This is a genomic window from Streptomyces sp. NBC_00503 (genome assembly GCF_036346895.1).
Taxonomy (GTDB): Bacteria; Actinomycetota; Actinomycetes; order Streptomycetales; family Streptomycetaceae; genus Streptomyces.
This window is the reverse complement of sequence record NZ_CP107855.1, coordinates 7714663-7770966: the sequence shown is the minus strand read 5'-3', so window position 1 is coordinate 7770966 and position 56304 is coordinate 7714663. Positions and strand designations below refer to the sequence as shown.

54 protein-coding genes and 8 pseudogenes (2 of these 62 cut by a window edge) are annotated in these 56304 nt (G+C 69.1%); 27 read left to right on the top strand and 35 right to left on the bottom strand.

Annotated elements, in window-relative coordinates; translation table 11 throughout:
• On the bottom strand, nucleotides 1-263 hold the 5' portion of the coding sequence (locus tag OG490_RS35505) for a hypothetical protein (RefSeq protein WP_330300388.1). Its footprint begins 157 nt before the window's first position; only the first 263 of its 420 coding nucleotides appear in the window; its start codon is at nucleotides 261-263; its stop codon lies off the left edge, out of view.
• A 372-nt stretch (nucleotides 264-635) separates the two neighbouring features.
• On the opposite strand from OG490_RS35505, the gene OG490_RS35500 reads away from it, so the two are divergent.
• The gene (locus tag OG490_RS35500; RefSeq protein WP_330300387.1) at nucleotides 636-1538 is read left to right on the top strand and encodes an aminoglycoside phosphotransferase family protein; all 903 of its coding nucleotides are present in this window, start codon (nucleotides 636-638) and stop codon (nucleotides 1536-1538) included.
• A gap of 173 nt (nucleotides 1539-1711) precedes the next feature.
• Here OG490_RS35500 and OG490_RS35495 read toward each other — a convergent pair whose 3' ends face one another.
• Nucleotides 1712-2284, bottom strand: coding sequence for a hypothetical protein (locus OG490_RS35495; protein ID WP_330300386.1), 573 nt, complete (start codon nucleotides 2282-2284; stop codon nucleotides 1712-1714).
• 813 nt (nucleotides 2285-3097) lie between these two features.
• On the opposite strand from OG490_RS35495, the gene OG490_RS35490 reads away from it, so the two are divergent.
• Complete coding sequence (locus OG490_RS35490; RefSeq protein ID WP_330300385.1) at nucleotides 3098-3529, top strand: hypothetical protein; 432 nt, start codon at nucleotides 3098-3100, stop codon at nucleotides 3527-3529.
• A 237-nt stretch (nucleotides 3530-3766) separates the two neighbouring features.
• On the opposite strand, the gene OG490_RS35485 is transcribed toward OG490_RS35490, so the two are convergent.
• From OG490_RS35485 to OG490_RS35475, 3 genes and pseudogenes are all read right to left on the bottom strand, one after another.
• Nucleotides 3767-4282, bottom strand: coding sequence for an ISAs1 family transposase (locus OG490_RS35485; protein ID WP_330300384.1), 516 nt, complete (start codon nucleotides 4280-4282; stop codon nucleotides 3767-3769).
• A 97-nt stretch (nucleotides 4283-4379) separates the two neighbouring features.
• A pseudogene (locus OG490_RS35480) lies at nucleotides 4380-4871 on the bottom strand (transposase family protein); the annotation flags it as partial.
• Nucleotides 4872-5811: 940 nt separating this feature from the next.
• Nucleotides 5812-6489 (bottom strand): hypothetical protein, encoded by a 678-nt coding sequence (locus OG490_RS35475; protein ID WP_330300383.1) that lies wholly within the window; start codon nucleotides 6487-6489, stop codon nucleotides 5812-5814.
• A 269-nt stretch (nucleotides 6490-6758) separates the two neighbouring features.
• Between OG490_RS35475 and OG490_RS35470 the strand changes: the two genes are divergently transcribed.
• A complete protein-coding gene (locus tag OG490_RS35470) occupies nucleotides 6759-7907 on the top strand; it encodes a tyrosine-type recombinase/integrase (RefSeq protein WP_330300382.1) in 1149 nt (382 codons plus the stop codon).
• A gap of 13 nt (nucleotides 7908-7920) precedes the next feature.
• On the opposite strand, the pseudogene OG490_RS35465 reads toward OG490_RS35470, so the two are convergent.
• From OG490_RS35465 to OG490_RS35450, 4 genes and pseudogenes are all read right to left on the bottom strand, one after another.
• Nucleotides 7921-8692: pseudogene (locus OG490_RS35465) on the bottom strand (transposase family protein).
• 791 nt (nucleotides 8693-9483) lie between these two features.
• Nucleotides 9484-9792: a hypothetical protein gene (locus tag OG490_RS35460; protein WP_330300381.1), complete on the bottom strand. Its 309-nt coding sequence runs from the start codon at nucleotides 9790-9792 to the stop codon at nucleotides 9484-9486.
• Between the two features lie 48 nt (nucleotides 9793-9840).
• Nucleotides 9841-12426 carry a hypothetical protein gene (locus OG490_RS35455; protein WP_330300380.1) on the bottom strand — a complete coding sequence of 862 codons (2586 nt, stop codon included), beginning with the start codon at nucleotides 12424-12426 and terminating at the stop codon, nucleotides 9841-9843.
• Between the two features lie 174 nt (nucleotides 12427-12600).
• Nucleotides 12601-12828, bottom strand: coding sequence for a hypothetical protein (locus OG490_RS35450; protein WP_330300379.1), 228 nt, complete (start codon nucleotides 12826-12828; stop codon nucleotides 12601-12603).
• Between the two features lie 228 nt (nucleotides 12829-13056).
• Between OG490_RS35450 and OG490_RS35445 the strand changes: the two genes are divergently transcribed.
• Nucleotides 13057-13392: a hypothetical protein gene (locus tag OG490_RS35445; protein WP_330300378.1), complete on the top strand. Its 336-nt coding sequence runs from the start codon at nucleotides 13057-13059 to the stop codon at nucleotides 13390-13392.
• A gap of 64 nt (nucleotides 13393-13456) precedes the next feature.
• On the opposite strand, the pseudogene OG490_RS39285 reads toward OG490_RS35445, so the two are convergent.
• From OG490_RS39285 to OG490_RS35425, 5 genes and pseudogenes are all read right to left on the bottom strand, one after another.
• A pseudogene (locus tag OG490_RS39285) lies at nucleotides 13457-13735 on the bottom strand (transposase); the annotation flags it as partial.
• A gap of 454 nt (nucleotides 13736-14189) precedes the next feature.
• Nucleotides 14190-14555 carry a hypothetical protein gene (locus tag OG490_RS35440; RefSeq protein ID WP_330300377.1) on the bottom strand — a complete coding sequence of 122 codons (366 nt, stop codon included), beginning with the start codon at nucleotides 14553-14555 and terminating at the stop codon, nucleotides 14190-14192.
• Nucleotides 14556-14570: 15 nt separating this feature from the next.
• A complete protein-coding gene (locus OG490_RS35435) occupies nucleotides 14571-14999 on the bottom strand; it encodes a restriction endonuclease fold toxin-2 domain-containing protein (protein WP_330300376.1) in 429 nt (142 codons plus the stop codon).
• Nucleotides 15000-15206: 207 nt separating this feature from the next.
• The gene (locus tag OG490_RS35430) at nucleotides 15207-15494 is read right to left on the bottom strand and encodes a DUF7848 domain-containing protein (protein ID WP_330300375.1); all 288 of its coding nucleotides are present in this window, start codon (nucleotides 15492-15494) and stop codon (nucleotides 15207-15209) included.
• Nucleotides 15487-15795, bottom strand: coding sequence for a hypothetical protein (locus OG490_RS35425; protein WP_330300374.1), 309 nt, complete (start codon nucleotides 15793-15795; stop codon nucleotides 15487-15489). The genes OG490_RS35430 and OG490_RS35425 overlap by 8 nt, the downstream gene beginning before the upstream one ends.
• Between OG490_RS35425 and OG490_RS39280 the strand changes: the two are divergent.
• Together OG490_RS39280 and OG490_RS35420 are read left to right on the top strand one after the other, a co-directional pair.
• Nucleotides 15764-16096: pseudogene (locus tag OG490_RS39280) on the top strand (hypothetical protein); the annotation flags it as partial. The gene OG490_RS35425 and the pseudogene OG490_RS39280 overlap by 32 nt on opposite strands.
• Nucleotides 16097-16574: 478 nt before the next feature.
• Entirely contained in the window at nucleotides 16575-17147 is a 573-nt protein-coding gene (locus OG490_RS35420; RefSeq protein WP_330300373.1) for a hypothetical protein, read from the top strand.
• A gap of 436 nt (nucleotides 17148-17583) precedes the next feature.
• Here the strand turns inward: OG490_RS35420 and OG490_RS35415 are convergent, their stop codons facing one another.
• Nucleotides 17584-17970 (bottom strand): winged helix-turn-helix domain-containing protein, encoded by a 387-nt coding sequence (locus OG490_RS35415; protein ID WP_330300372.1) that lies wholly within the window; start codon nucleotides 17968-17970, stop codon nucleotides 17584-17586.
• A gap of 353 nt (nucleotides 17971-18323) precedes the next feature.
• On the opposite strand from OG490_RS35415, the gene OG490_RS35410 reads away from it, so the two are divergent.
• The 3 genes from OG490_RS35410 to OG490_RS35400 are packed head-to-tail and all read left to right on the top strand — an operon-like array spanning nucleotide 18324 to nucleotide 21507.
• Nucleotides 18324-20000 (top strand): replication initiator, encoded by a 1677-nt coding sequence (locus OG490_RS35410; protein ID WP_330300371.1) that lies wholly within the window; start codon nucleotides 18324-18326, stop codon nucleotides 19998-20000.
• Nucleotides 20000-20182, top strand: a complete 183-nt coding sequence (locus OG490_RS35405) for a helix-turn-helix domain-containing protein (protein ID WP_443066005.1) — start codon at nucleotides 20000-20002, stop codon at nucleotides 20180-20182. The genes OG490_RS35410 and OG490_RS35405 overlap by 1 nt, the downstream gene beginning before the upstream one ends.
• Entirely contained in the window at nucleotides 20182-21507 is a 1326-nt protein-coding gene (locus OG490_RS35400; RefSeq protein ID WP_330300369.1) for a tyrosine-type recombinase/integrase, read from the top strand. Before OG490_RS35405 ends, OG490_RS35400 begins: the two co-directional genes overlap by 1 nt.
• Nucleotides 21508-21627: 120 nt before the next feature.
• On the opposite strand, the gene OG490_RS35395 is transcribed toward OG490_RS35400, so the two are convergent.
• Entirely contained in the window at nucleotides 21628-21909 is a 282-nt protein-coding gene (locus OG490_RS35395) for a DUF6881 domain-containing protein (protein ID WP_330300368.1), read from the bottom strand.
• 2 nt (nucleotides 21910-21911) lie between these two features.
• The gene (locus OG490_RS35390) at nucleotides 21912-22199 is read right to left on the bottom strand and encodes an HYD1 signature containing ADP-ribosyltransferase family protein (RefSeq protein ID WP_330301181.1); all 288 of its coding nucleotides are present in this window, start codon (nucleotides 22197-22199) and stop codon (nucleotides 21912-21914) included.
• A 26-nt stretch (nucleotides 22200-22225) separates the two neighbouring features.
• Here OG490_RS35390 and OG490_RS35385 point away from each other — a divergent pair, with 26 nt between their 5' ends.
• Nucleotides 22226-22360: a hypothetical protein gene (locus OG490_RS35385; protein ID WP_330300367.1), complete on the top strand. Its 135-nt coding sequence runs from the start codon at nucleotides 22226-22228 to the stop codon at nucleotides 22358-22360.
• Nucleotides 22361-22753: 393 nt separating this feature from the next.
• Here the strand turns inward: OG490_RS35385 and OG490_RS35380 are convergent, their stop codons facing one another.
• From OG490_RS35380 to OG490_RS35370, 3 genes are read right to left on the bottom strand one after another with little or no spacing between them, the layout of a single operon-like run.
• Nucleotides 22754-23302, bottom strand: coding sequence for a hypothetical protein (locus OG490_RS35380; protein ID WP_330300366.1), 549 nt, complete (start codon nucleotides 23300-23302; stop codon nucleotides 22754-22756).
• Entirely contained in the window at nucleotides 23299-24732 is a 1434-nt protein-coding gene (locus OG490_RS35375; protein WP_330300365.1) for a hypothetical protein, read from the bottom strand. Before OG490_RS35375 ends, OG490_RS35380 begins: the two co-directional genes overlap by 4 nt.
• 28 nt (nucleotides 24733-24760) lie before the next feature.
• Complete coding sequence (locus tag OG490_RS35370) at nucleotides 24761-25171, bottom strand: hypothetical protein (protein WP_330300364.1); 411 nt, start codon at nucleotides 25169-25171, stop codon at nucleotides 24761-24763.
• 185 nt (nucleotides 25172-25356) lie between these two features.
• Here OG490_RS35370 and OG490_RS35365 point away from each other — a divergent pair, with 185 nt between their 5' ends.
• Together OG490_RS35365 and OG490_RS35360 are read left to right on the top strand one after the other, a co-directional pair.
• Complete coding sequence (locus OG490_RS35365; RefSeq protein WP_330300363.1) at nucleotides 25357-25962, top strand: hypothetical protein; 606 nt, start codon at nucleotides 25357-25359, stop codon at nucleotides 25960-25962.
• 529 nt (nucleotides 25963-26491) lie between these two features.
• On the top strand, nucleotides 26492-26959 hold the full coding sequence (locus OG490_RS35360) for a hypothetical protein (RefSeq protein ID WP_330300362.1): 468 nt from the start codon (nucleotides 26492-26494) through the stop codon (nucleotides 26957-26959).
• Nucleotides 26960-27190: 231 nt separating this feature from the next.
• Here the strand turns inward: OG490_RS35360 and OG490_RS35355 are convergent.
• The 4 genes and pseudogenes from OG490_RS35355 to OG490_RS35345 form a co-directional block, all read right to left on the bottom strand.
• Nucleotides 27191-27862: pseudogene (locus tag OG490_RS35355) on the bottom strand (transposase).
• A gap of 187 nt (nucleotides 27863-28049) precedes the next feature.
• Nucleotides 28050-28919 carry a transposase gene (locus tag OG490_RS35350; protein ID WP_330300361.1) on the bottom strand — a complete coding sequence of 290 codons (870 nt, stop codon included), beginning with the start codon at nucleotides 28917-28919 and terminating at the stop codon, nucleotides 28050-28052.
• A 207-nt stretch (nucleotides 28920-29126) separates the two neighbouring features.
• The gene (locus OG490_RS39275; protein WP_443066004.1) at nucleotides 29127-29297 is read right to left on the bottom strand and encodes a DUF6185 family protein; all 171 of its coding nucleotides are present in this window, start codon (nucleotides 29295-29297) and stop codon (nucleotides 29127-29129) included.
• Nucleotides 29298-29330: 33 nt separating this feature from the next.
• On the bottom strand, nucleotides 29331-29735 hold the full coding sequence (locus OG490_RS35345) for a MerR family transcriptional regulator (protein ID WP_330300360.1): 405 nt from the start codon (nucleotides 29733-29735) through the stop codon (nucleotides 29331-29333).
• 80 nt (nucleotides 29736-29815) lie between these two features.
• On the opposite strand from OG490_RS35345, the gene OG490_RS35340 reads away from it, so the two are divergent.
• Nucleotides 29816-30625, top strand: a complete 810-nt coding sequence (locus OG490_RS35340; RefSeq protein WP_330300359.1) for an alpha/beta fold hydrolase — start codon at nucleotides 29816-29818, stop codon at nucleotides 30623-30625.
• Between the two features lie 614 nt (nucleotides 30626-31239).
• Nucleotides 31240-31593 (top strand): ferrous iron transport protein A, encoded by a 354-nt coding sequence (locus OG490_RS35335; protein ID WP_330300358.1) that lies wholly within the window; start codon nucleotides 31240-31242, stop codon nucleotides 31591-31593.
• Nucleotides 31594-31897: 304 nt separating this feature from the next.
• On the opposite strand, the gene OG490_RS35330 is transcribed toward OG490_RS35335, so the two are convergent.
• Together OG490_RS35330 and OG490_RS35325 are read right to left on the bottom strand one after the other, a co-directional pair.
• Nucleotides 31898-32497 (bottom strand): cysteine hydrolase family protein, encoded by a 600-nt coding sequence (locus OG490_RS35330; RefSeq protein WP_330300357.1) that lies wholly within the window; start codon nucleotides 32495-32497, stop codon nucleotides 31898-31900.
• A gap of 92 nt (nucleotides 32498-32589) precedes the next feature.
• Complete coding sequence (locus OG490_RS35325) at nucleotides 32590-33834, bottom strand: MFS transporter (RefSeq protein WP_330300356.1); 1245 nt, start codon at nucleotides 33832-33834, stop codon at nucleotides 32590-32592.
• A gap of 140 nt (nucleotides 33835-33974) precedes the next feature.
• Between OG490_RS35325 and OG490_RS35320 the strand changes: the two genes are divergently transcribed.
• Complete coding sequence (locus OG490_RS35320) at nucleotides 33975-34910, top strand: LysR family transcriptional regulator (protein ID WP_330300355.1); 936 nt, start codon at nucleotides 33975-33977, stop codon at nucleotides 34908-34910.
• Between the two features lie 43 nt (nucleotides 34911-34953).
• Here the strand turns inward: OG490_RS35320 and OG490_RS35315 are convergent.
• Nucleotides 34954-35122: pseudogene (locus tag OG490_RS35315) on the bottom strand (site-specific integrase); the annotation flags it as partial.
• Nucleotides 35123-35857: 735 nt separating this feature from the next.
• Here OG490_RS35315 and OG490_RS35310 point away from each other — a divergent pair.
• The 3 genes from OG490_RS35310 to OG490_RS35300 all read left to right on the top strand — a co-directional run bounded on the left by OG490_RS35310 (nucleotide 35858) and on the right by OG490_RS35300 (nucleotide 39677).
• Entirely contained in the window at nucleotides 35858-37009 is a 1152-nt protein-coding gene (locus OG490_RS35310; protein ID WP_330300354.1) for a PLP-dependent cysteine synthase family protein, read from the top strand.
• Nucleotides 37006-38268 (top strand): MFS transporter, encoded by a 1263-nt coding sequence (locus OG490_RS35305; protein ID WP_330300353.1) that lies wholly within the window; start codon nucleotides 37006-37008, stop codon nucleotides 38266-38268. The genes OG490_RS35310 and OG490_RS35305 overlap by 4 nt, the downstream gene beginning before the upstream one ends.
• A 272-nt stretch (nucleotides 38269-38540) precedes the next feature.
• A complete protein-coding gene (locus tag OG490_RS35300) occupies nucleotides 38541-39677 on the top strand; it encodes a barstar family protein (protein ID WP_330300352.1) in 1137 nt (378 codons plus the stop codon).
• Nucleotides 39678-39804: 127 nt separating this feature from the next.
• Here OG490_RS35300 and OG490_RS35295 read toward each other — a convergent pair.
• The 3 genes and pseudogenes from OG490_RS35295 to OG490_RS35285 form a co-directional block, all read right to left on the bottom strand.
• A pseudogene (locus tag OG490_RS35295) lies at nucleotides 39805-40347 on the bottom strand (site-specific integrase); the annotation flags it as partial.
• Nucleotides 40348-40384: 37 nt separating this feature from the next.
• Nucleotides 40385-41911 (bottom strand): hypothetical protein, encoded by a 1527-nt coding sequence (locus tag OG490_RS35290; RefSeq protein WP_330300351.1) that lies wholly within the window; start codon nucleotides 41909-41911, stop codon nucleotides 40385-40387.
• 303 nt (nucleotides 41912-42214) lie between these two features.
• On the bottom strand, nucleotides 42215-42997 hold the full coding sequence (locus tag OG490_RS35285; protein WP_330300350.1) for a TetR/AcrR family transcriptional regulator: 783 nt from the start codon (nucleotides 42995-42997) through the stop codon (nucleotides 42215-42217).
• 88 nt (nucleotides 42998-43085) lie between these two features.
• Here OG490_RS35285 and OG490_RS35280 point away from each other — a divergent pair, with 88 nt between their 5' ends.
• The 8 genes and pseudogenes from OG490_RS35280 to OG490_RS35245 all read left to right on the top strand — a co-directional run bounded on the left by OG490_RS35280 (nucleotide 43086) and on the right by OG490_RS35245 (nucleotide 50479).
• Nucleotides 43086-44033: an alpha/beta fold hydrolase gene (locus OG490_RS35280; protein WP_330300349.1), complete on the top strand. Its 948-nt coding sequence runs from the start codon at nucleotides 43086-43088 to the stop codon at nucleotides 44031-44033.
• Nucleotides 44034-44150: 117 nt separating this feature from the next.
• A pseudogene (locus OG490_RS35275) lies at nucleotides 44151-44564 on the top strand (helix-turn-helix domain-containing protein); the annotation flags it as partial.
• Between the two features lie 139 nt (nucleotides 44565-44703).
• On the top strand, nucleotides 44704-44922 hold the full coding sequence (locus OG490_RS35270) for a hypothetical protein (RefSeq protein ID WP_330301206.1): 219 nt from the start codon (nucleotides 44704-44706) through the stop codon (nucleotides 44920-44922).
• Nucleotides 44923-45114: 192 nt separating this feature from the next.
• Nucleotides 45115-46503: a hypothetical protein gene (locus tag OG490_RS35265; RefSeq protein ID WP_330300348.1), complete on the top strand. Its 1389-nt coding sequence runs from the start codon at nucleotides 45115-45117 to the stop codon at nucleotides 46501-46503.
• Between the two features lie 3 nt (nucleotides 46504-46506).
• Complete coding sequence (locus OG490_RS35260) at nucleotides 46507-47331, top strand: response regulator (protein WP_330300347.1); 825 nt, start codon at nucleotides 46507-46509, stop codon at nucleotides 47329-47331.
• Nucleotides 47328-48011, top strand: a complete 684-nt coding sequence (locus OG490_RS35255) for a hypothetical protein (protein ID WP_330300346.1) — start codon at nucleotides 47328-47330, stop codon at nucleotides 48009-48011. Before OG490_RS35260 ends, OG490_RS35255 begins: the two co-directional genes overlap by 4 nt.
• A gap of 489 nt (nucleotides 48012-48500) precedes the next feature.
• On the top strand, nucleotides 48501-48917 hold the full coding sequence (locus tag OG490_RS35250) for a hypothetical protein (RefSeq protein WP_330300345.1): 417 nt from the start codon (nucleotides 48501-48503) through the stop codon (nucleotides 48915-48917).
• A 464-nt stretch (nucleotides 48918-49381) separates the two neighbouring features.
• Entirely contained in the window at nucleotides 49382-50479 is a 1098-nt protein-coding gene (locus OG490_RS35245; protein WP_330301180.1) for a MerR family transcriptional regulator, read from the top strand.
• Between the two features lie 149 nt (nucleotides 50480-50628).
• Here OG490_RS35245 and OG490_RS35240 read toward each other — a convergent pair whose 3' ends face one another.
• The 5 genes from OG490_RS35240 to OG490_RS35220 form a co-directional block, all read right to left on the bottom strand.
• Nucleotides 50629-51492: an IS3 family transposase gene (locus tag OG490_RS35240; protein ID WP_330300344.1), complete on the bottom strand. Its 864-nt coding sequence runs from the start codon at nucleotides 51490-51492 to the stop codon at nucleotides 50629-50631.
• On the bottom strand, nucleotides 51489-51797 hold the full coding sequence (locus OG490_RS35235) for a transposase (protein WP_443065913.1): 309 nt from the start codon (nucleotides 51795-51797) through the stop codon (nucleotides 51489-51491). The genes OG490_RS35240 and OG490_RS35235 overlap by 4 nt, the downstream gene beginning before the upstream one ends.
• 8 nt (nucleotides 51798-51805) lie before the next feature.
• On the bottom strand, nucleotides 51806-52420 hold the full coding sequence (locus tag OG490_RS35230; RefSeq protein WP_330300343.1) for an IS3 family transposase: 615 nt from the start codon (nucleotides 52418-52420) through the stop codon (nucleotides 51806-51808).
• On the bottom strand, nucleotides 52417-52716 hold the full coding sequence (locus tag OG490_RS35225) for a transposase (protein ID WP_443065912.1): 300 nt from the start codon (nucleotides 52714-52716) through the stop codon (nucleotides 52417-52419). Before OG490_RS35225 ends, OG490_RS35230 begins: the two co-directional genes overlap by 4 nt.
• A 188-nt stretch (nucleotides 52717-52904) precedes the next feature.
• Complete coding sequence (locus tag OG490_RS35220; protein WP_330300342.1) at nucleotides 52905-53186, bottom strand: hypothetical protein; 282 nt, start codon at nucleotides 53184-53186, stop codon at nucleotides 52905-52907.
• A gap of 146 nt (nucleotides 53187-53332) precedes the next feature.
• Here OG490_RS35220 and OG490_RS35215 point away from each other — a divergent pair, with 146 nt between their 5' ends.
• A protein-coding gene (locus OG490_RS35215; protein WP_330300341.1) for an NACHT domain-containing protein crosses the window boundary here: on the top strand, nucleotides 53333-56304 show its 5' portion. Its footprint extends 511 nt past the window's final position; 2972 of the gene's 3483 nt are visible here — the first part of the coding sequence; its start codon is at nucleotides 53333-53335; its stop codon lies off the right edge, out of view.

Here is a 56304-nt window from a genome sequence, read left to right as displayed (position 1 = left end):
TTCTTCAGCCCCGCGGCCGTCTCCCAGTCTTCAAAGCCCTTCGCGGCGGCCTCGGTCGCCACATCCGCATGCGTCGCGGCCTTCTTCGTATTCGGCTGCAGCTCCGTCTCGATCACGCCTGCCGCCGCTGTCTTCTGCGCCGGTGTCGAGGCGAAGTCCGCAGGCCCGCCCGGGACCAGCGGCCCCGCCGGCGCACCGTTCAACTGCATACCCGCCTCCGCGGCGCCTGCGCGCTCATGGTTCCCGTCCCGGTCGAACGACATCGATCCCCCTCCGCCCAACTGTCCGGAGGATCACTGTAATCGAATGAGTCGAACTCATTTCCGGGGTTGCGCTTAGCGATCGCCAATGCCCGATACCTCCACGCGCAGCACTGCGGCGGGCACCGGCTGGTGGGCGGAGCGGCTCTGCGCGAGCAGCTCGCGGTTCGGCCGCCGCCACGCACGAGGCCGGTTCAGCCCTGCAGAGCTGCAGAGCTGCCTGACCGGGACCTGTTCGGCCTATCCCAACTTCCTGTTCTTTGTCGTCGAGGTACCTCTGTCGGCTACGGGTTCGGGCAGTTGGCCAGTCGCAGATAACGAGCGAGAGCGGAACCAGAGCCGGATCAGCGGCCGGCCCCAGTACTGTGACTTCGTATGGCCGACGTCGAGATCGAGATCACCGCAGACCTGGTTCACAAGCTGCTGCAGGAGCAGCATCCGGACCTCGCGGGGCTGGACATCCGCGAAGTAGCGGGCGGATGGGACAACCAGCAATGGCGCCTCGGGGAGGAGTTGGCCGTGCGCATGCCGCGTACAGAACGTGCCCCGGACCTCCAGCGAAAGGAGTGCCGGTGGCTGCCCGTACTCGCTCCGCGCCTGCCGCTCCCGGTCCCCAACCCCGTACGGATCGGTGAACCGTCCGCGCGCTTCCCGAAGCCCTGGACCGTCATGACGTGGGTCCCCGGCGAGCCACTGGACTACAGCTCCATCAGCCGCGGCGACCACGCGGCCGACACTCTGGCGGCCTTCCTCACCGCGCTCCATGTGGAGGCGCCCGAAGACGCGCCGATCAGCTCGGACCGCAGCGACCACCCCAAGAAGTACACCGACGGGTTCGACCACTTCTTCCACGCGGTCGTCCCCGACGGCATCGCCGACGATGTCCGTGCCGTCTGGGACGATGCCGTCGCGGCGCCCGAATGGGAGGGCCCGCCGCTGTGGGTGCATGGCGACCTCCATCCCGCGAACGTCGTCGTCTCGAACGGAACGCTCGCGGGCGTGATCGATTTCGGTGACGTGTTCGCCGGCGATCCGGCGTGGGACCTCGCGGCCGCCTGGGTCATCCTTCCCGCGGGCGCCACCTCACGCTTCTTCGACGCCTACGCGCAAGCGGACGAGGCGACGATTCGGCGCGCCCGCGGGCTGGCTGCTCTGAAAAGCCTGTTCCTCATGCTGATGGGCCAGAACGGAGAGCGAGGCCTTCCTGGCGGCAAGCCGACGTGGGGACCCGCGGGCCGGGCGGCACTCGATCGTGTCGTGAGCGACGGTTCGATGTAGGCACGGAGCGACCGATCGGCAATGGAGACCGTCAGGGAGGCGCAAGCCCAGAGACATCCCGCATGGTTGAGAGATCGCTCTTCACCCATCGCCGGGTGATGCTCCACTTCCCAGGCCGGCCGCCGTGGCTGCAGTGGAGCCGTAGATGATGACCCCCTGTGCCGACACCGGCCTTACGCCTCGCAGTCGTACTGCTTGGCGAGATTGTCGACGGCCTCAAGTATCACGGTCCGGGAGGCAGCGGCGAGGGCCGCGTCGTCCCAGTTGCCCGCCACGACGACGCCTGGTGCGACCTCCAGCGTGACGGTGGCGTACTCGGTGTCCGCCTTCATCTTCTTCGGGCACCCGGCGGGAAGCTGGACCTCGCTCTGCCGGGGGCCCACCCACCCCGAACGGCTGCCGGGAAGCGTGGCGGCGCCCTTGGCCGGGCTGTTCAGGGTGTCGGCGGGTCGGACGGCGAGGGTGTACTGGAGTGGGCCCTCGGTGGCCTTTTCCGGGACCCGGATGACGAAGCAGGTGGTGGAGAAGACCGGGTCCGCCCCGGACTTGCCGGCCTTGTGCTCGTCGACGCTGACCCGGCCGCCTTTGCCGTCGGACAGCAGACCCGCCGTCTGCTCGGTGAGCATGCCCAGGCAGAGGTTCTGCGCACGCAGGTCTTTCAGGGTGCTGGGCCACAGCTGGACGGCGGCGACGACCGCCGCCGCGACCACGAGCACGGCCGACAGCACCAAGTGCTTCTTGTTCATCAGTACTGCTCGCCCCTCTTGATGTCGGCGTCCTCGTGTCGTTCTGCCACCGCTGCTGGGCGGTCGGCTGGAGGCCGTCCCCGTACTCCCCCGGCCTCGCGTTCAAGTAGGCGACTGTGCAGACGTCGACGCATCTTGTTCCAGGCGTCCGCGTCCTTGTGGCCCCGCTAGAGATCGAAGATGACGGTGTCGCGCAGCCCGTCGAGGTGGCCGTGGACGTCAGACGACTCCTGGCCACTCAGCGAACGACATCGTCATCACCCCCGTGTTGGTGGTCGTCAACCTGCCCCCTGGCCCCTGGCCCCTGGCCGCCACGCTACCCACCTGGGTGGCGAACGGCTACGGATGATCGATCATAAATACGGGTTCCGTGTGATCGAGCGCTGCTCGGGGCCAGCCGGGTCGCAAGGCTTGGGCCGGAGGTCTTGGCCCGCACGGGGAACGGGGGCAGGGGCGCGTCGTTCTGGCGGTTTGCTCGATTTGATCGGATGATGCCCAGGGCGCTGAGCGGTCGGTTGGCGTCGCGTGCGTGGTGGCGGACTCCGGCGGCGATGTCGTCGTGGCCTGTCGGCCGAGGAGCGGCAGTAGCCAGGTTCCGCAAGGAGCGACACGCGGGGAGCGTTGCCTGTGCGAGCACGGGAGGCGTCCTCGGAAAGGTGACGTCCCTGAGGCGGTGGATCTTGTTCTCGGTGTCCCAGTGCTCTCGGATGTGGCGGGCGCTCTCGGGCGCGGTGTCCTGGTGCATGGTCGGGCTGGTAGCCGACACAGGGCCCCCGAGTAGGTGGGCCGGGCCGTCTGCGAGTATTCCTGACCATGACCACCAACCTCGTCCGCCGATCAGCGGGAACCCAGACCATGTCCGACATGCTGCTTTCCTGGCTGCGCATCCGGCGACTGACCACGGAGAAGGACCTCGCCGACCTGGCCGCGGGCACCACGCTGAAGGTGACCTGCTTGAGCGCGACGTTGGGCGCAGTCAAGACGGCCCCGATCGGCAAGGGCCGCACCATCCCGATCACCGCCATGGGCTACCTCCACCTGACGGCGGACCAGGTCAGCTGGCAGAACCGTCGGACCAGGGAGACCGTCACCGTCCAAGGTCCGTGCACGCTGACCCCCTCGGAGAGGAAAGCCGGGCACTGGAAGATGGCCCGCCTGGACCTGCTGGCGGACGGTCAACAGCACGTGATTATGATCCCCAAGGCCGACGTCCCGCTGGTCACTCGGTCCCTGGAGCAGGCCTGAGCGATAGTGCCTCAGGCCGCTGAAGGGCCGTCGAGGTCCGCGCAGAGGGCGGCGACGAGTTCGTGCGGGGCGGCTGAGGGCGATCAGGTGCCCGCCTGGAGACCTCGATCGGCAGACACAGGCTTTCCTTGGCCACGCGGCGCCGGAACTCCACCGGCAGGAAGCGGGCGTCGCGCCCCTGCGGGCAGCGGGTGGAGAACACCAGGGCGGCGCCGTTCAGGGGTTCTGTTCGGTTGATCACGTGATGCCGAGGGTGGCGAGCGGTCGGGGGGAATCTCGGCCGTGTCTGCGCAAGCCGGCGGCGATGTTGTCGTAGCCGGTCAGGCGGAGGGCGCCAATGGCCAGGTTGCGCAGTGCCGCCATGGCCCGGGGCGCGTTGCCGGTCCGCACCCGCGAGGCATCTTCGGCGAAGTTGGCATCGCGTACGTGGTAGATCTTGTTCTCGATTCCCCAGTGTTCGCGTACGCGATGCGCGATCTCTGGAGCGTCGGCTTGCTCCGCCGTCAGGTCGGTGATGGCGTAGACGCGTTCCAAAGTGACCTTGCCGGTGGTGATGATCCGGCGGCGGCGCACGATCTGCACGGCCTGCAGCGCGCGCGGGAAGCCGAGTCCGTGCGTGGTGGTAGCGGTCTTGACACGGCGGATCTCGTCGCGGCCATGCGCAGTGGCGCGGGTCTTGTCCAGCAGTGGAACGTCCCGCCAGGGCAGCTGCTTCAGGTGCTGCTGCAGCAGCGGCTGGTTGCCCTTGATCACGGCAATGGAGTGGGCTTTCCTGTCCCTCCACCAGGAAGCGGGCGGCGTGGGCGGTTCGGGAGTGCAGGGCGTCGAAGGTGACCACGGTGTCGGCCAGGTCAAGGTCGGCGAGCATCGGCCGGAAGACGGTGATCTCCTTGGTCTTAGAGTCGACCTCGCGTTGGGCTGTGACCAGGCCGGTTCCGGTCATCGCGGCGAGCAGGTGGATCTGGGTGCCGTCGGCACGACGGGCGCCGCGGACGGTCTTACCGTCCACGGCCAGCGAGCGGCGGGGGCGCTTGGCCGAGTATTGGTCGCGGGTGGGTCGGTCCGGGTCGCGTGCCGCGAGCCAGGAGCCGATTGCCGCGTCGAGGGCGTCGCCGTCGACGGCCTGCAGGATCCAGCGCACGGTGGCCTCGGCCGGAGCAACCGGTCCGGACGGTTCGCGGGTCAGGCCGCCGAGGGCGCCGAACACGCCAGCCGGGGCGTCGGCGGCCCACTCCGCGATCGCGGCCAGGGACTTGGCGCCGGCCAGTACCGCGCACGCGGCGAGTGCGCGGACGTAGGCGAGGGGGTGGCGACGTCCCTTGGCCCGGCGGGGATCGGGCACCGTCGCGAGGTGGTCCAGCAGTTGCGGGTGTTCCCCGGACACGGCGGGCCGGGCGTCGGCGAGCTGACCCAGGCCAGCGGAGATGGGAGATAGTGGTCGGGCAGGCACGGTCTTCCGTCGTAGTGATCAGGGACTCGACACCTCATGATCACCCGGAGGCCTCTGCCTGCCTCCGTTCGGCCTGGCTCGCGACCTCCTCAACCACATCAGCTGCCTGAAGCCGCATCAAGGTGGACACTCCGTCTGAACGACGCAGCCCTAGGAAGAGGGGTGTCCGGGACGGGCTTCGGAATCCCAGCGGGCGTGAATTCCGAATCCATTCAGGACCATTTTGCCGATTACTGCTCCGGGCCGCTCAGGTGCCCTATAGCGTGGAACTCGATAAACCCTCTGTAACGGGGCTTTGTCGTGCTGCCCCTCGCGGTGGCGGCCGGGCCCTCGGGGTGCGGCTGCCACGCCGAGGGGTGTGCATCCGGCGTGCTCCGCGAGAGGGAGGACACGTACATGTGTCCTACGGAAGAGAGCGGCGCTGCACGACGAGGGGTGCGGAAGCGGGTATTGGCCGGGTTTCGCCGGTTCGCCCGTGACGCCACACCGCTCGTGACGCTGCTCGCGGCCTGCGCCGAGTTGGCTCGTGCGCTGGTGAGGTAGCCGTCCGGACCTGCTTCAATCAGGTCCGGACGGCGGCTGTGGGGCCCGTCTTCAGCCGGCCGGCTGGGCGGGCCTTCGCCATGAGGCGGTCTCCGGAGCTTACGTAAGTTCCGGATTTTCCGGAACTTACGCGAATCACGTTACATGAAACGCCGCACGAAATAACGCGCTCCGGGAAACCGCATCCGGTAATTCCAGATTCTTCATGGATGTCAAGCCGGAATGTTCGGCCGGATCCACCCCTGAACTGTCAAGGGGTGATGGGCGGCGCGAATACTGCGGGACGGCCCTACACGGTGGTGTCGTCGAGGAGCGCGGCGGCTTCGTGGTGGCCGGCGGCGCGCTGGAGTTCGGCCAGTTCGATGGCATGCCGGGTGAGGATCTCGGTGGCAAAGCGGACGGCCCGGTGCTCGGGGTGGCCCTGCTCCACGTAGACCGCGGCCAACTCTCCGAGGGCGGTGGTCTTGGCCGACGCGGGGCCGGCGGCCGCGCCGGTTCGGTGTCCGTCGATACGGGTGAAGGCGGCGCGGAAGGCTGCGGCGACCTCCCTGTCCATACGGTAGCCGCCGGTCTTCTGCCAGTTGGAGTGACCGTCGTAGGTGGAAGTCAGCGGGTTGGCGGTGCCTTCGGGCAGGATCCCCGCCTTGATGGCGCGCTTGATGGCCTTGGTGAGAGCAGCAGTTGGGCCGTGCAGAGCGGTCTCGCCGCGGGTGGCCCGGTAGTGGGCTCCGTCGACCCAACCATCGCCGTCGGCAACGGCGCGGAGCAGATCGGTGGCGCGGCCGTTGAGCTTGCGCAGGACTTCCTCGGCCTGCTCGGAGGTCCAGCCGCCGGGTGCGACGGGGGCGTTCCCGGTGTCCGACGCGGTGGCGACGGTGCCGAGTTCGGCGGCGAGGGCGAGCAGCTTGGCCTCGACCCGGGCCTCGAACTCCTCGCCGGCGCCCTGGATCTGAAAAGTGACGTGCACCGGAGAATCCATCCTGGCGAAATAGCAACGGATTGAGCACTGACTTGCATGATGGCTCCCCCGACAAGGTGAGTCAATCCTCAATCGCTGGTCGATACCTGACAATTGACCACCACGTGCAGACATACATGAAAATTACAGTTTTCCTACAATCTCGGATCGTAGGGTGGCGAGGGCGAATTCGACGACGACGCCGCCGTGCGGCAGTCGGACTCCTGGATGCCCGATGGCCCGATGCCGGGAACGGACCAGCATCAAGGAGAAGTGTGATGATCAGCCCCGACCTCCCTGGGAGTGGCGCGGTGATGACGGGCGCGGCCCTCTCCCCCGCCACCACGCCCCGGCCCGGCAGCGCCGGTGCCACTCTCGCGACGCTCGGCCGGGATCCCCGTACGGGCTGGCCACCGCACGCCCGCCGCCTGTTCGAATACCTCGCCGCCCGCTACGGCGAACAGGACGCCCTCTGCACCCTGGCCGCGGGCTGGATCGCACACCAGCGATCCGAAGGAGTCCGCAAGACGTACTCCACCAACTTCCGTATCTTCGAGCCCTACTTCCGCGAGCACGGCATCCACCCGCTCACGGCCGGCTTCCTCGCCGCGGACTCCTTCGCCCGCTACCTGGAGACCGCCCCCACCCTGACCTGGCGCGACGGCCGCAGAGTTCCCGAGGGCCCACCCCGCAAGGACGCCACCCGGCACAACGTCCTCGCCGCCTGCTCCAGCTTCTACGAATACCTCCTCAAAGCCAGAGCGCTCCCCAAGGAAGTCCTCGACGCCAACCCCTTCTCGGGCGTCCTCTACCCGGTCATCGACCCCCTGGAGACCACCACCGTCTCCCTGACCGAGACGGAATGGGCAACCCTCCTCGCCACCGCCCGCGACACCCCCATCTCCCCCACAACGGCGAAGCGCACGTACGTACTCCTCTGGTTCATGTACGTCTGCTTCCTACGCATCGACGCGGCGCTCACCGCCCGCATCGAGAACATCGGCTACACCGACGGCCACCGCACCATCCGGGTCCGGATCAAGGGCGGAAAGTGGGCGACGAAGGCCCTCCCACCACCCCTGTACCCGGTCATCACGGACCTGATCGGCGACCGCACCGAAGGCTTCGTCTTCACCACGAGCACCGGCCGCCCCTTGGACCAACCCTCCGTATGGCGCACCCTGCGCAAACTCGCCCACCGCGCCGGCCTCCCCCAGGCCGACCGAATCCGTCCCCACTCCATCAAGCACACAGTGATCGAGCACGCCTTCGACCGCCCCGGAGCCAAGGCCGACCGCATCCAGGAAGCCGCCGACCACCGCGACCCCCGCACCACGATGCGCTACCACCAACGCCGCAAACGCCTGGACCACAGCCCCATGTACGACATGACAACAGCCACCGCCGACGCCCTCGACCATCAGTGAGCTCTTTCCAACCTCACGCTGACGCGTGGTGAAGGACGACGACGGCCTTCACGATGTTGGTGATGCGGTTGGTGCTGCAGCGGAGCTTCCGCAGGAGGCGCCAGCCCTTCAGGGTGGCCATGGCCCGCTCTCCGAGACAGCGGATCTTGGCGTGGGTGGTGTTGTGGCGGCGCTTCCATTGCTTGAGGCGGCGGCCCCGAAACGGGACCCGGACGGGTCCGCCGGCGCCTTGGTATGCCTTGTCCGCCCAGCATTTGAGGTCCGCGTCGGCGAGGGCTTCGATAATGCCGTGGTGTCGCGCGGCAGTCAGGTCGTGAGTCGAGCCGGGCAGGGCCGGCGAGACCCAGAGCAGCCGTCCGAACGGATCGGTGAGGACCTGGACATTCATGCCGTGGCGCTTGTGTTTCCCGGAGTAGTACGGGGTGTCGGCGGCGATCCGGTCAATCGGCAGCAGGGTGCCGTCGAGGATGACGAACGCCTTCACCCGGATCGTCTCCATCGCCTTGGCCAGGGACGGGGGCGAGAGTGGCCAGGATGTCGACGGCCTCGCGTATGTAGCGGAAGACGGTCGCGATCCCGATGCCGAATCCGGCCGCGAGCTGGGCATAGGTGTCACCGCACCGCAGGTGGGCCAGGGCCAGCAGGGCCTGTCGTTCTGCGGGAAGCCGCCGCCACCGCGTGCCGATCTCCTTCCTCCTGACGGTCAGTTGCCCGGTCAGGAACCGCAGGTTGCGGGTGGACAGATCGATCGACGACGGTAGACAAGCACGCGAAGCTCCTGGCAGACACGGGTGATCTTGGTCGAGAACCCGTCTACCAGGAGCTTCGTCGTTGCGCAGGACTGTCCGACTCGCGGTCAGCGCCATCAGGTTGAAAAGGCTCAGTAGGCCTGACGGGGCTTCAATTTTCAGCCCCACCGGAACGGATCCGGCGGGGCCGATTCGCCCTCATGGGGAAATGGATCCGAGGAGCATGTTAGCCATCAATGGTGGGTGGCCAAGGATCTAGCCCCGGGTCAGAATACAGGCACGGAAGAGGGCGGTTCGCGCAAATTGCCAGTTCTAGCGCAGATTCGAACGTAGGACCCATTTCCCAGATCCACCCCATTCCAGACGCAATGACCCTACCTCCGGCTTCCACGAAGACGCTGGAATAGCTGAGCCATTCTCCGACAGGGAAGTAGCTACCCCCTAGCACACTCTCCACTTCCGCAGCCAAAGAGAGCTGACCGGACCCAGCCGAGATGGGATCGAAATTTAACGGATCGTCGTTCCTGCCGGCGCAATGCTGAGTCCTCCTAGCGTGGCAAGCACCTCCAGCGCCAGAGGGTGAGGGCGGTAGCCTTCCCTGGTCAAATCGTTCACCCATGCGAGACCAACCTCCTTCGCCGCGAGGCTTGCCTCCTTCGCTACTGGCGGCAGTGGCGAGCCTGCCCTGTACGCCACAGAAAAGACCGTGACGGCTCGCCAGAATGCCTGGCGGCCGTCACGAAAGATTAAGGCTTGATCTTTTGCCTTACGGCAAAATCCACTGAGCCGTTTCTAATTCCGCCTCCGGGCCGTCGCGCCTATAGCGCTCACGCTTCCCAAAGCGCATCCATTCGCACCTTCCAGTTGCGATTCCTTTCCAGATTCGACGCGTGGTCCCCGCGCCAGAAATGGAAGTCACTGAGGTTTCTGCCAGGGCGATAGAACGACTCCAAAGCCTCGCGGATCGCCATCAATACATGCTCTGGATCACCCTTGCCTGATTCGGCAGCTTCCAGAAGTGCTAGGAAATTAGAATGCCAGATGAGCGCCTGACTATCTTCCTCGTCTTTAAGCTCGCGAACGACCCATAGTAGATGTCGAACCGCCTGCTCGTATCTTGCTGCGATCTCCGTCATTTCAGTGGACCCTTCGAAATGAGTTCAACACCATCAATGTGCCAGGGTTCAGGGATGAAGCATTGGTCTCTGGTCCTGCTTGCCGATCTGGGTGCTCAGGAGGCGGCCGGTGGCCGGGTCCTGGATGTTGGTGACGGTGACCTGCTTCGGTACGTCGCCGTAGGTCGTGCGCTGGACCTGGCCGTATTCGTCGTAGTCGGTGAAGTTGACGTAGTCGGTGGTGCTGGAGCCGTAGGAGAGAGGAAGGCCGTTGCTGTTGCGTCCGGTGGAGAGGCTCTCGGCGGGCAGGCCGCCGGCCGCGGGTATTTCGGTGGTGTTCTCGGCACCGCTGATCGGGTCGTAGTCCGTGGACGTGGAGTAGGTGCCGGTGAGGGTGCCTTCGCCGGCGGGGACGGTCAGCTTGGTGCCGGTGGGCCGGTAGCCGATGTCGTAGCCGGTGTTCTCCTGACGCCAGGCCTTGCCGTCCACCCAGCTGGTGGAAGCGGTCGGCTGTCCGGGCAGGATGGTGTCGTAGTCGTACGTGGCCAGCTTGGGGCCGTCCACCGCGTTCAGGTTGCGGGAGATCGGGCGGCCGATGATGTCGTAGCTGGTGAAGACCGCGGTGCCACGGGCATCAACGGTGGACACGGGGCGGTCGGCGTCGTCGTAGGCGACCGTGGAGGTGCCCTTGTCCGGGTCCACGGCCTTGAGCTGGCGGCCCTGGACGTCGTACTCGTACGTCCAGGCGTTGCCGGCCGGATCGGTGATCCGCTCCAGCTTGCCGTCGGCGTTGTAGGTGTAGCGGGTGGCGTCGAATGCTCCCTGCGGCGTGCCGCCCTTGTACCGCCGCTGTTCGACCTTGTGCCCGCGGGCGTCGGTGACGTCGCTGGAAGCCGTGCTGCCGGCGGGCGGGGTGGTGTCGACACGGTCGGCACCCGGGTAGGCGATGGCGGTGCGCCACTGCTCGATGGCCTTGGAGTAGAAGACCTTGGCCACCGGGCGGCCGAGGCCGTCGTACTGGGTGTTGTTCTGGGCCGACACCATGTTCTCGTCGGCGATGAAGCGGGTCTTCACCGGGTCGGAGTCCTTGTTGACGTACACGCCGGTCGTCTTGAAAGCGCGGCCGCGGCTGTCATAGGCCGTGTCAGTGATCAGGCGTGCGGTCACCGCACCATTCGGCGGAACCGACTGGACCTGAACCGGCTGCCCCATCGCATCGAGAATGCTGATGGACGTGGCGTACGACTCGTCCATGAGGAGCGTCTGCGTGGTGACCGAGCTGGTGCCGGTCTGGCTCAGGTCGTAGGTGAACACCTTGCTGGCGTTCTGATCACGCGCACGGCCCGGCTGCCACACGCCGGTGGTGCGGCCGAGGGCGTCGTAGGCGACCTCGGTGGTACGGCCGTTCTGGTCCACCGTCTTGACCGGAACCCCGCGCAGGGCATGCAGGGTGGTGGTCGTCGTCCAGTTCTTGGCGTTGGTGACCTTGAGCGTGGTCGCGCGGGCCGGTGCGGCCGGCTCGTACGCCGTCGTCGTCTTCGCCCCTGCCGCATCCGTGATGCTGGTGACGCGGCCGTAGGCGTCGTACTCGGTGGACGACTTGACGGTGTACTTGGGCTGGCCGGACTCGAAGCGGTCCAGTTCCTCCGCCTTGGTGGCCTGGCCCGGACCAGTGAGGGTGCCGAAGGCCTGGTTGTCGTAGTACGTGCGGCCGCGGCTGAGGGTGTTCGCCTCGGTCGCGCTCACGCCACAGGCAGCCTTTGTCTGAATGGTCTCCGCTACGCGGCCCAGCATCCAGGTGGCGGTGTTGCGGGCGTAGGACGTGGTGGTGCAGATGTCCGGCAGACCGTCCGCCTGCTCCAGAACCGACTCCTGCATGCCGTACGTGTCGTACTTGACGGTCTTCGAGGTGGAACGCCAGGTCTTGTCGGCGAGCAGCACCTTCTCCTTGGAGGAGCCGTCATCTTGCATCTGCGCCGTGAGGGCGGGGAGCTTGGTGCCGCGGCTGTGGGTGGCGGTGGCCGCGGAGAGCCACGGCTCGGACTGGGACACGGTGACGAGCTCGCCGCCGTCGGAGGCGAAGGTCTGCTTCTCACGGACACTTCCGGCCAGCGGGTTGCTGTCCTTGAGCGTGTTCCCGGCGATCCCGGTGAAGGTGGCGGTACGTGTGGTGCCGTCTGCCTTGACGTCGCCGTCCATACCGCGGAGGTAGAAGGCGGCCGTCTTGGAGACGACGTCCGGGGCGGTTCCGGCGCGGGTGATGACCTGCTCGTAGCCGCGGAACTGGGCCCATGTGCGGCGCTTGTCCTCGGTCAGCTCCTCGTCGTCGCGGTGCCAGGCAGCGCCGCCGACGTACTCGTAGCGGACCTCCTGCGGGCATGAGCCGCCGAAGGGATCCAATTCGGTGACACGGGCGACGACGTACTTGTGGAACCAGTCCAGCGTCGGATCCAGCGGGCTGTTCGGGTCCGGGTTCCAGTACACCGGGTAGCAGCGCTTGGTGTTGGAGTCCTGGGCCGACGGCAGGCCCGCGCCAGGGGTGCAGTCGGCGTAGCCGATGTCGGTGACCTTGCCGGTCTCCGCGGTGACGGAGACGAGGCGCCGCCGGTTGAGCGGGGGCTTGTTGTCACCGCTGGAGTCGACGCGGTTGTTCATCAGCGTGCCGGTGAAGGTGACCGGCGGTGTTTCGAGCTTGGCCGCACCGTCGTAGCCGGTGTGCCTGACGGAGGCCAGCCACAGGGCCGGGGCGGTGCCGTCCTGCGGGTTGGGGAACTCGTGTTTGAGCTCGTAGGCATCGACGTTGTCGTATCCGCCGGCGGTGTTGAGGACCTACGTGGAGATCTTCGTCAGGCGCTTGGTCGTCCAGAACGTGGCCGAGGTGTTCTCGCACGTACCCGTGGAGGCGCAGTTCTGGTCGAAGGGGACGTCCGGCCACTTGGTGGCGTTGGCCGTGGTCAGCTTGGCCGGCGCACAGTCGAAGCCGGCGTCGGGAAGGCAGCGCTCGGAGGTGGTGAACAGCACCTGGGCGGTCGGCTTGACCGTGTCCGCGTCCGACAACTTCGAACCGTAGGTGATCTTGGCGAGGTTGCCGCCGAGCCGCCCACGGGGCAGGCGGAGGGAGCAACTCCAGACGAGACCACCCCCGCCTCTGCCCCCGCATCAGCCGACACGGGGCGCGGAGCCGCGCTGCTGTCCCGCCTGGGCGCCATCGAACCCAAGCTGGCTCTGAGCGCCGCAGACGCCCTCACCCTCGCACCGCTGGCCGCACGGTGGCTGGACGCCGGGGTGTCCGAGCTGGAAGCCCGCTCGCTCCTCACCACCGGACTCCCCCCAGTGGTACACAGCGCACGGGCGCTCCTCGCCGACCGCCTCGTACGCAAACTGCCCACACCGCGCACCCGGCAAGACGCCGCCGCGCCGGAAACCCCGCTGGCGGAGTGCGCCGAATGCCGCGATCCCCTACCGCGAGGCCAGCAGAACGGCATCTGCGCCGCCTGCGCGGGGGCGGCGGCCTATGTCCACGAGGCCGCACCCGTCATAGAGACGGTGGCCGACCGTGTGGCAGCTCTACGGTCGGCGCTGCGTGCTCGGCCTACGACCGCCGCAGCCGGGGCCACCTGAGGTTGGAGAGGGCTCGCTGCCGTCACCCCACGCGGGACAGGGCGACTCTGCTGCCTAATTCGGCTCACGCCGTGAGCCGGCAAGCCAGTCGGGTCAACTGGCCGGCACGAGCCGCCGGTAGCGGTTTGTCCTCGTTTAGCCAGTGGGCGTCGAGACGGACGACGTTGATCGCGGGGGCGGAGAAGGCATGCTGGAGGCAGACTTTCGGCATGCCGCGGTAGCGGGCACGACGCGGGCCGGTGATATCGAGGGCCTGGTTGATGGTGCCCTCGACGCCGGCCCGCGGGGCGTACTTGCGCTGCCAGCTCTCCTGTTGCTGATCCGAGCGGGCGGAGGCTCGAACACAGCTCCGGTGCCGTCGAGGGGAACGTCACGCGCGTGACGCGGCTCAAACGAGACGGCTACGGACGGGCGAAGTTCGATCTCCTCAGAGCCCGAATACTCCTGGCTGACTGATCCAACGTCACGTGATCGTCGCCAGAGCCCAATACGGCTCTGACCCACATGGGTGGAGGCGTAGCACCAGGAACAGGTCCAGATCTCCTCTTCCTGCACAGTCGGCAGCGCCGGTAACCGCCACATCACCCGTCCACACACATCGCACTCCACACGCGGATCCTCACACTCCTCCGGGCGCGACCCCAATCCGCTGACATTGGGCGACTTACCAAACACCCCGGACGGGATGAAACTCTCTTTTAGATGCTCCAGAGGCCCCACCGGAAAGCAATCCGGTGGGGCCTCTGAATTCAAAGAGAACGCAACGCTAGGTACCGTCACGCCCTAGAGGAGAGATCTCAGGAATCAGCGGTGATGGCACTCACGTCATCAACACTCATACCCGTCTCGATGCTTCCGCTGAAGTTGTACCCATCATCACAGAACACCAAGTCGATACCCTCCGGCACCAAGCCCCGGAACCAGAGCGCAAACCGAGCAGCCAACCCAAGGGGCGAGTCGAGGTAAATGCACGTTCCGTCCACATGAGAGTAGCCCTCAAGCTCCTGGCCATCCTCCGCATAAGTCCAAACCACATCCCTGGACTCCTGCGATCCTTGGCTTTCCCGGACCACAGCGGTCGGCCAGTCGCGCTCCAAAGCCGCGATCAGATCCGAGCGCCGAACCCTGCGGCTCTGGTCCTCAAAGAGGGCAAGGTACGTCACTGAACTGCTCCTTTCCTATGGGCTCACGACTACAGAGCCAGGTACACCGTGCTGCTGCATCAAGCCCTGGAAATATGGCACGGCCCCTGGCTCGTTGGTGATGACACGCAACCCGGTCAAAGGATTCCCCGGATCGTTAATTACCGATGCATATCGCGAGAATTCATCGCCCATCTTGGCATCAATCTTCGCCTGGATAAATCCAGGCACCTTCCCGCCTGGCACGAAAGGACTCCGACCCGGACTGCCAACATACTTGGCATCCAAGAGTTCGAAGGTATTGATATCTAGACCATCGGCCCAAACCTGTGTTCCGCCGCCGGTGGCATGGTATTCAGTCGAACCAACCTGCCTGATCTGGTACGCCTGATTCGCGCCACTACCCTTCGGAGCGCCGGTCTTTAGCGACAACACATAGGCTGTCGGGCAGGTGTTGTGGACCAAGACTGCCGTGGTCCCCGCCAGCACATAGTACGTGTGCTACGCGACCCCCCTCTATCTGCGTATTCGCAGATCAGCGGCGGTTTCGGGTTCCGCTGGTGTCCGTGGTTGTGCGAGGGAATCCGTGGGTGTTGCCGTCGCTACTGCCGTCAGGAGCAACGGGGCGCACGGTGGTGGTGCCGCTGGTGTGAGGTGTCGGCGCAGGGGACTTTACTGCCAGGCTCCGGGCTCGGCATGGAGTATGGCTCGGACGGTCTGCTCGTAGTCCTGGTGGCCGGTCCGGGCGCAGTGTTCGGCGATCCAGCGCGTGAGTTCGTCCGAGGTGTGCAGGGTGTGGGATGTGGCAGCGCAGTTGCGTTCCTCGCCGGTGACGCAGACCGCCGTGAAGGCCGGCAGAGCCATAGGGTCGGGGACGGTGGTCACCTGGTACTCGCGGAAGCGGTAGCGCCCCCGCGCGGAGTCGCGGACCGGTGCGTTGGTGTCCGCAGAGTCAGGCACCCTCGTCCACCTCCTCCTCTTCCGGGGCCGGGAGGCGTTGTCCGCGTGAGTCGGCGACTCGGAGCGCGTCGGAGAGGGCTTCGGTCAACCGGCAGGCCAGCCAGCGGTATTCGGTGGCCGACAGGACCTTCGCGCCGGGGGCCGTGGTGTCGTGGGCGTACTCCAGCAGCTCCGCACCCATACCGAGTTGTACCAACTCGATATTGTCGGCGAGGGTGGCGAGGTAGCCGCGGCCGTCGGTGCTGAGGTAGCACGGCTTCCCCTCGGCGGTGGCCCACGGCAGCAGGCGGGGCCCCTGCATAGCGGGACCCTCTGGCCACGGTGTCGCACGCTCAGCCATCTTGTTGCCCTCTCCTCGACTCAGCCCGGGGTTGCTGATCAGCATCCCGCTGGCGTGGACCGTGCGGAGTAGCCAGCGTGTCTGCCTTGCTGTCTGCCAAGCTGGTGGGGTGCGGGAGACAGTCGGAGAACTGGTCAGACGGCTGCGCGTGGCGCGTGGTTGGAGTCAGCGGCGGCTCGCCGAGGCTCTGGCTGAGGCTGCTCCTGGGCGCGTTCCGCCGACGCGAAATGACGTGTCCCGTTGGGAGATCGGGACGCGATCTCCGCGGGAGTGGCTGCCCTTCCTCGCGCAGGTGCTTCAGGTGCCGCGCGAGATGCTGGAGCTGGCGAAAGCCGTCCAGCCGGTCGAGTCCACGCCGCGTGTCCGGTCGGTCGCCGACTTCCTGCCCGAGGGCGACCCACTGGCCCCACTGCATGCTCGTACGGGCCGCCGGATCGGGGCCGGCCAGGTGGCCGACCTGGCCCAGCGGGTCCACGGCCTGCGGCTGGCTGACGATGTGGTCTACGGCAAAGACCTGATCGGGCCCGCGCTGCGCGAGCTGCAGGCGGCGGTGACGCTCTACCGCGAGGGCGCACACACCGACGAAGTGGGGTGCGAACTTCTGCGAGCCATCGTGGAGTTGGCGCAGATCGCCGGGTGGGTCGCCTCTGATGCAGGGGAGCATGCCGAGGCGGAGCGCATCTACCGGCTCGGCATGAGCGCCGCACAGGCCGCCGGGGACGGCGTGCTGTGCGGGAACGGTGGCGGGCTCGCTGGCCTACCAGTGGAGCAACACCGGCCGGACAGCAGACGCCGTGGGACTGGCCCGCGCCGCGCTCAAGGACGCGGGTCCACACGCCCCGGCGAAGGCTCGCGCGCTGTACCTGGACCGTGTCGCCTGGGCGCATACCCGTGCCGGGCAGGACCGCCCGGCGATGACCGCCCTTGGGGAAGCGGCCGAGGCCCTGTCCGAGGACTCGGCCGGCACCGAATCGCCGTCGTACCTGTACTGGATGGACGCCGGGGAATTGCAGGTCATGGAGGCCCGCGTCTACACCGAACTGCACCGTCCCCTGCGCGCCGTACCGCTCCTGACGAATGTCCTGGGCCGTTACGACGCCAGTCACGCGAGGGAGTTGGCGCTGTACCTTTCCTGGCTGGCGGTGGCCTACGCCGATGCCAACGAGCCCGAGGCGGCGGCGGGAACAGCGGGTCGGATGCTGGCCCTGGGGCAGAGCGGCAGCGAACGCACCACGGTGCGCACACGGATCGTGCTGGACCGGCTGCAGAAGTTCCGCGATGTCCCAGAAGTCGCCGAGCTGCTGGCGTCCTGACCCTCCCGATCGGGAGGTGGGCGATTTCGGACTGCTGCTGATCGGCTTCTCGGCACGCGGCACGGCTCGCGCGTGGGCTGGTCGCTCGGCGCGGGTACGGTCGGCAGGTCGGCGGGGAGCCTCGCTCTGTGCCGGAGGCGACGTGGGGCACCGCCCGCGGTGAATCCGGCGAGAGAACCGGGTCGGCCCCCTGGCCGACCCGGTTGCCCGCGATCCGGCCGTAGGACGGTCGTAGGCGACAACTTGCTCCGCCAGGAGCCCGACTCCGGTCAGCCTGGTGTTCTGGCGGGTTGTCGCCTACAGCACTGGCCTGCCGGGTAAACGGTGGGCTCGTCGGCGACGTTCAGCCAGCTCCGCCGGGCGGGGCCCGCCTTGAACCTCGTAGAGAAAATCTGGACGCACGACTCCAGCCCCTGGCAGTCCAGCGACCGACGGGTCAGCGGTCTCGCTCGGTACCGGCCGCTTCCAGGACTTCGACGCGGGCCCGCAGGGCAGTGAGCTGATCAAGCGTCTCGGCCAGTGCCAGCTCCAGTGCCTCGACGCGCGCCGACGTCCCGCCGACGGGCGTGTTCCCCGCCTCTCCGTCACCTGAGTCATCATCGGTGTCGGCGTCGGGGTGGGTGACGAAGGCTCCCTTGCCGGGGCGGGAGATCGCGTAGCCGTCCTGCTTCAGCAGGGCCATGGCCTTCTGTACGGACAGGCTGGAGGCCCCGTACTCCGCCATCAGCACGGCCTGCGTCGGCAGCGCGTCCCCCGGGTTCAGCCCGCCGGAGGAGATCCGCTCCCGCAGGGCCTCGGCGATGACCTCGAACGTCAGCAGCACCGTGCTACCCGCCGGCCTGCGCCCTCGCCGCCCGCCCGTCACTGCAGGTCACCCGCCTTCTCTGCGCCACTATCACCGAAATCCGGCCCGTCCAAAACGAAAGTCCGGGGCCACAGTACGCGCGTCCCAACCGGCCACCGAAACAGATGAGGAGGGATGTACTTGAATGCGCGCTTGGAGCGATGCTACCTTCACGCACCGCCGCAGGACAGCACCGCTGACCAGGACAGATACCCCCGGACCACCGCCTGCGCCCGCCATCGCACGCCCCGGCCCCTCGCGCACTGACGCCTCCCGGGTCGCCCCTCAGGCACCTCTCCTCTTCTCCCGACTCCTGCCGGAGGTCTGTCCCCATGCCCGCACAGCTCCAACTCCCTTCCCCCACAACCACGTCCGCGATCTCGAACGCGGCGCTCGCCGCACCAGCGCACGGCAGGAAGGCCGATACATCCGCGAACGGGGGCTCGGCGTTGGAACGCCGGGCGCGGCTGACCGCCAGGCTGGCCAAGCTCGCTGCCGCCGGACACCTCGCGCCCCTGGCCCGGCAGATCGGCTCGCTGGATGGCTGCGCCCGCCCGATCCGGATGACCGGGCACCGCACCCGCCTCGACACCGCTACCGGCCAGATCCTCGACCACCTCGACACCCGCCACCTGCCCGCCGGTGAACTCCTGGTGCGGTGCGGTAACCGCCGCGCCACGCGCTGCCCGGCCTGCTCCACCCGCTACCGCTACGACACCTATCAGCTCATCGCCGCCGGACTGCGCGGCGGGAAGACCGTCCCGGCCAGCGTCGTCACCCATCCGCGCGTCTTCGCGACCCTCACCGCCCCCGGCTTCGGCCCCGTCCACAATCAGCCCGGTGCGGCCTCGTGTGTCTGCGGCACCCGGCATGGCGACGGCGATCCGCTGCTCGGCACGCCGCTGAACCCGCAGCGCTACGACTACACCGGCGCGGTGCTGTGGAACGCCCACGCCCCCGCGCTGTGGGCCCGTTTCACCACCCACCTGCGCCGCGAGATCGCCCACGCCGCCGGACTCACCCAGCGCACCCTGCGCCACCACGCCACGCTCTCCTACGCCAAGGTCGCCGAATACCAAAAGCGCGGCCAGATCCACTTCCACACCGTGATCCGCATCGACGGACCCACCGGCCCCGCCAGCACTCCGCCTGCCTGGGCCACCACCGAACTCCTCGACCACGCCGTCCGCGCCGCCTCCCAGCGCACCCGCGTCCAGCACCAACACCCCTCCGAGGCAGGGACATCCGACGGGTCACAGCAGCCAAAGCCCACGGCGTTCCGGTTCGGGCGGCAGATCGACGTCCGCGCGATCCGCAGCACCGACTTCACCTGTGATGGCCCCGTCACCGACCGGCACGTCGCCGCCTACATCGCCAAGTACGCCACCAAGGGCGCCGAGACCACCACCGGCACCCTCGACCGCCGACTCTGCTTCCTTGCCGAACTCGCCCAGCACGACCTCACCGACCACGCCCGCCGCATGATCCACACCGCCTGGCACCTCGGTGTCCGCCCCGAACACGCCCACCTGCGGCTGCGCCAGTGGGCCCACATGCTCGGCTTCCGAGGCCACTTCTCCACCCGCACCCGCCACTACTCCACCACCCTGGCCCACCTCCGAGCCGAACGCACCGCCTGGCGCAGCCGCCACAACGACGCCCCGGAGCGAGCCGATGACGGCCGGTCGGTCACTACCCGGCGCAGTGACCGCGATGACCGCAGTGACCTGACCGCCGGTCACACCGACCCCGACGCCGGTCACCACAACAGTCACTCCAGGGAAGGCGGGCAGCGCGGTCGCACGGACACGACCCTGGTGATCTCGCACTGGCAGTACGCCGGAACCGGCCTCCTGCCCGAACACGCCCATCTCGCCACTCTCCTGGCCGCTGCACCCAAGCCTCGGCCCGCGCAGACGGCCCGCCCCCGGACGCGACGCGCCGGCGACCGGGCCGGTCACTCCACCGACCCGCTGACCTCACCCGTCCAGACGGAGGCGAGCGCGTGATCGCCGACAGCGAACTCCTCACCGTCCCCGAGGTCATGGCCCACCTCAAGATCAGCCGCTCCACCGTCTACGACCTCATCCGCACCCGGCAACTCGCCTCCATCACTATCGGCCGCGCCCGACGCATCCCCGCTCACGCCCTGACCGCTCTCGTCCACCACCACCTCGAAGAGGCAGCCTGATGACCACCCCCAACACCAACCCCACCCCTGTTTCCGTCACCGGCTCGCGCAGGGTCCGCGCCAACGGAGACGGCACCGTCTACCAGCGCAAAGACGGACGTTGGGAAGCAGCCGGATACGTCCTGGCCCCCGGCAACACCCGCCGCCGCGTCCGCGTCTACGCCACCACCCGCAAGGAAGCCCTCGTCAAACTCACCGAGAAGATCCACGCCAGCAACCGTGGCCTCCCCGCCCCCTCCGCGCAGGGCGGCCTGGCCGCCTACCTGACGTACTGGCTTCAGAACGTCGCCGTCCACCAACTCCGCGAGAACACCCACACCCGCTACACCGCCGTCGCCCGGCTCTACCTCATCCCCGGACTCGGTAAGAAGAAGCTCGCCAGGCTCACCGCCAAGGACGTCCGCACCTGGCTCAACCAACTCCGCACCACCTGCCAGTGCTGCGCACGCGGCCTCGACACCACCCGCGACCAGTCCCGCTGCTGCGCCGCTGGAACGTGCTGCTCGAAGCGGCTCTCAGCACTGACCCTGGCCTACGTGCACTCGGTGCTCAAGTCCGCCCTGGAGCACGCTGTGCGCGAGGAGGAGATCCCGCGCAACGTCGCCCGCAACGTCCGCACCGGCACACCCCGCCCCCGCCGCTTCGAACCCCTCACCGCCGACGAAGCCCGCGCGTTCCTCGCCGCGACCAGCAACCATCGGCTGAACGCACTGTTCGAACTCGCCCTGCGTACCGGGCTCCGCAAGGGCGAACTCCTCGGCCTGCGCTGGGAAGACCTCGACCTGGCCGGCGGAACCGCCAGCATCCGACGCACCCTCCAGCGCACCAACAGCGGCGGCCTGACCGCCCTCCCGACGAAGACCCAGAGTTCGGAGCGGCGGATCGCCCTGCCCACCGAGTGCATGCGCTCCCTCGAACAGCACCGCGACCGCCAGCATCAGGAACGCGAAGCGGCGGGGACGGGCTGGAAGGCGAGCGGCTACGTCTTCACCCGGCCCGACGGCTCCCCGATCGAAGGAGCCACCCTCACCCGCCACTTCAACACCCTGCTCCACCGGGCCAGGCTGCGCCGCATTCGCTTCCATGATCTCCGACACTCGGCGGCAACCCTCCTCCTGGAGCAGGGAGTGGAACTCGTCGTGATCAAGGAGTTGTTGGGGCACGCCCACATCGGCGTTACCGCGACGGTGTACGCCCACGTCCGACTCCGCCTCCAACGCGACGCCATCGACCTCCTCGGCCACGCCCTCCGCAACCCCACCGAGACCACCAGCAAGCCCGACGACAGCGACGAACCACCGCTCTGCGCAGCCCCCGTCCGCTGACGTTGCCGTCAACTACTGCCGTCAAACGCCTCGGGGCCCGCTGATATCAGCGGGCCCCGAGGCGTCTTCCACCGCCGACGGCAATAGACCTTCCGAATACGAAGTGCCATCGATGACGAATTACGATCCGGCGCGCGACCGGCTCCACGCACGCTCGAATTCATCCACCGGAATCAATTCGGCACTGAAGTCCGGTTGGCTGGAGATCTCTTCAAGCCTCGGGAAAGAGATCTCCGAGAGGCCGACAGTAGCGGTCTCGCGGCTTTCATCGGCCCACTCGGATCGCCCATCCCGATAGAACTGCACCTTCCGAGTCTCATAACCATCTTCGCCGAGCTCACTGAGGTAGAGCACGGGATCATCGGCGGAATCATGATCCCATGCCACCTTCACGTATCTCACCTCTAGTTCCTTCCAGATCCTAGGATTCTCCCGGTGAGGTCAAGCGGCCCACTGTTAGGAACAACGAAGACACCTGGCCTCCCCTCGACGACATTAAGCCCTCTAACGTCGATTTCGATATAGTGCGTGAATTTCTGGCCAGCCCAGGGAACCCTCAAGAAAGCCGCGGAGAGCTGTCCGAGCGTCTTCGTTCCCGGCTGAATATCCGTCAGATACTGCCCGTCTCCATAACGCGCATCCTTCGGGTTGTTCGCCTTCAGAGACGGGTGCAATTCGCCGCTCCCGACTATGCCGTCATGCGCCCGGCACGTTCACCGTGAAGTCGACGGACCCCCTCCCGGACACCCGGACCGAGAACGGCAACCGGCTCCAGATCTGGGACTGCCACGACATCAACGCACAGCACTGGAACGCCCCCGGCCTGGCCTCCCCCCTGGCGGCCACCGGCTGACCACGGTCACCACGAATGACACGGGCTGCCGCAGGCAGCAGCCACTGGGAAACGATCTAGATCAGCGCGGGAAAGCAGGCCGTAGACGAGGCCAGCGGCGCTGACCAGTGACTTTCGTCGGTGCACCTCGTAGCCAGGCGAAGTGGCCCAAGGAGACCGTGACTGCCATCACCGGATTCAGGCCGTCCCGGAGTGGGCTCAGACACACAACACACCGGGACAGCCACCGCTCCATGGTCCCCGCCCCGCCGATCCACCTGGCGCGGGGCGGGGACCACGGGCCTGTGCCCAGGTGATGCGGGAGGTGTCGCGGTACAGGAGGCCGTAGACTACCGCCACCCCGTGGCACCGAACTTCATCGCGGAGGCGGGCACCACCCGGCACCCGGCTGATTCAGTCGATCCCCTTGAGGTAGACGCGGCTGCGCTCTCCGTCGACCTGTGCCACGGCGACGTGCAGTGCGTTCAAGTCGCCTTTGCACGGCGCGCACACCTGAGCCTTGCGGACGCCCGGCAGCGAGTCCGGTTCCGGCAGGCCCAGGTGCGCGAAGGGTGCCACCGGGGTGCTCTCACCGGCGAACGGCACAGCCCGGACCGCTACCGGTTCCTGCGGTTTCAGTCCTGCGAGGAACCCGTCGACGGCGTCGGAGGGCAGGACGAACGTCAGGAGGAGACCGTCGTCCTGGAACCCCTTCTGGTAAGCAGCCTTGGCCTCGCCCGCCGACGCGGGAATCTGCACCTGCAGCTGCTGCGCGACCGTCTCCACGCTCACGCCCTCCATCCAGTACGGCGGCACCTGCCGCCCCGGCGAACGGCTCGCGCCCCGGGCGGTCTCCGAGCCGGTGTCCCCCGTACATCCGGCGATGAGACCGGCGGCGAGCAGGGCCAGGCCCGCCGACAGCGCCGGGTACCGGATCCGTCCTCGCGTACGGCTACGGCTCACCGGGCGTCCGTGTTGCGGCCGATGTCCGTACGCGTCCCGTCGCGGCCCGGATCCTCGGGGCCGGGCCACCTACTGCCTTCCGAGCTCAGATCGTGGTGCTGCACCGAACTGCTCCCCCTCATGTCGAACTCCCTCGCCAGCCCGGTCGTGTGCAGGCGGGCCATGTCGGCGTCGGTGACCGTCGTCGGGCCGATGGGCGTGGCCTTGCCGGGGTCCCAGTTGTAGCGGTCCCACACGTTCACCTGGTAGTCGATGCCGATCTGCGGCCTGCCGTCGGGGCCCGGCACGGCCGTCACCACACCGGTCGTATTCGTCATGGCGCTGCCCACGGCCAGGTACCAGTTGCGGTCCCCGCCGTCCACGTGGGTGTATCCCTGGCCGGAGGTCTCCACGGGGATGGCGACCGGTTTGCCACCGGACTTCTCGAAGGCCTCCAGCGCCTGGCGGCGCCACTCGTCCTCCTTGTCGGCGCGTACACCAGCGGTCACGTCCCGGAGGTTCTTGTCGTCGGTCAGCATCCGGTCGACATCGAGATCGAGGGTGGTGCCGCTGCCGCCCAGGTAGTGGTCCATGTGATGGGCCGCGTCCGGCTTGCCCATGAAGTCGCCGGTGTTGGAGATCCCGCCGGCCAGGAACTGCTTCCAGTAGTCCCCCGCGCCCGGCGACTCGACGTCGTAAGGTCCCGCGCCCTTGTCCGCGGCGATACGTTTCACCTGCGGGGTGAGCAGCCCGGCGGCCAGCAGGTCGTCCTTGTGCCTGGTCCACAGCTGTACGCGTGCCTCCGGGCTCAGCGACTGCCACAGCCGGCGCAGTTCCTTCTGCTGACTGCCGTTGGCGTCTTCGCCGAGAGCCGCCAGCTTCAGGGCCCTGGGCACCATGTCCTCGTCCAGGGAGGTGTACGTGGCGTGGCCGGCGTTGTTCGGGTCACCGCCGTGGACGGCGCGCAGCGCCCGTACGGCGGCGGCGTCGACTTCGCCGGCGTGGGCGACGATCCCGGTGAACGTGTCGGCGTACCACTGCATGAGGTCCGTCTGCCTCTGGGTCCGCTCCACCGAGCAGATCAGCGCCTCCGCGATCACCACGGCGCCGTCCTTGCCGTCCGAGACCGCGAACCCGTCCCCTTTGGCGTCGTCCGCCAGGTCCCTGGCCTGCTGCTGGAGGTTCTTCAGCTCGGAGTAGGCGTCGTCGACGACGGCGTAGATGCTCTTCGCCTCCGCGCCCAGGTCCGCGAACTCCTTCACTGCCTTGCCTACGAAGTCACGGGATACGGCGGCGTTGACGCCTTCCCACCGAGCCGTGTCGGCCTTGGCCTTCAATCCGTCGCGGGCCTCACCGTCCAGCCGCTGCAGGTCGTCGGCCATCCGCTTCCAGTCGGCGACAGCCGCGCCCAGTTTGGCGAGGTCGACTGCCATGAGTTCGGTGTACTTCATGCCAAGCTCCTCCTCCCTCTCCCCTTGCCTACTTGAAGTACTCGGCTATGCGCGAGACCGGCACGGCCGAACCGTCGCGGTTTCGCAGGGATGCCGCGATCGCGGCGTCGTCCTCGGCGTGTGCCTTCTTCGAGTAGTCCAGATGGTTCGAGATGTGTGCGCAGGCCTGCAGGACCGTCTTGACCTGGGAGGTCCACACCGACATCGTCGTCTCCAACTCACCGCCCAGCGCGAACCCACTGGTCTTCAAGGCCGCCGCTGCCTGCATCGTTGAGCCGGAGCCGCCCTGGTCGATACCGGCTCCTGCTATGTCGGCCTGCTTCTGCAGCCGGCCGTGCAGCACGAACGCCTCGTGGCCCACCCCACCGAGATCGTCCTGGTTCACGACGAGATCGGTCCCTCCCCCGCCGCCGGGTCCGCCGGGCAGCACTCGTCCCATGTCATCGGGTCATTCCACCACGCACCTTGATCCAGATGCGGTCGATATCCGGCCGTAGGCAGGCCAGATGGAACCCTCCGGGAGGACGAGGAAGGCGGGTCACCAGTCAGTCTGTGTGCTCTCGAGGTCGGATCCCTGGCTACCGACGATCGGGAGTACGGGGCCGGGTCGGTCATCATGGACCGGTGAACCCTCGTGACCTCGACCTCGTCATCGCCGCCGTGCACGCCGTCGGACCGTGCCCGGCCGGTGAGGAGGCCGACTGGACCGACCGGGTGCGGGAGCGGGAGCGGGCCGTCGGTCTGTACGTGCTCGGCGACACGGTCGGGCAGGACATCGCCCGGCTCGACGCCGCCAAGCAGTTCACCGCCACGCTTCTGGACGTAAAGGTGGAGTCCTCCAGCACCCGTGGGGTCCTGGTCCTGCGCAACACCTCCGGCGAGCTCGAGCAGCCGATCCGGACGGACCGCGGAGACTGCGAGGCCGGCCGGGCGATGATCGAGCGGGCCCGTGCTCTGATCGGCCACCGGGTACGGGTCTACCAGCTCAACGAGCGGATGGCCTCGAACCCCAAGCTCGAGGTACGCATCGTCGTACACCTGGCCGACTTCGGCCTGGACACCGATCCGGTCCACGAGAACAGCGCGAAGCAGAACGTCCTCGCGGCCGCCGAAGGCGACACGGCCCTGGCACAGCACGCCTGGTCGCAGGCCGGCCTTCCGGAGTCCGGGGCGGTGTCCGTACGGCAGCTGACCGACGCCCTGGCCCGGCTCCCGCAGGCGGACGCATAACCCTCACAGCACTTGGGGTGCCGGCAAGAATCCTGTCACCGATCCTGCTGGCTTATTGGGGTCTCAGTAGTTCTCGCCGAAAACCAACGCTAAGCAGCTGCGACCCAGCTCAGAGGATGAATCAGGGCAGCCGCAGCGGGTGCCCGCCGAGGGGTGCCCGGGGGCGCGGGCCTGGTCACTGGCAGAGGGCTCTGACGCGGTTGGCCGACACCATCGCGCGGGTTACTGGAGGAATTCCGCTCGCGCTGGCGCCGGCGGTGTCATCCTGTGGTCGCCCCCGGCGTCCGTCGCACGGACGAGCGCCGGTCAACCCGGCGGTGGACGCTGAGCACCCACCCTGCACGCGAAGATCGACAACATCGGATCTCGTCGGGGGGCGCATATGACCACGCATGCCAGGGACACAGCAGCAGCAACGGCAGCCGATCTGTCAGTCGGCGCGCCGGCCGGCCGCAGGCCCGTCGAGCCAGTTCCCCGCTGGACGGTCCGGGTGGCCCATGCCATCCCACTGTGTGTCCTGCCGTCTGGGTTGTGGCGTGTCGCGCTGGTGCTGGGCCTGGCCGGCTACGACGCGGACTACCACTGGGCGGTGTGGGAACGCCCGTACGTGATCGGGCTGTCCGTGGCCTCCGAAGGACTCGCGCTGCTCGCCCTCGGGCTGGTGCGGCCCTGGGGCGAAGTCGTCCCGCGTTGGGCGCCCGGGCTGCACGGTAGACGGATCCCGATCCCGGCGGTGGTCATTCCGGCCGCACTCGGAGCAGCACTGATCATGATGTTCTGCGCGTACGCCGTGCTGAACCAGATCTTTGGTTTCGTGGAGCCGATGAACGAGAACGGCGACGGTTTCCCTACCAGCGGTCCGGCGGCCTGGGCCCTGTGGACGACGTACGCCCCGCTCCTCGCCTGGGGCCCGCTCCTGGCGATCCTCACCGTCGCCTACTACCGACGCCGCCGAGCGAACGACGCATCGGCTGCCGCTCGGCCCGAAACCGAATAGCCGGTCCGATCGAGCCCCCCGTTACGCAGGCCGCCCGCGAGCCGGCGAACAAGGAGGACAGGGGTGAGGTGTGAAGCCATCCGCCCGCCCGTCACCGTCACTCGTTCAGCCCAACGAGCCGCCCAGTGGCGGGCCACCGCCCCGCCGTCCCCGAGATCACCCCAGATCAGGGCGAGTCTGACGGGCTTAGCGTTGCTTCTTCGGCGGGAACTACTGGTACCCCTTATTCGGTCACACGACGAGGGAGAGATCGAGGCGGGCAAGGTGGCCGACGCGGGTGCGGTCGAGCGGGTGGCCGTTCCACCAGGCATCGAGGCGAATGAGGTTGAGCGCAACGGCGGAGAAGACGTGCTCCAGGTGGGTCTTCTGGAGACCAAGGTAGCGGGCACGTCTCATGCCGGTGACCGCGACGGCCTGGTGGATGGTTCCCTCGATGCCCGCGCGGGTTCCGTACTTGGCTCGCCACTGCTCGTCGCCCTGTTGGAGGCGGGCATGGTCGAGGACTTCTTGCACCTCGCGGGGTTACAGGGAGAGGGTTCGGCCACCGGTCTTCGAGCGGGAGCACTGGTCGCGCACCGGGCAGGGACGACATGTCTCCTTGTCGAACTTGATGACGATGGCCTTGGTGCCGCGCAGGGTGGTGGGGCTCCACCAGGTGCTGGTGTCCCCGCGTGGGCAGGTGGCCTGCCGCTTGTCCCAGTCGATGGTGAACGCGGTGCGGTCGAACCCGGCGCCGGCACGTGCCTGGGGTGAGCTGTTCATCAGGACCGGGGTGACCAGGGTGACCCCGAAGTTCTTCTTCATGCCGACGATCAACTCGGCGGAAGCGTAACCGGAGTCGAGGAAGTGCTCGGCGGGCAGGAGATCGCGGGCGGCGAGCATGTGATGGACCGGTTCGGTCATTTCCGCATCGGTCACCGTGGCGTCGGTGGTCGCGATGCCGGTGATCAAGCGCGGCGGCGGTCCGCCGGCTCCGAGGACCATCGCCTGGCCGGTAGCCGCGTCCTGCACGTCGGGTTCGTCGCAGGACTCACTGATGTGGACCTTGTAGCCGGTCCACCAGGAGCCCTGTTTGAGGCCGTAGCGCGCGTCAGTGTCGTACGGAGAAGCCAGCCGCAGCCTGCCGGGCGGGAGGTCCTTGCTCTTCCGCCGCTTCACCTCCGCCCCGGCCTCGGTCACAGTGCGGTGGTAGTTCTGCACCCACATCGCGCGCAGGGACCTGCACCGCCAGGAGCTCACGCAGCCAGGCCGGGGCATCAGGGGCATGTACCGCCTCCAGTAGCGCGAACCCGTCCCGGCCGTAGACCAGGGCTATCTCCTCGCGCTTGCTCGTGGAAGCCGGCGGATGCCAGGAGTGAGTCCGCGGGCCGTAGCGTTCGGCCCATTCCCGGACGGGCACCGCCTGGGCCAGCCAGTCAGGGGCCGCGCAGGCCAGCGCCTCCAGAGTGGCCCGCAGCGTCTCCCCGGCCAGCTCCAGCCTGTTCAGATCGCGTACTGCCGCCAGCACGCGGGTGGAGTCGGTGCGCTGCCTGCCTCCGGCCTTCACCAGGCCCCGGTCCTTGAGCGCGGTCAGCAGCAGATCGAGCGCCTTCTCCTCCATCCCGTGCTCGACCAGTCGCGTGCGGAACTCCGACAGCACCGAGGCGTCGAACCCGGGATCATCCAGCTCCAGGCCGAGTGCGTATTTCAGGTCCATGTCGTACCGCACCCGATGCGCTGCCGCCCGGTCGGTGATGTTCTCGGCGAACTGCAACACCGTCACCAGCGCGAGCTGGCCCGGTGACCAGCCTGGCCGCCCTCTGGCTTCGAACGCCTCGGCGAACTCGGCGTCCGCGAACAAGTCGCCCAGCTCGTCACGGACCCGCATCGCCAACGGGTACGGGCCCCGTGCCGCCACCGCCCGCGCCACCTGCGCGGTCAGCTCAGGCACCTTCGGCCACGGCCTCGGCTGCATCGACATTCCACACCCCACCCGCGACCGGGAACGCCAAGACGGCCGCTGCTGTCCCGACCAACGAGCCGTCAGCCCCGCTGGGCACGGAATAAGCCAGCAGGATCGTCACCGGCCGCAAACGGTGGTGATCAGTCCTTTGCCCTGGAGGGCAGGGCCCGCCCTACTGGTCGTCTCGGCGAGGGCGAGGCGGCCGCCCCTCAGAGGAATCCGAGATCACTGGTCATGACGTGGAGCCCAGGACCTACCGGCCGGGCGCCGATGGCCCCACTTCCGCGAGAGCCTCCAGAGCGTGGCGAGCGCGAGCAGCTGGGCCAGGAAGAACGCTACCGAGGCGATGCGCATCTGGTGGACGTACGCAACGAGACTGGCATGGGGAGCAAGAATCCTCCGACGATCCAGGCTACTTGCGGCTTCCTGTCAGCCTGCCTCGGCAGCGGCAGGTTGAGGCGGCCTCGGTGTCCCGGCGCTCCCCGAGGGCGCGGCGGTGATGATGGTGTCGAGGATCGCGCGCGACGCCTGCAGATCGTCGATGGCGCGGGTGATTCGCTCGCCCTCCCGTCGCAGTTGGGCGAGCAGGTCCGGGCAGGTGGGCACGAGGAGCTCGTCGTCCGCCCGGATGCACGGCAGGACCTGGGCGATCAGAGCGGTCGGAAGCCCGGCCGCCAGCAGACAGCGAACGCGGCGCACTGTCTCTACGTCCGACTCGCCGTAGATGCGGTAGCCGCTGGGCAGTCTGTCGGGCGTCAGGAGTCCTTGCTGTTCGTAGTAGCGCAGCAGCCGCTCATGGACGCCGGTACGCCGCACCATCTCCTTCATGCGCATGCCGTTCGCCTCATTCCCGCTCCGGTTGCCCACGCCGCGACTTGACTCTGACATTGATGTCGGAGTTTAGCGTCGGAGCCATGACCACTGATCACGTGCTTTCCACACCTCACCTCGACGTTCTCGTGCAGGGCAGCGGCCCGGCACTTCTGCTCGCGCACGGCGCCGGCGGAGGCATCGAGGGGAACTTCGGCCTCGTCCTCGACGACCTTGCCCAGGACCACACCCTCGTCGGCCCGCACTACCCCGGGGCCGGTGGCTCCGCCGTAGCCGTCGAACCCCTGGACCTGGACGACCTCGCCGACCGCCTGGTCGCGGCAGCCGTCGCGGCCGGCCAGGACTCGTTCGCCGTCCTCGGGGAGTCCCTCGGCAGCGCCGTGGCCGTCCGGATCGCCACACGGCATCCCCACCGTGTCCGGGCCCTCGTCCTCACCGCCGGCTTCGCTGCCGCCGACCCCGTCCTGGCGCTCGCCTCCCGGCTGATCAAGTCCCTGGCAGCCGCAGGTCAGTGGGAGGACGTGGCACGGCTCGCCCTTCTGTCCTGCATGTCCCCGGCAGGCTTGGCGGACCTCGAACCGGCCGCCCTCGACGAAGCGGTCGCCCAGACCCTGACCGCGATGCCGCCGGGCATGCTGGACCACTTCGACCTGGTGTCCCGCGTGGACGTCCGGGCCGACCTGGCGAAGGTGTCCGCCCCCACCCTGGTGGTGGCGCCGACCGGCGACCGACTGGTGCTGCCCGAGAGCTCGTACCGTCTGGCGGCCGGCATCCCGGGCGCCCGGCTGATCGAACTGCCCGGCGCTGCCCACGTCCTGAACCCGACAGACCGGGCGACCTGGCTCCGACACGTACGCGCGTTCCTCGCCGCACTCCCCGCCACGTCAGCGTGAGCGCACCACACCTCACGGATCAGGCCGGTCCGCCCACGAAACCGCCAGGCCGACGCCGGCGCGGCGCCGGGCCGGCCTGCTCGTTCTCGCCACCACGACCTTCGTCGTCGTCACCACAGAGCTGCTGCCGGTTGGACTGCTGACACCGATCAGCGACGATCCGGGAGTCGCGCGATCACGGGTGGGGCTGCTGGTCACCGTGTACGCCTTCGCCGTCGGACTGACCCCGGCTCCGCTCACGCACTGGGCCGCCGGCCGGCCGCGCAAGCGCCTCTACATGACCGTGAGCGCGGTCTTCTCCCTCGGCACCGGGTTCTCCGCGGCCGTGGAGAGCCACCCGAATACTGGCGATCGGCCTGTTCCTGTGCGCAATGGCGCACGAGGTCTTCTGCTGGCTCGCCAGTTCCTGCCGCGCGGTCGACGTCCCCGCGTACCCGATGGGGACCGGGCGTGCGGGCACGACGGCGAGTGCCAGGTTCTGCTTCTAGGCGCGGCCAGGGTGGTGGTCGGCGGGGACGAGAACTTCGACCCCGCGGAGCGCGGGGACCAGGATCAGCATGGGGAAGTTCTTTGTCTTCTGGCGCCCCTGAAGTGGCGCGGGCAGAGTGGGCGGCATGACAGACAGTTCCGGCCCCGTTCCTACGGACGTAGACGACCGCCAGGCGATGGAGCAGATCCTCGATCGTCCCTTGAGCCAGGCATGGCCGAAGGGTGCACTGGCACCGGGCAGCCGGGTCAAGGTCGTTCGTGACCAGGAATGGGACGGTCCTTGGCAGGTCGAGTTTGCAGGAACGATCGATGCCATGGGTGCACCCGACCTCAACGAACACGCCCAGTCGCTCAGCGGGGAGCTGTTGTACTGGGTGACCTTTGACGCGCCGCAGTACGACTGCGACGGGGCCGGTCCCTATTACAAGGCCCAGATCTGGGGTCGATACCTACGGGCCGAGCAAGCGCCCGAAGCGTAGATCCGCGTCTCATGTCCCGCTCGAATTGTTCGTCGAACTGGGTTGCTCACCTGGGCATTCCTCTTCTCGGACTTGCCGAGGACTGCCCGAACACCACTGTGGTCCACGAACCCGAGCGCAGGCACTCGGATGCCCCACGGGTCAGCTGAGACGGGATCCGGTCCGGAACCTCATGTCGCCGGCGGCGCGGCGTACATCCTCGGGCAGCCCGGCGCCCGGCGCGGGTCTCAGGCGCGGGCGGCCGCGGCGGCCTGGAGCGGTGGCGGGTGCGGCGGCCGTGGGTGGGATCGGCTCCTGGTTCGAGTCAGTCAGCCCGGAGCAGGGCGTGGAGCTCGGCGGTGTCGATGATGTGGGCCCGTGAGGGGAAGACTTTGTGGAGCAGGACGTTGTGGACTTCGGTGTCCGGGTCGGCGACGCCGTCGGACAGGACGTAGAGCTGGTAGTCGCGGTCGGCCGCGTCGATGACGGTGGACAGGACGGCGCCGCTGGTGCTGATGCCGGAGACGACCAGAGTGGTGATGCCGCGCTCGCGTAGCTGCTGGTCGAGGTCGGTGGTGGACATGCCGCCGTAGCGGATCTTGCGCACGGTGATGTCGCCGTCCTGGGGAGCCAGGCGCTCGTGGATGACGGAGGCAGGGTCCTTGTGGTGCATGACGCGGTGTTGGGCCAGCGGGGCGAAGGACTTGTTGGAGGCCGGGATCGCGTCCCAGTCGGCATCGGTGAAGCCGACGCGTACGTAGGCGATGGTGCCGCCATGTGCGCGAACGTCGGCGATGGCCCCTTCCACACGACCGAGCAGGGCGTTCCGGTCCTCGCCTTCTGGCACAAAGGCAAGGACCGCGGGCTGGTAGTCCATGACGAGAAGCGCGGTGTGGGCGGGTTCAAGCGCGGGTGCAGTGCTCACGCGAGTGTTCTCCTTTACCGGTGGTGTGCCAGGTCGACGCGGACGCGCACCGGCGGACCGGCTGCGGCCTGCGGGTGTCAGGTTGTGGTGCCTCATGAGTGGCTGTGGGACGGTTCCGGCTCGTGCTGCGACGTCTGGTCCTGTCGGGGAAGCAGGAGCGGTGTGGTCAGGATGAGCAGTCCTGCGACAGCGAGAGCGGTGCGTGGGCTGGTGACGTCGGCAAGCAGCCCGGCGAGCGCGGTGAGGACGGCGATGGAGGCCTGCTGGCCGATCGACCAGGCCGACAGGGTGCGGGCAACGAGATGCTTGGGGGTGTGTTCGAGCCGGTAGGTGGCCAGTACCGGGCTGTACAGGCTCATGTTGATGATGATCGCCAGTTCGACGGCCATCACGGTGACGAGACCGACGACGCCAGGACGGACAAAGGCCAGGCCGATCAGCCAGATGGCACGCAGGGTGCCGACGATCCGGAAGACCCGGTGCCGGCCGAAGCGGGCCACGACACGACGGGCCAGCCGGGAGCCGATGAGTCCGCCGAGGCAGGGGGCGGCGAAGGCGAGGGCGTACTGCCAGGGTGGGAACCCGAGCTGGCGAAGCAGGAGCAGGGCCAGCAGCGGCTCGGTGGCCATGATCAGACCGGCGACGAGCATTTGGTTGAGGTAGAGCGGGCGCAGACCGGGGTGGCCCATGATGTGTCGCCAGCCGTCGAGCAGTGCGCCTGCCCGGAGCGGGCTCTTGTCGGTCGTTCGTGGTGCTTCTTCCTGGCCGCGGATCGCGGCGATGCCCAGCGCGGAGAGGAGGTAGCTGAGCGCGTCGGCCACCACGGTGGTGACCGGCCCGAACAGGCCGATCGCCGCCCCGCCCAGCGGTGGCCCCACCGCGATGGAGCTCCAGTTCGTGGACTCGAAGCGCGCGTTGGCCACGAGCAGGTCGTCCGGCCGAACGAGGGCCTTGAGGTAGGCGCCGCTGGCCGCGCTGAAGGCAATCTTGGCTGCGGCGACCACGGCCGAGACCACGAGCAGCTGGACGAAACCGAGCCATCCGAAGGCGTAGGCGACCGGGATCGTAGCCATGGCCGCAAACCGGGCCAGGTCCATCATGATCATGACCGGGCGCTTGCGCCGAAACTCCACCCACGGCGCGAGCGGCACCGCGATCAGCGCACCCACCGCAGGCCCCACCGCGGACAGCGCGGACACCTCAGCGGGTCCGGCATGCAACACCAGCACGGCGATCAGCGGCAACGCCCCGAATCCCAGCCCGGACCCGTAGGCGCTCACCGCATATGACGCCCACAGCCAGCCGAACCGCCGGCCCAACCGTCTCCTGCCCACCATGCTCAGCGCACTCCCCTTGAGGTCCCACCCGAACAAACCGACGTTGACCAATGAGAGGTAAGCGGGCAGGACAACTGCAGGTCAAACAACTGACCTGCCAGCAATCCACAACCATCAGTTGTTCACTAAGGTGGGTCGGCGTGGACCTCGAAGCTGTACGTACCTTTGTCGCCGTCGCGGAAGCGGGCCAGTTCCAGAAAGCCGCCACCGACTTGTCGATCACCCAGCAGGCTGTCTCCAAGCGCATCGCCGCGTTGGAGAGCAACCTCGGCGTGCGGTTGTTCACCCGTGTCCCACGCGGCGCCGATCTCACCATCGATGGTCAGGCGTTCCTGCCCCACGCACGCGAGCTGCTGCGCGTCGCCGCGCGTGCGGGCGCGTCCGTGCGTCCCGGCCACCGTCCGCTGCGCGTCGACGTGATCGCCTCGCGCAGCGCGCAGTCGGGCCTGATGCGCGGCTTCCACCGCGCACACCCCGAGATCGACCTCGACGTGATGATGCTGTTCGACATCGAGACGGCCGTCACCGCCATCCGCTCCGGTGCGATCGACGCGTCCTTCCGCGCCGTCGCCGCGCCCGGTCGACCCCTGCCCGAGGACATCGCCTCGGTCCGGGTGCTCGACGAGCCGCTCCAACTCCTCACCGGCCCCGCCCATGCACTGGCGGGCGCCCGGTCGGTGACCGTCGCCCAGCTCGCCGGGCACCGGATCTGGATGCCCGGCATCGCCCCCGGTACCGAGTGGGGCGCCTACTACGACGACCTCGTCGCCGAGTTCGGCCTCACCATCGAGGTGACCGGCCCCAACTTCGGCTCAGACGCGCTCCTCGACACCATCTCCGACACCCCGGCCCTGGCCACCTTCATGGGCGAGCACACCCGCCTCATCTGGCCCGCCGACCACGGCCTGCGCCGCATCCCGGTCACCAACCCAACGCCCGTCTACCCCCACTCGCTCCTCTGGCACCGCGACAACCCCCACCCGGCGCTGGCGGCCCTCCGCACCCACCTCGCCGCCACGACGGCCGGCCACGAAACCGCCGGGACCTGGACACCGGGCTGGGCGATTCCTCACTGAACGGCTCCCCGCCCGTGCGGCCGGCCCCGCCCAGCGCAGGCGGTCAACGGCGGGCGTCGCCGGGGGCGAGCAGGCTGGTCAGCCCGGCGATCGCCCCCGGGAAGGGCTTTGAAGTAGCGGCGGACGTTCTCCGGCTTCTTGTGCCGGGACTTCGCCATCAGCATCAACAGCGATGCACCCTGCTCGCCGAGATGGGTCAGGGCGGAGTGGCGGTCGGCCTTGACCAGGCAACGGCGCCGAGGACTTTTGCGAGCGGCGACCTGCGGAAACGTGATCACTGAGGAGGTTCTCGCAGAGCTCTCACGGATGGTCATTTGTGAGAGCAGGCCGCCACCTGTCCGGCCGCCCTAACAAGCACTTTATGTAATTGATCGAATACTCTTCGTGTTGTGCGGGTGAAGGTGGGTTCTTGCGGGCCCCGTGCCATGCCGTGGCGGCTGGTACTGGTCACGGTGATGGCCGGGCTGTTGCACGTGCTCGGCTGCGCCCACGGCCCGCAGACCGACGGGGTACGCATCGACACTCTGGCCACCGTGACGGTCGCGGCCGCGGATCATGCGCGTCCCGCTGTTCCGGCTGCCGCTGCGGAACTCTGTGACCACGGCGGCGCCTTGGGGTGCACCGGGGCCGACGAGCCTGCCACAGCCGGGCCCCGGGCCGACCTGCCCGTACCTGCCCCCACCGACGACGCCGCGTTCCCTGCGGGGGACGCCTGGGCGCAGGGCGCCCGGAGCCGGGCGCCCTGCGCCCGCGCCAGCGGGGGACACCCTGCGGGGCACAGCCGGACGCGCGCGATGCTGGGGGTCTGGCGGGCCTGAGCGGACCACCGCTTCCCGCCGCGATATGGAGCGCGGGAGGCGGTGCCGCCCCATCGGTTCCGTCCTCGAACACCCCGGCCCGCCCCGCCCTGACCAGGCGCCGTGTGCGGCCGGCAGGAGACCCGTGCGATGAACTCCTCCCTCATGCCCTCTTGCACCCCGCCGGCCCAACTGCTGAGCGGCGCGACCCGGTGCGCCCACTCCCCGGCGGCGCTGGTCGGTGACACCCCCGTCCTGTGGGTCGGCGAGCCCTTCACCGCTGCCGGACGCGGCTTCTGGGCCAAACTCGAAGGCCACAACCCCGGTGGCATCAAGGACCGCACCGCCCTGTTCATGGTGGAACGCGCCCGGGAGCGCGGTGACCTGCTGCCCGGGGCGCGGATCGTGGAGTCGACCTCCGGCACGCTGGGCCTGGGCCTGGCGCTGGCCGGGATCGTCTTCGGCCACCCGGTCACCGTGGTCACCGACCCCGGCATGGAACCCCTCGTGTCGGGCCTGCTCACCGCCTACGGCGCGGACGTGCAGCGGGTTACCGAGCCGCACCCGGTCGGGGGATGGCAGCAGGCCCGCCGCGACCGCGTCACCGATCTCCTCGCCCTCCACCCGGACGCATGGTGCCCCGACCAGTACCACAATCCCGACAACGTGACCGCGTACGCGGGTCTGGCACGCGAGCTGGTCGCCCAGCTCGGGCGGATCGACGCCCTGGTCGTCAGCGTGGGGACCGGTGGCCATTCCGCCGGCGTCGCCTCGGTCCTGCGCACCTTCTTCCCCGATCTGAAGGTGGTCGGTGTCGACACCTGCGGCTCCACGATCTTCGGCCAGGAGGCCGCCCCCCGCCTGATGCGGGGCCTGGGCAGCAGCATCTACCCGCGCAACGTCGACTACACCCTCTTCGACGAGGTCCACTGGGTCGCCGCCGGGGAGGCCGTGTGGGCGGCGCGGGCGCTGGCCCGCTCCCGGTACGCGAGCGGCGGGTGGAGTGTGGGTGCGGTCGCCCTGGTCGCCCGCCACCTGTCCGCCACCCTCCCCGCCGAGGCCAGGATCGCCGCCGTCTTCCCCGACGGCCCCCACCGCTACGCCGGAACCGTCTTCGACGACGCCTGGTGCCAGGAACGCGGGCTGCTGGGATGCGAGCCGGCCGGCGCCCCGGACGAGATCGGCCACCCCGGCGAGCGGACCGTCACCCGGTGGACGAAATGCGAAACCGTCCTCGACCCCGTCCCGGCGGCCGCCGGACCGTACTCGGGCACGGCGAGCCTGACGGGAGCGGCCCGGTGAAGACCCTGTGGACCAGCACGTTGAGCTTCCCGCCCGCAGTGCGGCTTTTGATGGCCAACCAGTTCGCCATCAACCTCGCCTTCTACATGCTGATGCCCTACCTCGCCGCCCACCTCGCCGGTGAGCTCGGCCTCGCCGCGTGGGCGGTCGGGCTGGTGCTGGGCGTGCGCAACTTCTCCCAGCAGGGCATGTTCCTCATCGGCGGCACGATCGCCGACCGCTTCGGCTACAAGGCCCCGATCATGGCCGGCTGTCTGCTGCGGACGGGCGGGTTCGCCCTGCTGGGAGTCGTGGACAGCCTGCCCGTCCTGATCATCGCCTCGGCGGCCACCGGGTTCGCCGGCGCACTGTTCAACCCGGCAGTGCGCGCGTACCTCGCCGCCGAGGCCGGCCCGCGCCGGGTCGAGGCGTTCGCGACGTTCAACGTCTACTACCAGGCCGGGATGCTGCTGGGGCCCCTGGTGGGACTGGCCCTGCTGGCCGCCGACTTCCGTCTGGTGTGCCTGGTGGCCGCCGGTATCTTCGCCGCGCTGAGCGTGCTGCAGGGCCGGGCCCTGCCCGCCCGCCGGGCCTCTGGACCCGGCGGGGGCGAGAGCGGGGTGCTGGCGCAGTGGCGCTCGGTGGCTGCCAACCGGCCGTTCCTGCTGTTCTCGTGCGCGATGATCGGCTCCTACGTCCTGACCTTCCAGGTCTACCTCGCCCTGCCGCTCGCGGCCGGGGACGCGTTCGGGAAGGCGGGTACGAAGGCCACCAGCCTGCTGTTCGTCCTGTCGGCCGCGGTGGCCGTCGCCGGGCAGCTGCGGCTGACCGGCTGGGCCCGGACACGCTGGAGCGGCGAACAGGCCCTCGTCCGCGGCCTCGCGGTGATGGGCCTGGCGTTCACGCCGCTCGCCCTGACGGCCGCGAGCGGCAGTACCGTCCCCGGCGCCGTGTCGCTGGCGGCACTGACGGCGGCGGTCATCGCGCTGTCGGCCGGCAGCGCGATCGTCTACCCCTTCGAGATGGACACCGTCGTCTCGCTGTCCGGCGACCGCCTCGTCGCCACCCACTACGGCCTCTACAACACCGTCTCCGGCCTGGGCATCACACTGGGCAACCTGGCCACCGGAGCGCTGTGGGACTACGCCACGCGCAACCAGACACTGTGGCTGGTCTGGACCGTCCTGGCCCTGACCGGCGGGGCCTGCGCGGGCGCAGTCCTCGCACTGGCACGCACCGGACGGCTCACCGCGCCCACGCCGCAGCCCGCGCCCGCCTGACCAGGGTCGGGCGGGCGCCGGGACACAACCCCTCCCCGACCCTGCCCGACCGCTCCAGGACTCCTCGGCCGGGCGATGTCCTCGTCCCGGATCTCGTGGCCTTCCGCGCGGAGCTGGGCGACGGCGGCGTCGACGAGACGTAACCGAACTCGGGAGCCCGTCCCCTTCCTGGCCAGGGCCGGCAGGTCCGTATCGTAGGCGCGAAGGTCGCTCGCATGTTCGGGGGTTGGGTGCGCATCACAGATCACGCTCGGTGGGATCGGGGCTTCCCGGTGAAGTACCTCCTGGTCCAGGAGGACGAAGACGGCGTGGAACAGCTCTGGGGGAGGTGCGCGGGCGTCGAAGGGCTGTTCGTCGACCCGCTCCCGCCGCCACGGGAGATCCTCACCCTCCGCGGATGCAGCCCCGATGGCCTCCTGAGCGAGGTCCTGGCCGAGCCCGGCGTCTCGTTTCGGGGTCTGGGCGACGTGGGCATCGAGGTCTGGGACGACGAGCAGCCCGTGCAGTGGTGGACTCTCGTCGATGCGGTCGTGGTGGCCCATCAGCCCCACCCCGGCGACCCGGCGCGGTACGATATTGTGCTCGGTGCCGGCGTCAGGAACGACGAGGGCGTCTTCGAAGTGCCTGCGACACCACGCTTCGAGCTCTTCGCGGGAACGACGGTCGCTGCTGCAAGTACAGGCCGGTGCTCCGATGTGGACGGCCTGTTCAATCCGCGAGCGGACCCGGCCCCTGTCCCGATGGAGCTGATCGGCTGCGAGGCTACGGAGCCACTGCTCGTAGGGACTCAGCGACCACGCCGGTGGACACGGGGCTGGGCCGACCTCCTGGTGCTGGATCGCCATGGCGCTGTGATGGCCTCGCGCTCCGTGGGCCTGGCCCTCACCGGAGCGCGCCCGTCTGTGCTCGGCGATGGGCTGGAAGACATAACCCTCACCGATGGCGGCGCCGATCGACCATCGTCGGCGGCCCGCTCGATCTGGGCGGAGTGGTATCAGGGCCCGCCAGAAGCACCCAACATGTGGGCGCCGTACGACTCGCAAGGCAGGGCCGATTGGCTCGACCTCACCACCCGTGCCTGGCGGGTGCCCGCGCCTCGACCGGACCGCTCTGGCGGCGAATATCATCTCGACGGCCGGTTCGTCACGGACGTCCCCGGGCTGCACTGCGCGATCGCCGAGGCCTTGCTCGGACCTGGCCGCTACTTCGGCCGGGAGTGGAACGCCTTCAAGGACTGCCTGTGCGGTGGATTCGGAGTGGCCCCGCCCTTCACCTTGACCTGGCATGACTCCGAAGTCGCACGCCGCGCACTGGCGGATGTTGTGGAGGATCCGGAGGGTCAACTCTCCTACTTCGAGGAGATCGTGCAACTCCTCGAACGGCGCGGCGTCACGGTCGTGCTCCGGTAGCCCGCTGGCACCCGAGCGACTACGACTCGGGGACGGGGCTGAGCAAGATTGAGCGCCTGCTGTTGCCGGGTGCGAGCAGGCCGGTGACCTCGGCGATCGCCTCCGGGGACGGCTTGAAGCAGCGGCGGACGTTCTCGTCGCGGGCGCCGCCGCGGCGGCGGACCTTCGGTTGGGAGCCCTTCGCCTTCACCGGACACCGGCGGCCGGCCAAGTCAAGGTCCTCGACGTTGACGTCCAGGATCTCCTCCGAGCGGGCCCACGTCTCGTAGAGCATCCGCCACAGCGTCTTCTCCCGCAGGTGGACGTCGCGGCGGGCGATCAGCCGGTCGATCGCCGACTTCGAGCGCACCGGAGTCTCCTAGTCCGGCGGAGACAGCCGCTTGGCCCAGGCCGGGACCGTTGGCCCGTCGTACCCGCGCTCCGCGCACCAGCCGGTCCAGGACAGCACTGCGCCGCGTCGGGCGTTCCAGGTGTTCACCGCCGAGCTGCCCCACAGCAGCTCCAGCGCCTCGCCGATCTCGGCGTCCTCCACCGAGGCGAACGGCCGGCCCTCGCCCAGGCGCTCGGCGGTCTTCGCGACGGCGATGCCGTAGTTCCGGACGGTGTTCGGGTTGGCGAACGAGTCGAGGAACAGGTCGGCCGCCGCCTCATGACCGTTATCGGCGATCAAGGCCTGTGCCGATGTTCTCCAAGACCGCGCCGGGGCCCTATGCCCCGTGGGGCTCAGGTATCAGCTCCGCCATGACGGCCAGTGGCAGCGAGGGGTTGGCGGCAGCCGCTTCCACCACTTGCCAGTCGCAGTCGGCGAGCAGCTCGACGATGGCCTCCGGTGGCAGGGCTGGGTGTCCCGCAGCCACTCGCCTTGCCTGCCTGTCCGTCAGACAGACGAGCAGGGCGGGGCCGGTTGCGTTGGGGTGCCGGGCGATTTCGCGCAGCCCTTTCCGGACAGGCGGTACGTGCCCGGTCAGGTCTTCCAGCAAGGCGGCCGGGGTTTCCGGGTTGGCCGCAACCTTGGCGGCGACCTGGGCTCCGTGGCGTTCGACCATGGACCGTAGCTGGGCTTCCGAGAGGCCGGGGTGTTGTGCGATGGACTTGACGACCTTCGCGTCGGGGTCGTCGGCCAGCAGGTCTCGGATCTCGGCCGGCAGATCGCGCCGTTCGGCCAGGAGCATGCGTAGGACCGGGTTCGAGGACCTGGACAAGTCCTCGATCTCGGAGGGGGAAGTGGAGGCGATCCTCGGGAGCAGGGTCGAGCCGATCTTGGTGGCGGCGGCCAGGTCGGACAGCACGTCGAGGGGCACGCGGGGGTTGTGCGCCAGCCGGCGCTGTACGTCGTGGCCGAGGTCGGCGGCCAGTACGCGGACCGTGGCGTCGTCGATCGCCGGGTTCTGCGCGAGGTCGCCTCGAACACCGGGAACGGGGTCGTCGGCGAGCCGCGCCGCTGTCTGCGGCGGGAGGTCGGGGCGGGCGGCGAGTTCCCAGCGCAGCAGTGCCGAGGGGTGGTCGGCGAATCGGAGGAGAGCGGCGATCGGGGTGGCGGGGTTCCGCAGCGCCTGGTCCGCCATCTCGTGGAGGGTGGACTCGTGCGAGCCGGCGCACGAGGCACCGGACCGCAGGTCGCAGTCGAGGCGGGGACAGTGGGGATCGTGCGCGTACGGTGTCTCCTCCCGGTCGCAGACCAGGCACCGCTCCGCCGGTGGCAGCCCCTCGCCGGTGACCAGCATGGCCAGGACCTGCGGTGGTGTCGCCTCGTTGCCGGCTACCGCGCGGCGGACCTCGGCATGCGGGTGGCGTGCGAGGCGTGCCGCCATGTCCGCTGTGGTCCACAGCGCGAGTTCCGCGACGACCTGGACGTCCGGGTCGCAGGCGAGGCTCTCCCTCACGTCGGCCGGAAGTCCGGGACAGGCGGCGAGCTTCGCCCGGCGCTCGGGATCGGGGTCCTGGGCGAAGAGCCGCGCCCACTGCAGGTCACCGGAACCTGCGTCGAGCAGGGCGAGCGCGGCCTCCGGCCGTGCGAGGGGGTCGATGTCGGCGGCGGTCAAACGGCCCTCGTACGCGAGTCGCGCAGTGGCTTCCTCGACTCGCTTGGCCAGGTCGACCGCCTGCTCGCGGCTGAGGTCGGCGCGGCCGGCGAGGGCGTCGGCGATGTCCGCGTCCGCGACCGCGATCAGGCGCCCGACCAGCTCGTAGGGCAGTGCCTCATTGGCGGCGAGGCCGCACAGTACGTGGTTCACGGGAGGACATCCTGCCCGGAACACCGTCGTCACGGCCGATGGATTTCGGTGTCCACGAGCCGTTGCTGATGTCCCGTCTCAGTGGTCGACGCCGAAAATCCTTCGGGGGCTGACTCCCGCTGTTGTTGTGTGTGAAGTCCGGCCAGGTCTCGGGGACGGCCAGGTGGAGGCCGCAGGCGCAGTCTGGGGATCTCCCGGGGTGCCGCCGAAACGGCCCGTCGCCACTCTCACGGATGGTCATTTGTGAGAGTGGCGGAGCGTCGCGGGAGGTGAAAGCTCGGGCATGACTCTCCCGATGAGGCATCAGGAGGTTGCGGTCGCCCCCGGACTGGCCGCGGGTGGCTCTGCCTTCGCGCGACCGCGCACGGAGGCTGCTCCGATGTCGTCGGGCTGAAGGAGCCCGGTGAGTACGCGGGTGAGGATGCGGTCCAAGAGCGATTCCGATGAATCCTCGGCCTCGGTCGGCTGCCCGATCAGGGCGGTGGCGAGGTGCGGGTGATGGCCCGCCATGGCGACCTGGGTGAGATATTCCGCCTGGGCCTGCTGCCACTGCGGGATGGTCTGCCCGGCGAGACGCTGGATCACCTCGGCGCGGGTCAAAGTGGAGACGACGGCGTTGAGGATCGCGATGGCCTCCAGCTTGGTCCGGGGACTGACGTCGACGTCGGCGAGCGCGGCCAGGGCGTGCTCCAGGTAGGTGACCGCGTGCGGCCCCACCGGGGTCCTCGCCGCGGTCGCGTCCAGCAGCCATGGGTGCGCGAGGTAGACGCTCCTGCTCTGCCGGGCCAGGGCGAGCAGGTCGTCGAGCCAGTGTCCGGAACCGAGCCCGGCGTAGGAGATCTCGCCGTTGACCTGGTCGATCATCAGTTCCAGCAGTTCGTCGCGGGTGGCCACATAGCGGTAGAGGGATGCCGGCCCGGCCCCGAGGGCGACCGCCACGGCCCGCATGGTGACGGCGGGCAGGCCGTCCGCGTCGGCCAGGGCGATCCCGGCGGCGGCGATGCGGTCGCGGTCGAACGTGGGCGTCGGGCCGCGTCCGGCTCGTTCGGGGCGCAGCCAGATGCTGTGGGCGGACGGCTCGGTCATGACCCCTCCTTTTCTGCGAACGGTGTATGCAGTATCTTAGGCTGCATTAACTGCGAACGATGATCGCAGTAGATGAAAGAGAGCCGACATGCCCCAGGTGCAGCAGCAGTGGACGTCGACCCGGTACGCGCGCAACGGCGACGTGCAGGTGGCCTTCGACCAACTGAAGGGCTCCGAGGGCGAACCGCTGCTGCTGATCATGGGGTTGGCCACCGCCCGGTTCTGGTGGCCGGCCGGACTGTGCCAGGCCTTCGGCGACGCCGGGTTCGCCGTGGCCCGCTACGACCAGCGCGACGCCGGCCAGTCGACCCGGATGCCGGACACCGCCACCACCAACCCCTTCAAGGCCCTGTTCGCCAAGCGCGGGGACGCCTACACCTCCGAGGACATGACCGACGACGCCATCGCTGTGATGGACGAACTCGGCTGGGGGCGAGCCCATGTCTTCGGCCACTCCCTGGGCGGCGCGATCGCCCAGCGGATCGCGCTGCGACACCCCGACCGGGTGCTCAGCGTCACCTCCTCGGCGGCCCTGCCCAGCGACGTCTCCGGGCTGGGGGTCCTGCGCTACCTGCGGTTCGGCCTGCTCGCCAAGCTCGCCCGGACCAAGTTCCCCGAGGGCCGCGAGGGCGACATCGAGGCCGCCCTCACCGTCTGGCGCGGCATCGCCTCACCCGGCTACCCCTTCGACGAGGCCGCGGCCCGCGCCTGGGTCGAGGCCGACGTGGACAGCGGCCCGCGCGACAACAAGGCGCAGAGCCGCCAGATCGGCGCCCAGTGGCACGGACCCAGGCTCAGGGAGCTACGCCGACCCACCCTGGTCCTGCACGGCGAGCAGGACCCGATCCTGCGCGTCAGCGCGGGCCGCGCCACCGCCCGGGCCATCGACGGCGCCCGCCTGGTGACCTACCCGGGCGTCGGCCACGACCTCCCCGCCGCCCTGTGGACCGACATCGCCCGCCAGGTCAGCGACATGGCGGTCCGCCAGTTGCGGTCAGGCAGTGCGGGCGTGTTCGGACAACCACTGGGCGAGTGACAGCCCGGTGCACTCCGGCGTCGTGGGCACGGTGGCCGTCGTGCCGGATCGTTGAGGCGCCGGACACGGCAGGATGCCATCCGTCGTGATCCACTTCCCCCGATCGGCCCGCCTGCCATGCTCGTTGCCCCGGCCTGCCCGATAGTCGCGACCGCCGCCGAGCGCGAGCGGTTGAAGAAGATGGCCTACGGCCGCAAGGCCCCGTACCGGTTACGGCGGCGGGCGGGGATCGTCCTGCACGCGGCACGGGGGCGCTCCAACGCGCGCATCGCCCGCGAGACGGGCCTGCACCTGGACACGGTCCGCGCCTGGCGCGACCGGTTCGCCCTCGGCGGGCTGCCAGCCCTGGCCGACCGCAAGCGCACCGGGCGTCCCGCCGGCTTCACCCCGGTGCAGGTCGCCGAAGCCGAGGCGCTGGCCTGCCAGTTGGCGGCCGAGACCGGTATGCCCCTATCGCGCTGGTCGTGCCCGGAGCCGGCCACCGAGCTGACCGCGCGCGGGATCACCGACACCGTCTCCGCGTCCACGGTGCGCCGCTGGTTGCGTCAGGACGCGATCAAGCCCTGGAAGTACCGGTCTTGGATCTTCATCCGAGACCCGAACTTCCGCGTCAAGGCCCGGCGGGTCCCGGACCTTTACGCCCGCACCGACCACCGGCATCGTGCCCTTCATGTCCCTGGTCGCCCAAGCCGGAGTGACGTACGACCAGGCCAAGGCCCGCGGGATCGTCGAGCAGTCGATCCGCAAGGAGGCCGCGGCGAAGAACCGCCCGGCGGACCTCATCCACGACAGCATGAGCGCTGCTCAGCGGGCGGGGCTCATGCGGCTGCTGGAGGACCGTGACAGCGACGGGACGACGCTGTTCAACCGGCTGCCCAGCGCCGGGTGATCTCATCCTGCTGAGCCGGCGAGAACCCGGTCCCCGGGGCGGGGCAGACGGGGATTCCACGGCAGACCCCACGGCGCCCGGTCCGGGCGGTGGTGCACACGAGCGCGGCACCATGTGCGATGTATTGCTGTCCGGACCGCGCGGGACTGCCCATCATGAATTCCATCGCAGGACGAGACGGTGGGGTGGCACATGGACGGTTTGGACAGGCGCGCGGACCTGCGCTGGGTGACGGCGGTGCGTGCCCTCGACAGCCTCCATCGCACCACCGCGTGGCTGCGCTGCGCAAGCACAGCCCTGCTGTGGGCCTCCCTGGCCTGGACGCCGGCGTCCGCACGCACACACAGTGCTCTGGCCCTCCTGCTCGCGACCGCCGGAGCCGTCCTGTCCCTTCTGCACGCCTATCCGGAGACCAGGGCGCGCCTTGAGGCTGCCGGCGAACGGCTGCCCGTGCTGTACCGGCTGTTCGACCACCTCGACAGCGCCCGGGGACGGGCCTCCTTCAACCTGCCGGGGCTGGCGGAGGGCTTCGGCATGGCCGCGATGGGTTTCGCCCTCGTCGGCCCGTACGGTCCGGACGGCCCCGGCGTCTCGGTGACGATCGTCCAGCTCTCCGCCGTCATGGTGTTCGTGACCCTGGTCTTCGTCAACATCGTGTGCGACGCCGGCTATTACGCGCCGTCCCAGCGCGTGAAACTGGGATCCGACAAGAGCACGGGCGCCGCGGACGGGCGGCTGGTGCTGTTGCGGCGGCTGATCCCCGTCTGTGCTCTGCTGATCGCCGGGGGGCTGTTCGTACCGGACTGGACGGCCTCACTGACGGCCGTCCCCCGCGCCGCGCGGGTGTGCGTGGTGCTCGGAGTCGGCGCGGTCGCTGTCGTGTGGTGGTCCTTCGACCGGATTCTCGACGCGGCGGTCGCCACTGCGGTTGACAGCGAGCGCGGGGTGCGCGACATGGCGTGCCGAGACCTGCACAGCATGTCCAAGACCGCCATCTCCATGGTGGTCGAGGCCGAACGGAGCGACCACTACGAGCGCGTCGAGGTACGCGGTCTGCTGCGGGACGCGCTGGTACGGGTCGAGGAGATGCGGCTGGACTGGCTGGATCCGGGGCGGGGGCCCGGGGGAACCGTGGGGACGTTGTGGGAGGCGGTGCTCTGCGTGATGCCGAGCGGGTTGCGCGAGCGCTGCGTGCTGGATCCGGGATGCGCGTCGGTCGCGCTGCCGTCCACCGACTACCAGCTCGCCCGCCGTGTCCTCTCCGACCTGGTGGCCAACGCCGTCCAGTCCGGGGCGCTGAAGGTGGTGGTGAGCGTGAGCGCCGGGCGCGCAGCCGACGCCCGGGGCGGACGCGTGGTGCGGATCCGGGTCAGGGTGGCCGACGACGGGCCGGGGATGTGCCCGGACGCGCCGGCGCAGAACAGCAGCCTCGTCGTCCTGAAACGGGATCTGGACCGCTACCAGGGGTCCATTGAGTTCGCCGCGCGCAAGGGCGGTGGCACCAGGGTGGATGCGGGCTGGTCCTCCCAGCAGCCGGCCGAGCGGTGGCCGGTCCGAGCAGCCGTCCGAGAAGGTGAGTGAACGATGCGTGTACTCGTGGTCGACGACCAGTGGATCGTCGAATCGGCCGTCGCCCGCGCCCTGGCTCCCGCCGGGCACGTCGTGGTCGGCGTGCGGTCCCCTGAAGACCTGGCCGCACGGTTCGCCGGCGACGACCGGGATTTCCAGCTCGCCTTCGTCGACCTCGATTTCCAGAAGGAGTCGGAGAGGTCCGGGCTCGCCGCGCTGGAGGAGTGCGGCAAGGTGGGCGTACCGGCCGCCCTCCTCACCGCCGACGGCGAGCACAACCGGATCCTGCACCTTCTGGCCGCGTTCGAGTTCTACCCCGACACCCTCACCCTGGTGTCCAAGAACGGCGCCGAGAAGGATATTCGCGACATCGCCACCGCGGTCGCCTACGGCCATCGCCCGAACCCGGAAGCTTCGGCCGACTTCCGGCCCCCGCGCCGCGGACCCTCCTGGATCAACAGCCTCGTCCGCCAGCCCGGGCATCTCGCGCTCTGGCGCGCGGCCGCCGTGTGCGACCGGCATGCGACGATCATCGAGGAGACCAGGGTCGGGGCGCGCTCGCTGTCCACGTTTCTGGAGCAGTCCGCGGAGGCCGTGCAGGGCTTGCAGCAAGAGTTCTTCGGCGTCGCGTCGCCCGAGGACGAGCCGGGGGCGGGAACGCGCAAGAAGCACCTCCAGGTAGTGACCGCATTCGCGCAGACCTACGCCTGGTTCTTCGGTGACCAGGACGTCGAGCGTCTGGTGAACGAGATGTGGGGAACCGAGGGGCGGCAGGAGGGCCAGGGCCGCGCGGCGGGGGTCGCCCGCCGCCGAAAGTTCCGTACGGGGAAGCGGGTATGACGATGGCTGCCGCGGGGGACTGGCGGCCCTTCGTGGCGCCGACGCTGGAACACGGGCCGCTGTGGGCGTTCCTGGCCGCGTTCGCCGTGAGCCCCGGTGTCCCGGCGCTGCTCGCCCTCGTACTGGAACGGCGGTTGCTACGGCCGCGGCACGAGTTCACCGCGTTCCTCTACGGAGATCCGGCGCTGGCCGTGTCCTGCGCGGCCGGTGTCTGGCTCGTGGGCTCCCCGGGCGCCGCCTCCGTACCGGTCGCAGGGTGGCCGGCGGTGGCTATGACGGTGCTGCCGCTGGTGTTCGGCCTGTGGCAGGGCTGGTGGGAGCTGAGGACCGGTCTCTACACGCGTGCGCAGATGCTGTCCCCGACGAAGATCTGGCACCAGGCCGTCGTCTACCCGCTCCTGACCTATCTGGTCGGCAGCGCGCTCCTGAGGGGCGCGACGTCGGGTGTCGAAGGACCGCTCCGGTGGGCGGCGCTGGCCGTGATGGCGGGCTGTTGCCTGTTCTGGATCGCGGCCAACGTCCATGACCGCCGCCATCCCAGTACGGGCCATCCGCCTTACGATTGGCGCCGGTTGAGGCCACTGGCCTCGATGGATGCGATGGATCGCGCGTCCGCCCGCGAAACCTGCCCCGACACCGCGCGAAACAGCCCCGGTCCGGGCGCAAACCAACCCCTCTGAGCAGGCAAAACAGTGAATGCCCGTACCCGCCGCGTCGGCAATCGTGGTCGTGGAAGCAAGCCACGAACAGGCGGGGAAGGCGACATGGAGACGTATCTGCTGGTGCTGGAAGTCATCGGTGTCTACCTCACGCTCGCGGTGACGGTGCGCGAGGCGTGGAGGAGGAAGCAGAAGTGAGCCGGGCTCGGGCCCTGGTCACCGCTTGCCGGTGATCCGATCCGCCCGTACGACAGTGGGGCACACCGGGAGGTGTGCCCCACTGTCGCGTGCATCCGCGCCAGGACCTGTCGTCAAACCGGAGCTCGGCCAGGGCACGACCGTACGGCGCGGCCAGGGGTGCACGTTCCGTGTCCGCCGTCGACGGGCGGCAGGTGCCGGCCGCCTCCGAGAGGTGAGCCGCCCAGAGCCATCAGCCGAGCAGATCTGGCTCACCAATCGGAGCGGGGAGAACGCTCCCGTGGCCCGAGCGTCGCGGCTTACGCTGCGGCCATGCCGAAGACAAGGCTGAGCAACGACACCACGAAGACCCTGGGGATCTGGGTTGAACCATGGGGCGGGGACTACTGGATGAAGCCCGAGGAGGCATTCACGGTCGTCACGGACACCCCCAAGGGCGCCGACCGCGACGAAGCACCGTTCGAGGTCGTCTTCCACGACCAAGGCGCCAACGTGTGGGTGAACACCGGCTACGAGGCCACCGTCTACGACCGTTCGGGCAACGAGGTCGACTGCGGACATCAGCGTCCCATCGAAGTCCTGCGCGCCTGGACCGAAGCCTCCGAGGTAGCTGCGGATCGCTCCGGCCTGACACCGGAGCTTCAGGAGGAGGCCCGTAGCAAGGCGGAGACCATGCGGTGGCAACTCTCAAGGGCCGAAGCCGCCGAGCGGGAGGCGCGGGACGGCTGACACGGGGCATGACCCAGATACGCCAGAAACCCGCCACGGGATGATCTTGGCGGGCTAGGTCGTCTCTTTCGGATCTTGTCGGTCTGGTCCGCGTCGTCCGGTGGCGTGCCTCGGCGCGCTGCCGTGGCTCCCGCGTACTGGACGTACTCGGGTGCCGCGGCAGTGCGCCGAGGTGCGGTGCCGGGCGGCGCGTACCCGGCAAGATCCGAAAGAGACGGCCTAGCTCTGCTGCTTGCGGCTGGGTGTCGGCCACGAGGCTGTTGACGCGGTTCTCGTACTCGCGGCGGGCCATGCGCTGGGGCGGGGCAACCGGGAGGCCTTGGCACCGTCGAGGGGCTGGCCGCGGGCGAGTAGACAGCAGGGGTGAGGCCGACGCGCAGCGTGCCGTTCGAAAGCCAACGCCAGCTCTTGACCCTCACGTGGCGTCAGGCTGCATAGTCGGTGGCGTGGAAGATCACTGGACCGTGGGACGCGTGGCCGAGCTGGCCGGCGTGAGCGTCCGTACGCTGCATCACTACGACCAGATCAGGCTCGTTCGGCCGTCGGCGCGGACTGCGGCTGGGTACCGGGCCTACTCGGCGGGCGACGTGGAGCGGCTGCGCGAGGTACTCGCCTACCGGCGATTAGGCTTCGGCCTGAGGGAGGTTGCGGAACTGGTCGGCGACTCGTCCACCGACGCGGTCGCACACCTGCGCAGACTGCGAGGCCTGCTGCTGGAGCGCCGTGACCGCGCTGATGCCATGGTGGCGGCCATCGACCGGGAACTTGAGGCACGGGCGAAGGGACTGAAGGTGACACCGGAGGAGCAGCTGGAGATGCTCGGTGCACGGCTGTACGACGCGATCGGCGGCGCCTACACCGCGACACGGCGAACCGAGCCGCGGATCGCTGCGCAGATCTTGGACGCGCTCGGGGACGCGCGGACGGTGCTGAACGTCGGGGCCGGCACCGGTTCCTACGAGCCTGCTGATCGCAGCGTGATCGCGGTGGAGCCGTCGGCGGTCATGCGGGGGCAGCGCCCTGCCGGCTCGGCGCCGTGCGTGGCCGCCGCCGCGGAGAGCCTGCCGTTCGAGGACCACTCCTTCGACGTCGCGATGGCCGTCTCCACCGTTCACCACTGGGGGGACCCGATAGCGGGGCTGCGCGAGATGCGGCGCGTGGCCCGCCACGTGGTGGTGCTCACGTTCGACACCGACGAGCCTGGATGGCAGGACCGGTTCTGGCTGACCCGGGACTACCTGCCCGAGTTCGCCGGCGTCCTCGCGGATTTTCCCTCCCTTGCCGGGATGGCCGATGCGATCGGCGCCCGCGCCGAGCCGGTGCCTGTCCCGTGGGACTGCGCTGACGGCCTGTTCGAGGCGTACTGGCGTCGACCGGGGGCCTATCTGGAGGATCACGTGCGCCGTGCGATGTCAGTGTGGACGAGGGTCGGGCCGGAGGCCGAGCGGCGGGCGGTGCGCAGCCTCCGCGACGACCTCGACTCCGGCCGGTGGGCCGAGCGCAACAGCGACCTCGCTCACCTCAACGCGGCAGATCTCGGCCTCCGTCTGCTCATAGCTTGAACCACGGCGCGTCTATCAGGCAGGGGGTGCCGACCTCCGATCAACAAGGCTCGGGGTGCGGCGGCAGACATTGCATGTCCACTCATCCGGCCGCGGAGAACATCGGTACTGAGCTTGTTCCGCTTTGACGGACACCTTTGGTGTGGTGGTCAGGCGGCGAGGGCGGCCTCGTACTCGGCAGGACTGCGGTAGCCGAGGCTGCTGTGGAGCCGGTGCAAGTTGTACCAGCTCTCTATCCACTCGAAAATCGCGGTGCGTGCGGCAGCCCGGCTCGGCCAGGGGCCGGTGTCGCCCAGCTCGTTCTTGAGGGTCGAGAAGAACGATTCCGCGAGCGCGTTGCCCCAGCATTGCCCAGTGCGTCCGACCGACAGACGAATGCCGAACTCTGCGGCCAACAAGGCGAGTTCACGGCTGGTGTCTTGACAGCCGCGGTCGGAGTGGAAGATCACCGGCCCGGCCGGCCGCCGGGTCCGGCAGGCGGTCCGCAGTGCGTCGGCGACGAGCTCGGCTCGCAGGTGGTCGGCCGTTGCCCAGCCGACGACGCGGCGTGAGGCGATGTCGATCACGGTGGCCAGATAGAGCCAGCCCTCGTTCGTGGCGATATAGGTGATGTCTCCGCACCAGCGGGTGTCGAGAGCTGCGAAATCGGGCTGGAAGTTGCGAAGCACCAGGTCAGGTCGGGTGGAGGCGTGTGGGTCGGGGATGGTGGTGCGGTGTCGGCGCCTGCCGGTCAGGCCGGCCTGGCGCATCAGCCGTGCGACCCGGCGGCGTCCGCAGTCGGCGCCCTCGCGCTTGAGGACGGCGTGAACGCGCGGGGCACCGTAGGTGCCGCGGGACTGCTGGTGAACAGCGGTGATCCGACTGGTCAGCTCGGCGTCCCGCACCGCCCGGGGGCCAGGGGTGCCAGTGCGGCGGGCGTAGTAGGCGGTCCGGGAGACCTTGAGGAGTTCACACGTCCGTTTGACGTTGTGACCTGCGGTTTTCTCCGCATCGATGAACGGGTGCACCGTCACCGGGTCTCCGTCGCGAAGAAAGCCGTCGCACGCTTGAGGATGTCGACGTCCTCGCGCAGCCTGCGGTTCTCCTGCCGTAGTGCGGCCAGTTTCTCGCGTTCGCTGCTGGTCAGGCCGTCCCGCTCGCCGGCGTCGACCTCGGCCTGCCTCACCCAGCTCCGCACTGCCGTCTCGGTCAGCTCGAAATCCCTGGCGACCTGACCGACCGACCGATCGCCCCGCCGGCACAGCTCGACGATCTCGGCCTTGAACTCCGCCGTGAACGAGCGGCGAGGGCGAGGCTTCTTCTTCCCCATGCTCTCCATGATGAACATCATCCTTCCGGGGCCAAAGCCCCTGATCTCCGATGTCCGTCAAAGCGGATCAAGCCCAGGGTGTGGCAGGCGGCCTCGAGGGCGTCGGCGACGAGTTCGGTTCGCAGGTGGTCGGCGGTGGCCCAGCCGACGACGCGGCGGGAGGCGATGTCGATGACGGTGGCCAGGTAGAGCCAGCCCTCGTCGGTGGCGATATAGGTGATGTCGCCGCACCAGCGGGTGTCGACCGCTGCCGGGTCGGGCCGAAAGTCGCGGAGGACCAGGTCAGGGCGCGTGGCGGCCTGGGGGTCGGGGATGGTGGTGCGGTGCCGTCGACGACGGTTGCGGCCGGCGAGTCCGGCTTGCCGCATCAGGCGGGCCACCCACCTGCGGCCGCAGCCAGCGCCCTCGCGCTTGAGGACGGCGTGAATGCGTGGGGATCCGTAGGTTCCGCGTGACTGCTGGTGCACGGTGGTGATCCGCTCGGTCAGCTCAACGTCTCGCGCCGTGCGGGGACCGGGGACACCAGTGCGGCGGGCGTAGTAGGCGGTCCGGGAGACCTCGAGCAGTTCACACGCCTTCTTGACGCTGTGACCTGCAGCTTTCTCCGCCTCGATGAACGGGTGCACGTTCACCGGGTCTCCGTCGCGAAGAAAGCCGTCGCACGCTTGAGGACCTCTACGTCCTCCCGCAGCCTGCGGTTCTCGCGCCGCAGAACCGCCAGCTCCTCGCGCTCGCTGCTGGTCAGACCGTCCCGATCGCCTGCATCGACCTCGGCCTGACGCACCCAGCTCCGCACCGCGGTCTCGGTCAGGTCGAAGTCCTTGGCCACCTGGCCGACCGAGCGGTCACCACGCCGGCACAGACCGCCGATCTCGGCCTTGAACTCCGCCGTGAACGAGCGTCGAGGACGCACCTTCTTCTTCGCCATGCTCTCCATGATGGACATCATCCTTCCGGGGCCCAAGCCCCTGATCTCGGATGTCCGTCAAAGCGAAGCAAGCCCACACCAGCCGCAGACGCCAACGGCCCACTTGTCACCCGTCGCCGACAGATTCGTACCTGCACGTGCGGGAGCAGGCCTGCTGACGTGCCACTTCAGGCCTGCGGCGCGGAGTCTCAAAGCATTTGGCGAGGCGTCGGGCGGCTCCGGGCACGAGTACGTGCTCCCCCGCCCGGTCCGAGCACCGCGCACGCCTGGACGACCTCCGCCCGGTGGCCCGACTGGGTCCCCCCGACCGCCGCCATCACCCGCCGCGTGTGCTCCGCCTCCCGGCACTCCACCGTCCGCAGGCAGAACCAGCGCCTGGCCAGCTCGCACAGCACCACCGCCGCCACCGCGACCACCACCAGCCACGTCTCCGTCCCGTCCAGGGACGCCAGCACAGTCAGCACGCTCATGTCACCGCTCCTCGCTCGTTCGGCTGATGCGGCCAACGCTCCCCCAAGCGGGCAATTTCCCTCTAGCCTGCGGAAATACCGAGGAAACCCCCGGCACGGAGGCACGGTGCCAGCGCACCCCACCGGACCGTAAGAAGGAGAGCCACTTGCCCGCGGGACGACCCAGGACGACCGACCGCCGACCCGTCCCGGAACTGCTCGATCTGGCCAAGTGGTTCCAAGGCGAGCTCGAGACCGCCGGATACGCCTCTCCCAATGACCTGCGCACCTCGCGTCGGCGCACCGGACCGCTCCCGGGCAAGGACGCCCTCTACGACATCTTCGGAGCCCTCGAACTGAGGACTCTGGAGACCACACAGCTCCTCGCCCAGGCGCTGGGCCGCTCCCCCGACGAGGTCACCTCGAAGTGGCTGCGCGCCAGCCGCGCCCTTGAGCGCAAGAAGCTCGCCGAACGACGCCGGGCTTCGGGCGCCGCCCCCTCCTGGGAATCCATCCCCCTGCCCGATCCCTGGCTCGAGGATCTGCTTCGCAGCCAGGCCGTCGCCGCCGAGCAGTTCCCGTACGACCTCCTCGGCGTACGCAAGCCCCCGCTGTCGGACATCTACGTCGAACAGGACTTCCAGCCGCTGCCGCCCGCGGGTTCACCGGGGACGGCGCGGCACAGTGCGAGTGTCGCCCCGCCGTCGGAGCCGGCTCCCACACTCGCCGGCGTACTGACTTCCCATGACCACCTGTTCGTCACCGGCGGCCCCGGCGCCGGGAAGACGACGCTGGGCCGGCACCTGGTGCGCCAGATCGCCCGGTACTGGCTCCGGGCCGAGGACGCCGGACTGCCGTGGTGTCCGCAGGCCGTCACCACGATCCGGGTCACCTCCTCGGACCTCCTGACGCCCCACCCGTGGAGCCGACAGCTCAGCAGCGCGGCCGCGCGCACCGGCACACTGCACAGCCCGGTCGACCACAGTCATTTCGAAGGCCGCCCGCACGGTGCCCGCTGGCTCGTCGTCGTCGACGGACTGGACGAGGTGTCCTCCCCCGACGTCCGCCGCCGGCTTCTGGAGAAGCTGGCCGAACAGGCGCGGCCGAACGGCCCGTACCGCCTCGTCATCACCTCCCGGCCCCTGCCCCAGGAAGAACTGGCGCCCTTCGCGAACCTGGCGGGCGTCGGCTTCTACACGCTCAAGGGCTTCGACACCGCTCAGCAGCAGGCCTTCGCCGAACGCTGGTTCACCGCCCAGGGCGACCCGGACCCCTTCCGGCAGGCGCGCGACTTCCTCGCCGACATCGCCGACGCCTCCCTGGAGGAAGTACTCCAGGTTCCGCTTCTGGCGACCATCGCCGCGGCGTTCCGCAGCCGCAACCCGGGACGGCCCCTGCCCCGCGGACGCGTCGACCTCTACGAGAATTTCCTGGGCGACCTGCGAAACGCACGCGAGGGCAACACCGATGCCCTTGCCCGCTTCCGGGAACGGTGGACCGTACGGGGCTACGACGGCCTGGCCCAGTGGCTCCTCGACCACCAGGACCGCCTGCTGACCCACCTCGCCTGGGAACGCACCTCCCGGCAACCCCCGCCCTCGCTGCTCGACGCTGCCCTGACCTGGTTGTCCCGGCACCTGCCGGCCGGCATGGAATGGCCGCCGGGGGCCCGGGGCGAGCTGGGCCAGTTCCTCGCACAGTCGGGCGTCGTCGCCTTCGACGGCTCCGATCTCTCCTTCCTCCACCAGTCCTTCGCCGAGTTCCTGGCGGCTCGCGACGAGGCCGCCTCGATACCGGCCGACTTCCCCGGCTTCGACGACTGGTCCGCCGCCATCGCGAACGCGGCGACCGGCAACCGGCTCCTGTTCACCCTCGCCCTGTGGGCCAGACGTCCGGGCAACGACGTCACCGTGATCGTCCGCCGCCTCCTCGCGGGCGAGCTGAACCACCGCATCATGGCCCTTCGGCTGGTCACCACCGGAGTTCCGCTGGGAGAAGTACTGGAGGCCGCCGTCATCGAACGCCTCCTCGACTTCTCCCACCATCAGGATGCGCATGCCTACTTCACCTCCTCCCACCACCAGGTCCTCGCGGAGCTGGCCCAGCTCCGCGGCAACCGCCGGCTCTCCGAGCGTCTCTTCGCCATTGCCCGAACCGAGGGTCTGCCCATTCCGTTGCGCGCCGAGGCCGCGTGGGCTTACGCACGCACCACCAACCTGCCCGAGGGGGTCCGCCTCCTGCGGGTCCTCGCCGAAGAAGACGGCACGGTCGAGAGCGTCCTCGCCTGCTGCAGTCATCTGGAGTCACTGGACCCCGGGGACTCGGCGTTCGTCGTGGGCATCCTGCGTGGTGTGGTCACCGACCCCGGAGCGAGCTACCCGGAGCGGCTGACGGCGGCACGCCGTCTCCTGGAGCGGGGCAGCGTCGACGGCCTCGTCACGTTCGCCCGCTCGGTCCTGTCCGGGCCGGACCTGGACGGGAATCTCCTGTGGGGTGCGGGAGAACTCTGGTACGACATCGCCGGACCCGAGGCCGCGGCGGAGGTGGCTGAGGCAATCGCAGAGCGCGGCACCATCAACTCCTGGGCGCTCGTGGGCCTGGCCCAGACCCTGTTCCGGTTCGGCCTCCCCACCCAGGCCGTATCGCTTGCACGCAGAGCCTTCGAGGAAACCATCAATTCCGATGACCTCGGGGAACTGATCAGCCTGTGGCTGGAGCTCCGCGGAGCGCAGGGAGCCGACGAGATCGCGGCCATGATGCCGGGCTTGCACAACTGGAACGACGACTATCGTGCCGCCATCGCATTCGACCTGCTGCGCGATGGCCACCCCCGTCAGGCGGCCGAGATCGTCCGAGCCGTCCTGGAAGAGGGCTCGGGGCGCCATCGGTCGCGGACGTTCAAACTGTGGGCCCTGGCGGAGAGCGGTGGTACCGACTCGGTGGCAGAGGTGACGTCCTGGCTCGAACGCTTTGAGGCCGGACCCGACGAATACGCCGACGTGATGAAGCGACTCATGGATGCGGCCGTGGCCCCCGAGGCGGTCCTTCCACTGGCCCGGAAGGCTCTGAGTCACCCTGGCTGCGGCGACTCCGCGTTCACCCGCGCAGCCTCGGTGGTCCTCGCCCACGGCGGCCCCGG

Coding starts and splice junctions, on each gene's coding strand:
- OG490_RS35400 (WP_330300369.1), top strand. CDS start 20,182: ATGACCACCCCCAACACCAACCCCACCCCTGTTTCCGTCACCGGCTCG.
- OG490_RS35280 (WP_330300349.1), top strand. CDS start 43,086: ATGCCCCAGGTGCAGCAGCAGTGGACGTCGACCCGGTACGCGCGCAAC.
- OG490_RS35325 (WP_330300356.1), bottom strand. CDS start 33,834: ATGGTGGGCAGGAGACGGTTGGGCCGGCGGTTCGGCTGGCTGTGGGCG.
- OG490_RS35235 (WP_443065913.1), bottom strand. CDS start 51,797: ATGGAGAGCATGGGGAAGAAGAAGCCTCGCCCTCGCCGCTCGTTCACG.
- OG490_RS35350 (WP_330300361.1), bottom strand. CDS start 28,919: ATGTCGATGCAGCCGAGGCCGTGGCCGAAGGTGCCTGAGCTGACCGCG.
- OG490_RS35370 (WP_330300364.1), bottom strand. CDS start 25,171: ATGGGACGAGTGCTGCCCGGCGGACCCGGCGGCGGGGGAGGGACCGAT.
- OG490_RS35265 (WP_330300348.1), top strand. CDS start 45,115: ATGGACGGTTTGGACAGGCGCGCGGACCTGCGCTGGGTGACGGCGGTG.
- OG490_RS35250 (WP_330300345.1), top strand. CDS start 48,501: ATGCCGAAGACAAGGCTGAGCAACGACACCACGAAGACCCTGGGGATC.
- OG490_RS35495 (WP_330300386.1), bottom strand. CDS start 2,284: ATGAACAAGAAGCACTTGGTGCTGTCGGCCGTGCTCGTGGTCGCGGCG.
- OG490_RS35455 (WP_330300380.1), bottom strand. CDS start 12,426: ATGAACAACCGCGTCGACTCCAGCGGTGACAACAAGCCCCCGCTCAAC.
- OG490_RS35375 (WP_330300365.1), bottom strand. CDS start 24,732: ATGAAGTACACCGAACTCATGGCAGTCGACCTCGCCAAACTGGGCGCG.
- OG490_RS35345 (WP_330300360.1), bottom strand. CDS start 29,735: ATGCGCATGAAGGAGATGGTGCGGCGTACCGGCGTCCATGAGCGGCTG.
- OG490_RS35220 (WP_330300342.1), bottom strand. CDS start 53,186: ATGAGCGTGCTGACTGTGCTGGCGTCCCTGGACGGGACGGAGACGTGG.
- OG490_RS35340 (WP_330300359.1), top strand. CDS start 29,816: ATGACCACTGATCACGTGCTTTCCACACCTCACCTCGACGTTCTCGTG.
- OG490_RS35225 (WP_443065912.1), bottom strand. CDS start 52,716: ATGGCGAAGAAGAAGGTGCGTCCTCGACGCTCGTTCACGGCGGAGTTC.
- OG490_RS35285 (WP_330300350.1), bottom strand. CDS start 42,997: ATGACCGAGCCGTCCGCCCACAGCATCTGGCTGCGCCCCGAACGAGCC.
- OG490_RS35335 (WP_330300358.1), top strand. CDS start 31,240: ATGACAGACAGTTCCGGCCCCGTTCCTACGGACGTAGACGACCGCCAG.
- OG490_RS35310 (WP_330300354.1), top strand. CDS start 35,858: ATGAACTCCTCCCTCATGCCCTCTTGCACCCCGCCGGCCCAACTGCTG.
- OG490_RS35270 (WP_330301206.1), top strand. CDS start 44,704: ATGTCCCTGGTCGCCCAAGCCGGAGTGACGTACGACCAGGCCAAGGCC.
- OG490_RS35425 (WP_330300374.1), bottom strand. CDS start 15,795: ATGCAGGGGCCCCGCCTGCTGCCGTGGGCCACCGCCGAGGGGAAGCCG.
- OG490_RS35255 (WP_330300346.1), top strand. CDS start 47,328: ATGACGATGGCTGCCGCGGGGGACTGGCGGCCCTTCGTGGCGCCGACG.
- OG490_RS35410 (WP_330300371.1), top strand. CDS start 18,324: ATGCCCGCACAGCTCCAACTCCCTTCCCCCACAACCACGTCCGCGATC.
- OG490_RS35500 (WP_330300387.1), top strand. CDS start 636: ATGGCCGACGTCGAGATCGAGATCACCGCAGACCTGGTTCACAAGCTG.
- OG490_RS35460 (WP_330300381.1), bottom strand. CDS start 9,792: ATGACGGAGATCGCAGCAAGATACGAGCAGGCGGTTCGACATCTACTA.
- OG490_RS35470 (WP_330300382.1), top strand. CDS start 6,759: ATGATCAGCCCCGACCTCCCTGGGAGTGGCGCGGTGATGACGGGCGCG.
- OG490_RS35490 (WP_330300385.1), top strand. CDS start 3,098: ATGACCACCAACCTCGTCCGCCGATCAGCGGGAACCCAGACCATGTCC.
- OG490_RS35260 (WP_330300347.1), top strand. CDS start 46,507: ATGCGTGTACTCGTGGTCGACGACCAGTGGATCGTCGAATCGGCCGTC.